Source organism: Klebsiella sp. HN106 (assembly GCF_051209435.1).
Lineage (GTDB): Bacteria > Pseudomonadota > Gammaproteobacteria > Enterobacterales > Enterobacteriaceae > Klebsiella > Klebsiella oxytoca.
On record NZ_JBLURD010000004.1, the window covers coordinates 115166 to 170759 of the forward strand.

Below are 55594 nucleotides of genomic sequence, written 5' to 3' on the forward strand. Positions count from 1 at the left end.
AAGGTAAGGGCACCCTGGCGCGTAGCCGCAAGAAATCTTTTGCCTGGTATCAGCAGGTTATCAGCAGCAACGGCGAAAAGCTATAAACAGCCCTAAAGCCCCATTCAGCCCCGCTTTCGCGGGGTTTTTTTATTTTGTTTTATACTGGCTCAGGCAGCGTAAAGCATTTTGGTTGATCCCGGTCAAACATATCGGCTATGGCGTAAAAGGAAAAAGGCGGTATAATCCGGCGATTTTTTTTGTGGCTGCCCCTCAGAGGAGAAAGAGAATGAAGATCGTGGAAGTGAAACACCCACTCGTCAAACACAAGCTGGGCCTGATGCGTGAGCACGACATCAGCACCAAACGCTTCCGTGAACTCGCCTCAGAAGTTGGCAGCTTACTGACTTATGAAGCCACCGCCGATCTGGCGACTGAAAAAGTGACCATCGAAGGCTGGAACGGCCCGGTAGAAGTTGAGCAGATCAAGGGTAAAAAAATTACCGTTGTGCCGATTCTGCGCGCGGGTCTGGGGATGATGGAAGGCGTGCTTGAGCACGTGCCAAGCGCGCGCATCAGCGTGGTAGGCATCTATCGTAACGAAGAGACTCTTGAGCCGGTTCCTTACTTCCAGAAGCTGGTATCCAATATCGACGAACGAATGGCGCTGGTGGTTGACCCGATGCTGGCAACCGGCGGCTCGATGATCGCCACCATCGACCTGCTGAAAAAAGCCGGCTGCTCCAGCATTAAGGTGCTGGTTCTGGTGGCCGCGCCGGAAGGTATCGCCGCGCTGGAGAAAGCGCATCCGGACGTTGAGCTGTATACCGCGTCCATCGACCAGGGCCTGAACGAGCACGGATACATTATTCCGGGGCTCGGCGATGCCGGCGATAAGATTTTTGGTACGAAATAAACGATGAAGTAGAAAAAGCCGACTTTAAGAGTCGGCTTTTTTTTGAATAAAACACACCAACAGCAATCAACAAACGACTCTCAGAGGAAAATGCCATGACGCGCCGTGCTATCGGGGTGAGTGAAAGACCGCCGCTTTTACAGACAATCCCGCTTAGTTTGCAACATCTGTTCGCCATGTTTGGCGCAACGGTACTGGTGCCCGTTCTGTTTCACATCAATCCGGCCACGGTACTGCTGTTTAACGGCATCGGAACGCTGTTATACCTTTTCATCTGCAAAGGCAAAATCCCGGCTTATCTGGGATCGAGCTTTGCGTTTATTTCTCCGGTACTGCTTCTGCTACCGTTGGGCTACGAAGTCGCTCTCGGCGGCTTTATCATGTGCGGCGTGCTGTTTTGCATCGTCTCCTTTATTGTCAAAAAAGCCGGCACCGGCTGGCTTGATGTGATGTTCCCCCCGGCGGCGATGGGTGCGATTGTTGCGGTTATCGGGCTGGAGCTGGCGGGCGTCGCGGCGAATATGGCCGGTCTGCTGCCCGCAGAGGGGCAATCGCCGGACAGCAAAACCATCATCATTTCGATGGTGACGCTGGCGGTGACGGTCTTCGGTTCGGTGCTGTTCCGCGGTTTCCTGGCGATTATCCCGATTTTAATCGGCGTCCTGGTTGGCTACGCGCTCTCCTTCGTAATGGGCGTTGTCGATACGACGCCCATCGCCGAGGCTCACTGGTTCGCGCTGCCGACCTTCTACACCCCGCGCTTTGAATGGTTTGCGATTTTCACCATTCTTCCAGCCGCGCTGGTGGTGATCGCCGAGCACGTTGGGCATCTGGTGGTAACGGCCAATATCGTCAAAAAAGATCTGATCCGCGATCCGGGCCTGCATCGTTCAATGTTTGCCAACGGTCTCTCCACGGTGATCTCCGGCTTCTTTGGCTCCACGCCGAACACCACCTACGGCGAGAACATTGGCGTGATGGCGATTACCCGCGTTTACAGTACCTGGGTTATCGGCGGCGCGGCGATCATCGCGATTCTGCTCTCCTGCGTCGGCAAGCTGGCGGCGGCGATCCAGATTATCCCGCTGCCGGTAATGGGCGGTGTCTCTCTGCTGCTGTACGGAGTGATTGGCGCATCGGGTATTCGCGTGCTGATCGAATCAAAAGTCGATTACAACAAGGCGCAGAACCTGATTCTGACCTCCGTCATCCTGATTATCGGCGTGAGCGGTGCAAAAGTGCATATCGGCGCCGCCGAACTGAAAGGCATGGCGCTGGCGACGATTGTTGGCGTCGGCCTGAGTCTGATCTTTAAACTGATCGGCGTATTGCGTCCGGAAGAGGTCGTTCTCGACGCTGCCGATAGCGAAGAAGCAAAACATTGATCCTTATACCGGGCGGCGATCCTGCCCGGTTCTCTCCTTGCGTATTTCTGTGCTAAACTCTCCGCGTTTTTCTGAAAGCCTATGTTGAGGTCCATCTGAACGCACCGGCACAGCTCTCTTTGCCACTGTATCTTCCCGATGATGAAACTTTCGCAAGTTTCTGGCCGGGTGGTAACCCTTCTCTTCTTGCCGCCCTGCAAAATGTGCTGCGGCAGGAGCATAGCGGATACATCTATATCTGGTCACGCGAAGGGGCGGGGCGCAGCCATCTCCTGCACGCAGCATGCGCGGAACTTTCCCAGCGCGGTGATGCGGTGGGCTATGTGCCGCTGGATAAACGGACGTGGTTTGTTCCTGAAGTGCTGGACGGAATGGAGCAGCTATCGCTGGTTTGCATCGACAATATTGAATGCGTGGCGGGCGATGAGCTGTGGGAAATGGCGATTTTCGACCTCTACAACCGCATCCTCGAATCCGGTAAAACCCGGCTGCTGATCACCGGCGATCGACCGCCGCGCCAGCTCAAGCTGGGCCTGCCGGATCTTGCCTCGCGCCTCGACTGGGGACAAATCTACAAGCTGCAGCCGCTATCGGATGAAGATAAGCTCCAGGCGCTTCAGCTGCGGGCGAGGCTGCGCGGCTTTGAAATGCCGGAAGACGTCTGCCGGTTCCTCCTCAAGCGCCTGGATCGTGAAATGCGCTCGCTGTTTATGACGCTCGATCAGCTCGATCGCGCCTCTATTACCGCCCAGCGCAAGCTGACCATTCCTTTCGTCAAAGAGATCCTCAAGCTGTAGCGGGCCGCGGCTTCCGAAGCCAACCGCGGCTGGATGATGCTAGTTAACGATCTCCAGTACCTGCTCCGGCGGGCGGCCGATACGGGCCTCGCCGTGGCTGACGACAATAGGACGCTCAATCAGTTTTGGATTATCGATCATTGCCTGGATCAGCGCATCTTCGCTGAGCTGCGGATTAGCGAGATCCAGCGATTTATAGAGATCTTCTTTCTGGCGCATTAACTCGCGCGCGCTGGCCATCCCTAACATCTTCAGCAACTGGCGCAGCGTGGCGGCATCCGGCGGCGTCTCCAGATAGAGCACCACTTCAGGGTAGATACCGTTAGCCTTCAGCAGGCTCAACGTGTCGCGGCTCTTGGAGCAGCGCGGGTTGTGATAGATTTTGACCGTATCGGACATGAGATCTCCTTACATTTTCTGGTACGGTTTAAAGCGTTGCTGCAGCTGGCGCAGCTGATCGATACGCGCATCGTAGCGGGCCTGCTGTAAGCTGCCTAATTTCACCTGCGAGCTGGCGCTGCTGAGCAGGGTAATCGCCTGATCGAGGCGGCCTACCAGCGCCATCCCTTCTGCTCTGGCAGCCAGCTCCTGATCGCGATTGCCCAGTTTGGCTTCCGCCTGCGCCAGCAGCTCCCAACCGTTGATGTCATCTCTATTATTAAAGGTGTAGCGGTTAAGGATATTCGCGGCTTCCGCCGGTTGTCCTCCTTCCAGCAGGGCGTTGGCGAGGTTGAGCTGCAGCACCGGGTTGGTGCGCAGTTCGCGAGCGCTTTTCAGGCGGTTAATCGCGTCTGTCGCTCTTTTTTGCCCGAGGTCGATATCGGTGGCCAGGTCGAGATACCAGGCGTTCTGCGGTTCTGCGGTCAGCAACGGCTGTAGCGTTTTGCGCGCCAGATCGTAGTTGTTGTTGCCCATTGCCAGCAGAGCGCGACCGTACTGGGCGGCGTGCTGTTCGCGAATATTGCCTTTTTCCCAGCTGCTCAGCAGGTCATTGCCCAGCTTATTATCGCCGGAAGTGTACATACCGAGCGTTCTGGCTTTCGCCAGATAGAAGTCAGCTGAGGACTGTGCGACAACCGGGCGCATTTGATTCGCGCGGTTGCGGGCGTCGGCAAGCCGGCTTTCCGGCAGCGGGTGCGTCAGCAGCATTTCCGGCGGACGGGTGGAGTAGCGCGACTCGTCGAGCAGTTTTCCCATAAACGCCGGCATCGCCTGCGGGTCGAACCCAGAGCGCTGAAGGACCTGAATACCAATGCGGTCGGCCTCTTCTTCGTTTTGACGGGTAAAGCTGATCATTCCCTGCTGGCTACCCGCCAGGGTACCGGTCAGCGCGGCCATACCGGCCTGCGGGCTGGCCATCGCCAGAAGAATTGAACCCAGCGCACCGACCCAGGTGAGCGGGGCGTTACGCTTTTGGTCTTCCATGGCGCGGGCAAGGTGGCGCTGGGTAACGTGAGAAATTTCGTGCGCCATGACCGATGCCAGCTCGCTTTCGTTATCCGAGTAGCGGAACAGGGCCGAGTGCAGCACCACGTTGCCGCCGAAGAAAGCAAAGGCGTTAATCTGATCGTTATTGATTAAATAAAAGTGGAACGGGGTGCGCACGGAATTGGCGTGCGAGACCAGGCGCATGCCTAAACCGTTAATATATTGCACCAGCAGCGGGTCATTAATTAACGGCGCACTGCCGCGCAGCTGGCGTACATAGTAGTCTCCCATCTGCATTTCCTGGCCGATGGAGAGCGTGCTTCCTGCGGAGGTGCCCATGTCCGGCAGGGTGTCTGCGGTGTCGGCAAAAGCAGGTAATATTGAACCCAGCGTCAGCGACGCTATGACGGTCGCCACCAGCGTTTTCTTCAACTGCCTGAACATAACCTCTGTCCTGTAATGTAGGTGTGCCAGTTTGACCGATTGTGCGGCGTAATGTTCCCTGACCGCAAGCAGGTTCAGCGAGTTTAGCCGTCGTTCGCGGCGTTGCAAATATGATATTCACCCGGTCATTAATGTTTGTGGTTTTACCCATAAAAAGCGAAGTCTTTTTTGTGACATTTCGATACAATTCCTGAGATTGTTACAGCTTTGCTCTTCAGGGAAGGGTTTTATGCTTCAGATGTTAATGCAGTGGTACCGTCGACGGTTCAGCGATCCGGAGGCGATAGCGCTGCTGGTCATTTTGCTGGCCGGGTTCGGCATTATGTTTTTCTTCAGCGGCCTGCTGGCGCCTTTGTTAGTGTCGATTGTTCTGGCCTATTTGCTGGAGTGGCCTACCGTCAGACTGGAGCGTATCGGTTTTTCACGTACCTGGGCCACGTCGGTTGTGCTGATTCTGTTCGTCGGTATTCTGCTCCTGATGGCGTTCGTGGTGATGCCTGTTGCCTGGCAGCAGGGTATTTATCTGATTCGCGATATGCCGGGAATGCTGAATAAGCTTTCCGATTTCGCCGCCACGGTGCCGCGCCGTTATCCGGCCTTAATGGATGCCGGGATTATCGACGCGATGGCGGAGAACATGCGCAGCCGGATGTTAACCGTCGGCGATTCGGTGGTGAAATATTCGCTGGCCTCCCTGGTCGGGCTGCTGACGCTGGCGGTCTACCTGGTGTTGGTTCCGCTGATGGTTTTCTTTCTGCTGAAAGATAAAGAGCAGATGCTTAACGCCGTGCGCCGGGTGCTGCCGCGCAACCGCGGCCTGGCCGGGCAGGTGTGGAAAGAGATGAACCAGCAAATTACCAACTATATCCGCGGTAAGGTGCTGGAGATGATCGTCGTCGGCGTGGCGACGTGGATTGGCTTTATCCTTTTTGGCCTTAACTATTCGCTGCTGCTGGCGGTACTGGTCGGATTCTCGGTATTAATTCCCTATATCGGCGCCTTTGTGGTCACTATTCCGGTGGTGGGCGTGGCGTTGTTCCAGTTTGGCGCGGGCACCGAGTTCTGGAGCCTGTTTGCGGTTTACCTGATTATTCAGGGGCTGGACGGCAACCTGCTGGTGCCGGTACTGTTCTCGGAAGCCGTTAACCTGCATCCGCTGGTCATTATTCTGTCGGTGGTGATTTTCGGTGGTCTGTGGGGATTCTGGGGAGTGTTCTTCGCGATCCCGCTGGCGACGCTCATCAAAGCGGTGGTGCATGCCTGGCCGGATGGCCTGATAGTGGAAGACGAGCATTAGCGCGAAGCCGCAAAGAATGGCCTAAAAAAAGACGCCGGGCGATGACCCGGCGTCTTGCGTTTACTCGTGCGTCAGGCGTTTTCTTTCAGCCAGTTCAGCACCACGTCGTGGTGATTGCTGGTTTTGAAGTCATCAAAAACATGTTCGATTTTGCCATTGGCATCGATGAGGAAGCTAATACGATGAATACCGTCGTAGGTTTTCCCCATAAAGGTTTTTTCACCCCAGATACCGAACTGCTCGCACACCTGATGATCTTCATCAGACAGCAGAGTGAAGTTCAGCAGCTCTTTTTCGGCGAAACGGGAGAGTTTTTCTGGTTTATCCGTACTGATTCCCAGAACTTCAACGCCTGCTTTTTTCAGGTCGTCCATATTATCGCGTAAACCGCACGCCTGTACGGTGCAGCCCGGGGTCATGGCTTTGGGATAAAAATAAACCAGAACACGCTGTCCCTGGAAGTCGGTCAAATTTACTTCCTCGCCGTCCTGGTCCGGTAAGCTAAATTTCGGTGCAATATCACCGGCTTTCAGTGGGTTCATCACTCAAACTCCATCCTGTTCATCATGCTGTGAATAATTAACGATGTTAATACTGCCTTGTGCATTCAGTTCTGTACATAGGGCTTTGAACGCTTGTTCGATATTTGATGCATTTTGCGTAGTCGGGCTGTGGGCGGTGATTTGAATAAAAAGCTGTGCTGAATCGTCGTTCGCTCCCGGCTGAGTACGGGAAACCAGTTCGGCAATGTTCATTTTCCACGTATCGCACAGAGCCGTGAATCGCTCAATGATGTGCGGTGAATCCGGCACCTCAACCTGAACCCAGACGCTATTCTGCATCGCCTGCGGCGGCCTTGCGGTTGTACGCTTCATCACGATAAGCAGATCCAGCTCGGCGCCTTTCAGCGGCAGAGTTGATTCAATCAGGTTAATTGCATTCCATGAACCGGAAAGCAGCATGATAAACGTAAACTCATCGCCAAGCATGGCCAGCCGACTGTCTTCGATATTACAGCCGCAGCTGCTGACGTGACGAGTGATCGTATTCACGATGCCTGGGCGGTCAGCACCCAACGCGGTAATAACCAGATAGTGTTGTAATGAGGCTGTCAAACCTGTTCTTCCTTTAAAAAGGTGAGGTAACGTTAGGAAAGCATAAAAAAAACCGGCATACAACATCCCTGATGGCATCGGCTCTCTTGCTTTTATTGCGGCACCAAACGTAACATTGAGAATCTTGTCCCACTTATGCTCTGAGGATGGCCCATGTTTACGGGAAGTATTGTAGCGCTTGTCACGCCGATGGATGAAAACGGCAACGTTTGCCGGTCAAGCCTGAAAAAACTGATTGATTACCATGTCGCCAACGGAACCTCGGCGATTGTTTCGGTAGGTACTACCGGAGAGTCCGCAACATTGAGCCATGAAGAGCATGGTGACGTGGTCATGCAGACGCTGGAACTGGCCGACGGGCGTATCCCGGTCATTGCCGGTACCGGTGCTAATGCAACCGCAGAGGCGATTAGCCTGACTAAAAGATTTAACGATAGCGGCGTGGTTGGCTGCCTGACGGTAACGCCTTATTACAACCGTCCGACTCAGGAAGGACTCTTCCAACACTTTAAAGCTATCGCAGAACATACTGACCTGCCGCAAATTCTGTATAATGTGCCCTCCCGTACCGGTTGCGATATGCTGCCTGAAACCGTTGGTCGTCTGGCGGAAATCAAAAATATTATCGGTATTAAGGAAGCGACGGGGAACTTAAGCCGGGTTCATCAGATCAAAGAGCTGGTTTCAGATGACTTTATTCTGCTGAGCGGCGATGACGCGACCGGAATGGACTTTATGCAGCTAGGCGGCCATGGCGTGATTTCCGTAACGACAAACGTTGCGGCGCGTGAAATGGCCGAGATGTGCCGACTGGCGCTAGCAGGTCAATTTGCCGAAGCTCGTGCGATTAACCAGCGTCTGATGCCATTGCATACCAAATTATTTGTCGAACCCAACCCTATCCCGGTCAAGTGGGCCTGTAAGGCGTTGGGTCTTGTGGCGACCGATACGCTACGCCTGCCGATGACCCCGATTACCGAAAACGGTACGAAGGTTGTTACCGCAGCGCTGAAGCATGCCGGTTTGCTGTAAAGTTTAGGGAGATTTGATGGCTTACTCAGTACAGAAGTCGCGCCTGGCGAAGGTTGCGGGTGTTTCGCTGGTTCTACTCCTCGCGGCCTGTAGTTCTGACTCGCGCTATAAGCGTCAGGTGAGCGGCGACGAGGCCTATTTGCAGGCTACGCCGCTTAGTGAACTTCACGCGCCAGCAGGTATGATTCTGCCGGTTCAGGTGGGTGATTATAATATTCCGGTTGCGACCAGCACCGGTAATACAGGCAAAGCGCTGGATATTCGTCCGCCAGCCCAGCCTCTGGCGCTGGTCAGCGGCGCGCGCACGCAGTTTAACGGTGATACCGCAACGCTGATGGTGGAAAACGGGCGCAGCGGTTCGCTGTGGGCGCAGGTGGCAAGCATCGTGCAGTCGAAAAACTACACTATCGCTAAACGCGACGATGCCAGCCAGACGCTGAATACCGACTGGGTCGAATGGAATCGCCTCGATGAAGACCAGCAGTATCGTGGTCGCTATCAAATCTCAGTTAAACAGCAGGGCTACCAGCAGGCGGTGATCGTGAAGCTGGTGAATCTGGAGCAGGCAGGTAAACCTGTTGCCGATCCGGCTTCGCTGCAGCGCTACAGTACCGCCATGCTGAACGTCATTTCCGAAGGTCTGGATCTGAACGCGACCAGCGCGCAGAACGCCGCGCAGAAAAATGCCGGGGCAACCTTCGACGTGCAGAGCGGGGCTGATGATACCGGTCTGCCGATGCTGATCGTTCGCGCACCGTTTAATCTGGTATGGCAACGCCTGCCGGGCGCGCTGGAAAAAGTGGGTATGAAGGTAACTGATAGTTCTCGCTCTCAGGGTAACTTGTCCGTGACCTATAAACCGCTTTCCGACAGCGGCTGGACCGATCTGGGCGCTCGCGACCCACAGCTGGTGTCCGGCGATTATAAACTGCAGGTCGGGGACCTCGATAACCGCAGCAGTCTGCAGTTCATCGACCCGAAAGGCCATACTCTGACGCAGTCGCAAAATGATGCCCTGGTTGCCGTATTCCAGGCCGCATTAAGTAAGTAATTAACAGGGCTGGAGCAATCCGGCCCTTTTTAATGTATAGTGACGCAAACGTGTGCGTCGGCAGAAAAGCACAAATTTTTATCGTTAATCATCACTGGAGTGACAAAGATGCAAAAGCAAGCTGAGTTGTATCGTGGTAAGGCGAAGACGGTATACAGCACCGAGAACCCGGATCTGTTGATACTCGAATTCCGTAACGATACGTCAGCAGGGGACGGCGCTCGCATTGAGCAGTTCGATCGTAAAGGCATGGTGAACAACAAGTTCAACCATTTCATTATGAGCAAGCTGGCGGAAGCGGGTATCCCGACCCAGATGGAAGCGCTGTTGTCCGATACCGAGTGTCTGGTTAAAAAGCTGGATATGGTGCCGGTGGAGTGCGTGGTACGTAACCGCGCTGCCGGTTCGCTGGTGAAACGCTTAGGGATTGAAGAGGGCATCGAGCTGAACCCGCCGCTGTTCGACCTGTTCCTGAAGAACGACGCCATGCACGATCCGATGGTCAACGAATCCTACTGCGAAACCTTTGGCTGGGTGAGCAAAGAGAACCTGGCGCGTATGCAGGAGCTGACCTACAAAGCTAACGATGTGCTGAAAAAGCTGTTTGACGATGCGGGCCTGATCCTGGTGGATTTCAAGCTGGAATTTGGTCTGTTCAAAGGCGAAGTGGTGCTGGGGGATGAATTTTCTCCGGACGGCAGCCGTCTGTGGGATAAAAAGACCATGGATAAAATGGACAAAGACCGTTTCCGCCAGAGCCTCGGCGGCCTGATTGAAGCCTACGAAGAAGTCGCTCATCGCCTGGGCGTGAAGCTCGACTAATCCCCTACGCCAGGAGAAGTTTTCTTCTTCTGGCGCTCTTCTTGCTGTTTCCTGTGGTAATCCTTCGCTGAACCGCCTACGATCTTATTCATTGGTTAATATGATGAATTGAGGTGCTTATGCGCTGGCAAGGACGTCGCGAGAGCGACAATGTTGAAGATCGTCGTAGTCAATCTGGTTCGCCAATGGGCGGCGGGGGCGGTTTTCGTCTCCCCAGCGGCAAAGGCGGCATTGTGCTGCTGATTATTGTTCTGGTGGCGGGCTATTACGGCGTCGATTTAACCGGCATGCTGACCGGCGAGCCGGTATCTCCGCAGCAAACCACCACCCAACGCTCCATCAGCCCGCAGGATGAAGAAGCCGCAAAATTCACTAAGGTGATTCTGGCGGACACGGAAGATACCTGGGGAGCAATATTTAAAGATATGGGCCGCCAGTATCCGCAGCCCAAACTGGTGATGTACCGCGGCGCGACGCGGACCGCCTGCGGTACCGGTCAATCCGTTATGGGGCCTTTTTACTGCCCGGCGGACAGCACGGTGTATATCGACCTGTCATTCTACGATGAGATGAGAAACAAGCTTGGCGCCGGCGGCGATTTCGCACAGGGCTACGTTATCGCCCACGAGGTTGGCCACCACGTACAAAAGCTGCTGGGTATTGAATCGAAAGTGCGTCAGCTACAGCAAAACGCTTCGCAGGCGGAAGCGAATCGCCTGTCGGTGAAAATGGAACTACAGGCGGACTGCTTCGCTGGCGTCTGGGGCTACAACATGCAGAAGCAGGACTACATGGAGACCGGCGACCTCCAGGAAGCGCTGAATGCCGCAGAGGCGATTGGCGACGATCGCCTGCAGCAGCAGAGCCAGGGGCGGGTGGTGCCGGACAGCTTTACCCACGGAACGTCGCAGCAGCGCTATACCTGGTTTAAACACGGCTTCGATAGCGGCGACCCGGCGCAGTGCAACACCTTCGGCAATGCGCTGTAATGCTCTTCTGTCATGGATGAACTGCGTCGTCTGACGGCGCAGATGGCGCGCGAAGGCATTCGTCGTCTGCTGGTTCTCAGCGGCGACGATGCCTGGACTCAGCTTCAGGCGCAACAAATACGCACAGCGCTGGCCGGAGACGGACTGTGGGTTGGCCCACAGCCGATGCCTGCGCCGTACGTCCCGCCTGCAGATCTGAGATCGCTGTTGGGCCGCGAATACCAGCACGCCTTTTTCGATGCCCGCGCGGGCTTTGATGTTGCCGCTTTCGCCGCGTTAGCCGGTACGCTACGCGCCGGTAGCTGGCTGGTATTGCTCACCCCCGACTTCGCCCAATGGCCGGCCCGTCCTGATGCGGATTCCCGGCGCTGGAGCGACGCTCCCGATCCCATACCCACGCCGAACTTTGTTTATCGTTTTTGCCAACAGATTGTTGCGGATAAAGCGTCCATTCTCTGGCGGCAGGGCCATGAACGGGTCGTACCCGTATTTCCCGAGCGCCCGCGATGGCATTTCGCCGATGGTCATCCGCAGGCGGAGCAGGCCGCCGTTCTTGCCGAACTGGCCGATTTCCCCCCCGGTATTGCCGCGTTGACCGCCGAACGCGGGCGAGGGAAGTCCGCTCTCGCGGGAATGCTTCTCCGCCAGCTAAAAGGTGACGCCATCGTTACCGCGCCGGCGCGCGGAGCGACGGAGGTGATGGCGGCTTTCGCCGGGGAGAGCGTTAACTTTATGGCGCCCGATGCATTACTGGCGTCCGGACGTCAAGCGGGATGGCTGATAGTCGACGAGGCTGCCGCCATCCCCGGGCCGCTGCTGCGCCAGCTTGTTTCCCGTTTCCCGAGAACGCTGCTGATCACCACCGTTCAGGGATATGAAGGGACCGGACGCGGTTTTTTACTTAAATTTTGCGCCAGCTTCGCGCACCTACGGCAGTTTAGCCTCACGACGCCCATCCGCTGGGCTAGCGGCTGTCCGCTGGAAGCGGCAATTGCACAGTTGCTGTTGTTCAATGATGAGACCTTCCAGCATGCGCCAGGCGGCGATATCGCGCTGGAGAACGTCAGCCAGCAGTGCTGGCGGCGGCAGCCTGCGTTACCGGAAGCGATGTATCAGCTGCTCTCCGGGGCCCACTATCGCACGTCGCCGCTGGATCTCCGGCGCATGCTGGATGCGCCAGGACAGCATTTTACCTGCGCCCATAGCGGCGAGCGCATCGCCGGGGCGTTGTGGCTGGTGGAGGAGGGCGGTCTTGAGCCGTCGCTTAGCCGGGCGGTATGGGCCGGCTATCGGCGTCCGCGCGGAAATCTGGTGGCGCAGTCGCTGGCGGCGCATGGCGGTAGCCCATTGGCGGCCACGTTGACGGGCCTGCGCATCAGCCGTATTGCCGTGCATCCGGCTCGCCAGCGCGAGGGGCTGGGGCAGCGGCTGGTGGCCCGGGCGGCGGCTCAGGCTGCGGACCGGGATTATCTCTCAGTCAGTTTTGGCTATACTCCCGAACTTTGGCGTTTCTGGCAAAGCTGCGGTTTTACGCTGGTGCGGCTGGGCACGCATCGGGAAGCCAGCAGTGGCTGTTACACCGCGATGGCGCTCTATCCTCTCAGCGAAGCGGGACATTGCCTGGCAAGCGAAGAAGCCCAACGGCTGCAGCGCGACGAATTCTGGCTGCGCGAGTGGCGAGATGAACCTGTGCCGCTGACGGCGCTGAAAGCGACTATTGTTACTGAAGAAGACTGGCTGGAGGTAGCGGGTTTTGCTTTTGCCCATCGTCCGCTGCTGACCTCGGCGGGTAGCCTCAATCGCCTGCTTATGCTGGTGGTGCTGCCGCTTCCGGCGCTGCGGGCCCGCCTGCAGCAGCAGGATGAGACCGCGCTTTGCCGAACGTTAGGTTTATCCGGACGGAAAGCGCTGCTGGCCAGGCTGCGCGAAGAGGCGGCGCAGGCGCTGCTCAGCCTGGATGAAAACCGCGCCAACGACCTGCGCCGGCAGGTTCAGATGTTGCAATTTTTTAACTAACTTCATCAGTTAAATGGCATGGTCATATTCCCTCCGCGGCGTAAACTTCCTTGCAGACATTAAGGAGAAAGCCATGAAACACGATCATTTTATCGTTCAAAGCCCCGCAACACCTGCACAGCAACTGCTGCTGCTGTTTCATGGCGTCGGCGATAACCCGGTGGCCATGGGGCAAATCGGTAGCTGGTTTGCGCCGCTCTTTCCCGATGCGCTTATCGTCAGCATCGGCGGCGCGGAGCCGTGCGGCCCGGCTCCGGGACGCCAGTGGTTTTCTGTCCAGGGCGTCAGCGAAGAAAATCGCCAGCAGCGCGTAGATGCGATTATGCCGACCTTTATTGAAACGGTGCGCTACTGGCAACAACAGAGCGGCGTCAGCCCGCAGGCGACGGCGCTGATCGGCTTCTCGCAGGGGGCGATTATGGCGCTGGAAAGCATTAAAGCCGAACCGGGTCTGGCATCGCGGGTGATTGCCTTCAACGGCCGCTATGCGACTCTGCCCGAGACGGCGACGACCGCGACCACGATTCACCTGATCCACGGCGGTGAAGATCGGGTTATCGATCTGGCGTGGGCGGTTGCGGGGCAGGAGGCGTTGCAGCAGGCCGGCGGGGATGTGACGCTGGATATCGTTGAGGATCTGGGGCACGCGATTGACGATCGCAGCATGCAGTTTGCTCTCGATCATCTGCGCTTTACCGTACCGAAGCACTATTTCGACGAAGCGCTCAGCGGCAGCACGCCGAAAGACAGCGATATTATTGAACTGCTATAAATAATAAACCCGGAGGCGGCGCGTTGCGCCTGTCCGGGCTACCGGCCCGCAGACGGGCTGTAAATCTGTAGCCCGGGCAAGGCGCGTTAAGCGCCGCCCACGGGATAAGAGCGCAGAGTGGAATCATTTCCCGGAGGCGATGCTGCGCACCTGTTAGGGCTACCGGCCCGCAGATGGGCTGTAAATCCGTAGCCCGGGCAAGGCGCGTTAAGCGCCGCCCCCGGGGAAAGGGAGCAGAGTGGAATCATTTCCCGGAGGCGATGCTGCGCATCTGTCCGGGTTACTTGACCCACAGACTGACTGTAAGCCCGTAGCCTCCTCAGCGATGCGCTACCGGGAAAACCTAACAAAAAAAGATGTTACTTCTTCTTTGACGGGTCGTTCTTCGGCCAGTCGTCATCGTCATCCCACTTATCATTGAAGTCGCGGTGCGGCGGCAGATCCGGTTTATTGTTGAGAAATTTTTTATGGTCAACGCGGGTAAGATCTTTAATCACGTTGATCATCACGCCCACCAAAAATACCAACACCAGGACCCACCAGTACTTCGATAGCCAATCCATGCGCTTACCTCTTCTCTATTGATGCCGTCAGGCGACCAGCTGCTCCATAATGCGTTGATACATCCGCGCCAGTAGCTGGAGGTCGGCGGCATTCACACACTCGTTTATTTTATGAATGGTGGCATTCACTGGCCCCAGTTCAACCACCTGCGCGCCCATACGCGCGATAAAGCGCCCGTCGGACGTGCCGCCGTTAGTCAGCAGCTGCGGTTTTATTTCATTATAGTGCTCAATAGCGTTAACCACCGCATCAACCAGCTTACCGCGGCTGGTCAGGAACGGCTGCCCCGAGAGCCACCAGTCCACGCTGTAGCGCAGTTCGTATTTCTCCAGCAGCGCCACGACGCGCGCTTTAATCATTTCATCGGTCAGCTCAGTGCTAAAGCGGAAGTTGAACTGGACGAACATGTCGCCGGGAATGACGTTGTTGCTGCCGGTCCCGGACTGCACGTTAGCGATTTGCATACTGGTCGGCGGAAAGAATTCGTTGCCCTTATCCCATTCGATGTTCACCAGTTCCGCCAGCATCGGGGCGGCGCGGTGGACCGGGTTATCGGCGAGATGCGGATAGGCCACGTGCCCCTGTACGCCGTGAATGGTCAGGTTGCAGGTCAGCGAGCCGCGACGGCCGTTTTTGACGACATCGCCGACGACTTCGGTGCTGGACGGTTCGCCGACCAGGCAATAATCCAGGCGCTCATTGCGCGCCATCAGCGCTTCAACAACCTTTACGGTACCGTTTTTGGCGCTGGCCTCTTCATCTGAAGTGATCAGGAAGGCCAGACGACCTTTATGATTCGGATACTGAGCCACAAAGCGTTCTGCCGCGACCACCATCGCCGCGAGCGAGCCTTTCATATCTGCGGCGCCGCGGCCAAACAGCATGCCGTCGCGAATGGTGGGTTCAAAGGGGGGGTTAATCCAGCGATCGGCGTCGCCCGACGGAACGACATCGGTATGGCCGGCAAACGCCAGCGTTTCCCCGCGCCCGCGCCAGGCCCAGAAGTTTTGGGTATCCCCGAAATCCATCGGTTCAACGGTAAAGCCAATCGCACGCAGACGTTCAATCATTAACGCCTGGCATCCCGCATCATCGGGGCTGAGGGAAGGGCGGCGAATAAGCTGCTGAGCCAGCTCAATGACCGGGCAAGACATAGACTACACCTCGTTAAACTGCTGATAACTTGATTCACTGAAACCCAGCAGCATAGGCTGACCGGGCGCGCAGAGCAATGGGCGTTTGATGATTGCCGGCATTTCCAGCATCAGTTTCGCCGCGGCGTCGGCGTTATTGATACCGGTGCGAACCGTTTCGTCCAGCTTGCGCCAGGTCGTACCGCGAGTATTGAGCAGCGCTTCCCAGCCGAGCTCGGCAATAAAGGTGTCTAATAAATTGCGATCCAGGCCATCGACACGATAATCATGAAAGCGATATTCTATCTGATGGGCTTCCAGCCAGCGACGGGCCTTTTTAATGGTGTCGCAGTTTTTTATCCCGTACATGGTGAGCATGATTAAACCTTTTCCGTTGAATTAAATGATTAGCTAAGAATCTTCCGAATATATAAACCCTGAATAAATAATACGTGAATTACATTAATAAATATCGTTTTTTCCCCGCCAGAGATATTTAACGTTACATTCTGGCTGTTTTTTGAGCGACTGGCCGTGACCAGTGCTGGTCATAAGGCGGCGCCAGGCGCTTCTGGCTGATGAACAAATGTTGCTAATTGTTGCTGTCGGTCACATTAAAATGCCCGGAATCGGGTCATAGTACTTACGAACGAAAGAAATCATTCCGCAGGGGGTAATTAGAGTTATCAGAACGATAGCGCAAACGCGCTTTTAACCATCAATGAATTTGCATAAAATCACCCATAATAATAAGAGAGGCTATTATGATTGAACATGAACTGGGGAACTGGAAAGACTTTATCGAAGGCATGCTTCGTAAATAGATTTCCGCAATAAAAGCATGGCGATTTCACAGGCAGAATAATAATGCAGTTGAAGCGACCACATCAAAAAGGCGACACATCCGGTCGCCTTTTCTGTTATTTGGCCCCGGCGACATATCGCCAGGGCGCATCCTGATTATTGCGGCCGTTCCTTGAGCGGGAAGCGACGACGCACCAGCACGAAAAACAGCGGTACGAAGAAGATTGCCAGCACCGTGGCTGAAATCATCCCGCCCATGACCCCGGTGCCAACGGCATGCTGACTGCCGGAACCCGCACCGGTACTGGTGGCCATCGGCAGCACGCCGAAGATAAACGCCAGCGAGGTCATCAGGATCGGCCGCAGACGCTGGCGACAGGCGGAGAGCGTGGCGGTAAGCAGGTCCTCGCCTTTCTGATTCAGCTCATTGGCAAACTCGACAATGAGAATGGCGTTCTTCGCCGACAGACCGATCACCGTCAGCAGTCCCACCTGGAAGTAGACATCGTTTTCCAGACCGCGCATCCAGGTCGCCAGCAGGGCGCCGATGACCCCCAGCGGCACCACCAGCATCACAGAGAACGGCACCGACCAGCTTTCGTACAGCGCCGCCAGGCACAGGAACACGACCAGCAGCGAAATGGCGTACAGCGCCGGAGCCTGCGCGCCGGAGAGGCGCTCCTGATACGACATCGCCGTCCATTCAAGGCCAAAGCCGTTTGGCAGCTGGCGGGCCAGCTCTTCCATAATTGTCATCGCGGTACCGGTACTGACGCCCGGCGCGGCTTCACCGACGATTTCTACCGCTGAATAGCCGTTGTAGCGCTCCAGACGCGGCGAACCGGTCTCCCAGCGGGAGGTGGCGAAAGCGGAGAAGGGCACCATCGTGCCGCTGCTGTTGCGTACGTACCACAGATTAATGTCGTCCGGCAGCATGCGATACGGCGCGGCCGCCTGAACATAGACCTTCTTCACGCGGCCGCGGTCCATAAAGTCGTTGACGTAGCTTGACCCCCACGCGGTCTGGAGGGTGTCGTTGATATCATCGATGGAGACGCCCAGCGCCTGGGCTTTGCGCTGATCGATATCCACCTGTAGCTGCGGGCTATCGTCAAGGCCGTTGTGGCGAACGCGGGTCAGCTGGTTATTTTTAGCGGCCAGCTCCAGTAGGGTATCGCGAGCGGCCATCAGCGCTTCGTGTCCGTTGCCCGCATGGTCTTCCAGTTCCATATCGAAACCGGCGGAACTGCCCAGGCCGCTGATGGCCGGCGGGCTGCTGGCAAAGACGCGAGCTTCTTTTATTTTATTAAACGCTTTGGTCGCGCGTTCGATGATAGCGAAAGAGGAACCGGTTGTAGGATCGCGTTGGTCCCAGTCCTTCAGGCGAACGAACATACGCGCTACGTTCTGTCCGTTGCCGCCGGGGCCGGAGCCGATGGTGGCGAACACCGATTCGACGTTTTGTTTTTCGTTTTTCAGGAAATAGTCTTCCGCCTGCTGGACCACCTTCAGGGTTTGCTGCTGGGTCGAACCGCTGGGCAATTGCACCGACGTGGTAAACATGCCGCGGTCTTCCAGCGGCAGGAATGACGTTGGCAGATGCAGGAACAGAAACACCATCCCCCCCAGCAGCAGGACGTAGATCATTATCCAGCGCAGCGAACGGTGAAGAATTTTGCCGACGGCGGTTTCGTAGCGGCTGGCGTTGCGGTTAAACGTGCGGTTAAACCAGCCAAAGAAACCCCGTTGCCCGTGGGTTTCGCCTTTATGCACCGGTTTGAGCAGCGTGGCGCACAGCGCCGGGGTAAGGATCATCGCCACCAGAACCGACAGCACCATTGCCGAGACGATGGTGATCGAGAACTGACGATAGATCGCGCCGGTGGTGCCGCCGAAGAAGGCCATTGGCACGAATACTGCCGATAGGACCATGGCGATACCGACCAGCGCACCCTGAATTTGCCCCATCGATTTTCGCGTCGCTTCACGCGGCGAGAGGCCCTCCTCGCTCATGATACGCTCGACGTTTTCCACCACCACGATGGCGTCGTCCACCAGCAGGCCTATCGCCAGCACCACCGCAAACATGGTCAAGGTGTTGATGCTGTAGCCGCAGGCGTAGAGGACGGCGAAAGTCCCCATTAGCACCACCGGAACGGCGATGGTTGGGATTAATGTCGCGCGGAAGTTCTGCAAGAACAGATACATGACGAGGAACACCAGCGCGATGGCTTCGAGCAGCGTTTTCACCACGTCGGTAATCGACGCCTTAACGAATGAGGTGGTTTCGTAAGCGACTTTATATTCCAGACCATGCGGGAAGTATTGCGACAGCTCGTTCAGACGGCTGATGACGCGTTCGGCGGTCGCCATTTCGTTTGCGCCAGAGGCCAGCTTAACCCCCAGCCCGGAAGCCGCCTGGCGGTTGTAGCGGCTGAGGTAATCGTATTTCTCCGCTCCCATTTCCACGGTCGCGACGTCGCCAAGGGTAACTTCCGAGCCGTCCTGATTAACCCGAAGGGTGATATTGCGGAACTGTTCCGGGGTTTGTAACAGCGATTGCGAATTAATTGTCGCGTTGAGCGCCTGTTTATCTACCGAAGGCGTACCGCCCAGCTGGCCGACGGCAATCTGCGCGTTCTGTGAAGAGATGGCATCGGTGACGTCTTTTGCCGTCATCTGAAAACTGTTGAGTTTGGCCGGATCGAGCCAGATACGCATCGAATACTGGGAACCATAGGCGTCAATGTCGCCGACGCCGTTTACCCGGCTGAGCGGGTCCTGAATGTTACTGGCGACGTAGTCGGCGATATCCTGTTTATCCATGCTGCCATCTGTAGAGACGAACGCAATCGTCAGGATGTTGGTGTCCCCGGTTTTACGCACCGTCACGCCCTGGTTCTGGACGGCCTGCGGGAGTTTACGCATCGCCGACTGCAGCTGGTTCTGCACCTGCTGGACGGCTTCGTCCGGATCGGTACCGGCGGTAAAGCTTAGCGTCACGGTGGCTTGCCCGGTGCCGCTGCTCTGGGATGACATGTACATCAGGTTGTCGAGGCCGGTCATATTCTGCTCGATAACCTGGGTAACGGTATTTTCCAGCGTTTGTGCTGAGGCCCCGGGATAGTTTGCTGCGATCCTGACGTTAGGAGGGGCAAGTTCGGGATATTGCTCAACGGGAAGCGACAAAATTGCGAGCGTACCGGTCAGGCATAACAGGATTGCCAGAACCCACGCAAAAATGGGGCGATCGATAAAAAAATTCGCCATCAGAATTAGGACCTCATTTTGCACATTTTTTTGTTATTGCAGAGCCTGTGACACTCTAGCGGCAAGGGCGCAGGCAATCGTGGAGAAAATAAGGAGATAGTGTAATTTATCGTGTGCCTTTTATGGCAGCGTAAAGAACCGTCCTTCTCCCTCTACCGACGTCATCCTTTCTACCCGTCGCCGCAGACGCGGCCTATTATCACTTAGCTAAATAAAACGTAATTTCATTTAAGTCAAAAAAATTGATCCAACTCGGGTTATTACCAAAAAATCGGCGACCTGTGCAATTGCACATTGTTCCAGCCCCGCCTTGTCGGGTAATAGATAGTCATGCGAATTGAGGGGTTATTCACCAATAAGACTGAAGGATGTCATGAACCACTTTATTTTAAGCGATAGTCATAAGTGCATCGGATGCAAGGCTTGTGAAGTTGCCTGCGTCATGGCGCATAACGATGAGCAGCATGTATTGACCCCGCAGCGTTTTTTGCCGCGCATTACGGTTATCAAAAATGAGCAAAAGCGTAACGCAGTAACCTGTCACCACTGTGAAGGCGCGCCGTGCGCCCGCAGTTGTCCAAATGACGCCATCAGCCAGCTTAACGGCAGCGTCCAGGTGAATCAGGAAAAATGCATCGGCTGTAAATCCTGTATGGTTGCCTGCCCGTTTGGCGTGATGCAAATCGTCCTGACGCCGGTACAGGAGGGCAGAGTCAAAGCGACGGCGCATAAGTGCGATTTGTGTAACGGTCGCGAAGAGGGGCCTGCCTGCGTGCAAAACTGCCCGGCCGGGGCGCTGGAGCTGGCGACGGACAGCACGCTGATGAATCTGGCGAAACAGCGGCGTCAGCGCGCGGCGCGTCTGGGTCACCCCGGCGCACCGATGGCATCTTGCTCCGCCGGGAAAGTCGCACAGATGGCCGCGACGCCGCCGCGCGGCGAGCCCGACAAGCTATCCGCCGCAGCGCGTAAGGCCAATTTTGCCGAAATTTATCTTCCGTTCAGCGCCGGACAGGCCAATCGCGAGGCGGAACGCTGCCTGAAATGCGGCGAAAACAGCATTTGTGAATGGACCTGCCCGCTGCACAACCATATTCCGCAGTGGATTGAGCGGGTGAAAGAGGGGGATATCGCCGCCGCCGTTGAGCTTTCTCATCAGACCAACTGCCTGCCGGAAATAACCGGTCGCGTCTGCCCGCAGGACCGCCTGTGCGAAGGGGCCTGCACGCTGCGCGATGAGCACGGTTCGGTGACTATCGGCAACATTGAACGCTATATCTCCGACCAGGCGCTGGCCAACGGCTGGCGGCCGGATCTTTCGCAGGTCGTGAACAGCGGTAAGCGGGTGGCGATTATCGGCGCCGGTCCAGCCGGTCTCGCCTGCGCCGACCGGCTGGTGCGCAACGGCGTAAGCCCGGTGGTGTTTGACCGCCATCCGGAAATCGGCGGCCTGCTGACCTTTGGCATTCCGGCCTTCAAGCTGGATAAATCCCTGCTTGTCCGGCGGCGTGAAATCTTCACCCGGATGGGCGTACGCTTTGAGCTGAACTGCGAAATAGGCAAGGATATTCCGCTGACGACGCTGCTTGATGAATATGATGCGGTATTTATTGGCGCAGGTACCTATCGCTCCATGAAAGCGGATCTGCCGAATGAAGACGCGCCCGGCGTTTACGATGCGCTGCCGTTTCTGATCGCGAATACTAAACAGGTTATGGGGCTGCTGGAGCTGCCGGAAGAGCCTTACGTCAATACCGAGGGGCTGAACGTCGTGGTACTCGGCGGCGGCGATACGGCGATGGACTGCGTGCGCACCGCGCTGCGCCACGGCGCAAAGCAGGTCACCTGCGCCTATCGTCGCGATGAAGCCAACATGCCCGGTTCGAAGAAAGAGGTGAAAAACGCGCGCGAAGAGGGGGCATTATTTGAATTTAACGTCCAGCCGGTCACCCTGGAGCTGAACGAAGAGGGGCACGTCAACGGCGTGCGCTTCCTGCGAACCCAGCTTGGCGCGCCGGATGCACAGGGACGCCGCAGCCCTTCGCCAATCCCCGGAAGCGAGTTCGTGATGCCCGCCGATGCGGTGATTATGGCCTTCGGTTTCCATCCGCACGGTATGCCGTGGCTGGAATCGGTGGGCGTGAAGCTCGACAGCCGCGGCCGAATAAAGGCCAATGTGGAAAGTCGCTATCGTTACCAGACCACTCATCGTAAGGTGTTTGCCGGCGGCGATGCGGTGCGCGGCGCCGATCTGGTGGTAACTGCAATGGCGGAAGGCCGCCACGCGGCGCAGGGGATCATGGACTTCCTCGAGGTTAAACCGATTTCGCTTCACTAACGACAAAGCGGGTTCCGCAGCGTAGTATGACATCGTTATTTCACGCTGTGGGGCCCGTATGTCACTCAATATCAACATTATCAAAGATAAAATCCTCTCCGAAAACTGGTTCGTTTTGCGCAACATGACCTATGAGCTGACGCGCAGCGACGGCAACGTGGTTCGCCATAAACGCGAAGTCTACGATCGCGGCAACGGTGCGACCATCTTGCTGTATAACCGCCATAAGCAGACCGTCGTGCTGGTTCGCCAGTTCCGCATCGCGACCTGGGTAAACGGCAACGAAGACGGGATGTTGATCGAAACCTGCGCCGGGCTGCTGGACAGCGACGAGCCGGAGGCGTGCGTGCGTAAAGAAGCCATTGAAGAGACCGGCTTCGAAGTCGGCGAAGTGCGCAAACTGTTTGAACTGTTTATGTCGCCCGGCGGCGTCACCGAGCTTATCCATTTCTTTATTGCCGAATATAACGATACCCAGCGGGCCAACGACGGTGGCGGCGTTGATGATGAAGAGATCGAGGTGCTGGAGCTCCCTTATCATCGGGCGCTGGAGATGATGGCCAACGGGGAAATCCGCGACGGCAAAGCGGTGATCCTGCTGCAATATTTGCAAAACTCCGGGCTGATGAACGGGGATCTCTGATAAATCCGATTGAGTAAAACCTCGCCGCTGGCGAACATAGCCGCTGTTTATGGCGTGTTCATCGGGGTTGTGCCGCTCATGTGGTATCGGGTTATTTTGTTTCTGCTTTGCGGTTTGCTGCCGGCATCGCTGGTGCGGGCGGCGCCGGCGCAACAGCTCTTCAGCGACTGGCAGGTGACCTGCAACAATCAGAACTTCTGCGTAGCCCGCAACGTCGGGCTACACCACGGCCTGGTGATGACCCTTACCCGCAGCGCCGGAGCGGCAACCAGCGCCAGCCTGCGTATTGAGCTGGGAGGCGTGGGCAACCCGGTGGCGGCGCTGGCGCCGATAGCGCCCCGGCTTCAGCTCGATGGCAAACCCCTGGCCTTGAGCGATACACACTGGCAGATTGCCGACAAACTGCTGAAAACTGACGATAACGTCACCATTGACGCATTCCTGCAGCAAGTGCAAAACGCGCAGACCATCACGCTTGAAAAGGGTCTCCAGACTATTTCTCTGCAGGGGCTCAAAGCCGCCCTGCTGTTTATTGATAGCCGGCAAAAGCGGGTGGGGAGCGAGACCGCATGGGTCGGCAAGGGGGAAGAGCCGCCGCTCAGCGTACCGCCTGCGCCGGCGCTGCGATCGGTGGTGAAAATGGAGGGGGCGCAGTCGCCCCTGAGCCGCGATGAACTTAACGATCTGATGGATTATGGCAATGAGCGCATGAACAGCAGCGCCTGTTCGCTGGATCCGTTTCGCCGCGAGGTACGGGTGTCCGCGCTGACCGACGAGAAGGTCCTGTTGATGACCAGCTGCGAAGCGGGCGCCTATAATACCATTTGGCTGGCCTGGCTGGTTTCGCGCCAGCGGCCATATATTGCTCATCCGGTACGACTCACGCTGCCCTTCCAGCCACCCGGCGATGCGCCGCGTGACGTCGAGCTGGTGAACGCCAGCTACGACGATCGGCACCAGGAACTGGTGACCCTCGATAAAGGGCGCGCACCCGGCGATTGCGGTATCCAAACGCGCTGGCGCTATGACGGCCAGCGGTTTAGCCTGGTACGCTACGCGCAGCAGCCGCAGTGCGATAACTGGCAGGGGCCAGACGCCTGGCCCACGTTATGGGTTACCCGTTCTGTAGCTCATCCGCTACGCTGACGATATGCTCAACGGTAAAGCCGAAGTAAGGGAAGAGCTTATCGGCCGGCGCCGATTCGCCATAGCCGGTCATACCGACGATTTTTCCTTTTAGCCCCACGTATTTATACCAGTAGTCGGCGATGCCGGCTTCGACGGCGACGCGGGCGCTGACGTCCGAGGGCAGGACGGATTCCCGATACGCCTCATCCTGCGCATCAAAGACATCGGTCGATGGCAGGGAAACCACGCGCACGTTCACCCCTTTGGCCAGCAGCTTCTCCGCCGCCAGCACGGTTATCTCGACTTCCGAACCGGTGGCTATCAGGATCAGGTCCGGCTTGCCGCCTGCGTCCTTCAGCACGTAGCCGCCGCGGGCGATATTCTGTACCTGCTCCGGCGTGCGCGCCATTTGCGCCAGATTTTGCCTGGAGAGGATCAGCGCCGTCGGTCCGCTATGGCGCTCTACCGCCAGCTTCCACGCCACCGCGGCTTCTACCTGATCGCACGGTCGCCAGGTGCTGAAATTTGGCGTCAGGCGCAGGCTGGCCAGCTGTTCGACCGCCTGGTGCGTCGGGCCATCTTCGCCGAGACCGATGGAGTCGTGGGTATAGACCATGATTTGCCGCGCTTTCATCAGCGCCGCCATACGCGCCGCGTTGCGGGCATATTCGACGAACATGAGGAAGGTGGCGGTATAGGGCACAAACCCGCCGTGATGCGCGATGCCGTTGGCGATGGCCGTCATCCCGAATTCACGAACGCCGTAGTGGATATAGTTACCCGCCGGATCCTCTTTCAGCGAAGTTGACCCTTTCCAGATGGTCAGGTTGCTGGGCGCGAGGTCGGCGGAGCCGCCCAGTAGTTCCGGCAGGTGCGGGCCGTAGGCATCGAGGGCATTTTGCGAAGCCTTACGGGTGGCGATTTTCGCCGGGTTAGCCTGCAGATCGGCGATATACTTCTGCGTCGTTTCATCCCACGACTCAGGCAGTCCGCCGCTCATGCGCCGCGTAAACTCCGCCGCCAGCTGCGGATGGGCCTGCTGATACGCAGCAAACTTCTCCTGCCAGCTTTTCTGCGCCTTTTGCCCTTTTTCACGCGCATCCCAGGCCCGGTAAATCTCTTTCGGGATCTCAAACGCCGGGTGATGCCAGCCGAGTTTCTGACGCGCCAGCGCCACTTCCTGTTCCCCCAACGCGGCGCCGTGGGCCTCTTCTTTCCCGGCTTTATTCGGCGAACCGAAGCCTATCACCGTACGGCAGATAATCAGCGAGGGTTTGTCCTTCACGCTCTGGGCTTCCAGAATCGCTTTCTTCACGGCTTCGGGGTCGTGGCCGTCAATTTCATGCACCACATGCCAGTGATAGGCCTCAAAGCGTTTTGCCGTGTCATCGGTAAACCAGCCCTTCGTTTCACCATCGATGGAAATGCCGTTGTGGTCGTAGAAACCGATCAGCTTGCCCAGTCCTAACGTCCCCGCCAGGGAACACACTTCATGAGAAATCCCCTCCATCAGGCAGCCATCGCCCATAAACACGTAGGTGAAGTGATCGACAATTTCGTGTTCCGGCTGGTTAAACTGCGCCGCCAGCGTGCGCTCGGCGATAGCCAGACCCACGGCATTTGCCAGTCCTTGCCCCAGCGGACCGGTGGTGGTTTCCACTCCCGGCGTATAGCCAATCTCCGGGTGACCCGGGGTTTTTGAATGCAGCTGACGGAAGTTTTTTATCTCTTCGATGGGCAGATCGTAACCCGTCAGATGCAGCAGGCTGTAGAGCAGCATTGATGCGTGACCGTTGGAGAGAATAAAACGGTCGCGGTCGTACCATTTTGGGTCTTCAGGATTGTGCTTAAGGAAATCGTTCCACAGCACCTCGGCGATATCGGCCATACCCATTGGCGCGCCAGGGTGGCCGGAGTTGGCTTTCTGTACTGCATCCATACTCAGGGCGCGGATGGCGTTGGCTAGTTCTCTACGGGACATAATGTGCTCCTGAAACAATGAGTTGCATGAGTTTTTATTGGTTTAGGATAGAGAGGGTGATGAGTTGCATAACTAAAAAGCATAGCAGACGGGGCTATCATTGCCTCCGAATCTAAGTTACATAAACATTATAAATCGATAACAAACATAACTTTGTTATGGCGAGAGTATGGCGGTGTTCAAAGTTTACGAAGCCGTCAGGCGAGATACTAGGTAGCCCTTTAGGGTGAACACCAGGTACGCCATTACGTTTCACCCCCTACGATCGATACGTGAAAGGAACGATAAAATGGATGAGCAGTTAAAACAAAGCGCCCTTGATTTCCACGAATTCCCGGTCCCCGGAAAAATCCAGGTCTCCCCGACAAAACCGCTTGCTACCCAACGCGATCTGGCTCTGGCCTACTCGCCGGGTGTCGCCGCCCCCTGTCTGGAAATCGAGAAGGATCCGCTGGCAGCCTATAAATATACCGCCCGCGGCAACCTTGTGGCGGTGGTGTCCAACGGCACGGCGGTGCTGGGACTGGGCAATATCGGCGCGCTGGCCGGTAAGCCGGTAATGGAAGGTAAAGGCGTTCTGTTTAAAAAATTCGCCGGTATCGATGTATTCGATATTGAAGTCGATGAGCTTGACCCGGACAAATTTATCAACGTCGTTGCAGCGCTGGAGCCGACCTTCGGCGGTATCAACCTCGAAGATATCAAAGCGCCGGAGTGCTTCTACATTGAGCAGAAGCTGCGCGAGCGCATGAATATTCCGGTCTTCCATGACGATCAGCACGGGACGGCGATTATCAGTACCGCGGCGATTCTGAACGGTCTGCGGGTGGTGGAGAAAAATATCTCCGACGTGCGGATGGTCGTATCAGGCGCGGGCGCGGCGGCGATTGCCTGTATGAACCTGCTGGTAGCGCTGGGAATGCAGAAACACAACATTGTGGTCTGCGACTCGAAAGGGGTTATCTATAAGGGCCGTGAGCCGAATATGGCGGAGACGAAAGCGGCCTATGCGGTAGAAGACAGCGGCAAACGTACGCTGGATGATGTGATTGACGGGGCGGATATTTTCCTCGGCTGCTCGGGCCCGAAAGTGCTGACCCAGGAAATGGTTAAAAAGATGGCCCGCGCGCCGATGATTCTGGCGCTGGCTAACCCTGAGCCGGAAATTCTGCCGCCGCTGGCGAAAGAGGTGCGCTCCGATGCTATTATCTGCACCGGCCGCTCCGACTATCCGAACCAGGTGAACAACGTGCTGTGCTTCCCGTTCATCTTCCGCGGCGCGCTGGACGTCGGCGCAACGGCGATTAACGAAGAGATGAAACTGGCGGCGGTGCATGCGATTGCCGAACTGGCTCACGCAGAACAGAGCGAAGTGGTGGCCTCCGCCTACGGCGATCAGGACCTGAGCTTCGGCGCGGAATATATCATTCCGAAGCCGTTCGACCCGCGGCTGATCGTCAAGATTGCTCCGGCGGTGGCGAAAGCGGCGATGGACTCCGGCGTCGCAACGCGCCCAATCGCCGATTTTGATGCCTACATCGAGAAGCTCAGCGAGTTTGTCTACAAAACGAATCTGTTCATGAAGCCGATTTTCTCGCAGGCGCGCAAAGAGCCGAAGCGGGTGGTGCTGGCGGAAGGCGAAGATACCCGCGTGCTGCACGCGACTCAGGAACTGGTCTCCCTCGGGCTGGCGAAACCGATCCTTATCGGCCGGCCTGGCGTCATTGAGATGCGTATTCAGAAGCTGGGGCTGCAGATCAAAGCCGGCGTTGATTTTGAGATCGTGAATAACGAATCCGATCCGCGCTTTAAAGAGTACTGGAACGAATATTACAACCTGATGAAGCGCCGCGGGATCACCCAGGAGCAGGCGCAGCGGGCGGTGATCAGCAATACCACGGTCATCGGCGCGATCATGGTGCAGCGCGGCGAAGCCGATGCGTTGATCTGCGGCACCATTGGCGATTATCACGAACACTACAGCGTAATACAGCCGCTGTTTGGCTACCGCGAAGGGGTTCATGCGGCAGGGGCGATGAACGCGCTGCTGCTGCCGAGCGGCAACACCTTTATCGCTGACACCTACGTTAACCACGATCCGTCGCCGGAGCAAATTGCCGAAATCACCCTGATGGCGGCAGAAACCGTTCGTCGATTCGGGATTGAGCCGCGGGTAGCGCTGCTTTCGCACTCGAACTTTGGTTCTTCGGACTGCCCGTCCGCCAGCAAAATGCGCCAGGCGCTGGAGCTGGTGAAGACGCAGGCGCCGGATTTGATGATCGATGGCGAAATGCACGGCGATGCCGCGCTGGTGGAAAGCATTCGCAATGAGCGGATGCCGGACAGTCCGCTGAAAGGTTCAGCCAATATCCTGGTGATGCCGAATATGGAAGCGGCCCGTATTAGTTACAACTTACTTCGCGTTTCCAGCTCGGAAGGCGTGACCGTGGGGCCTGTGCTAATGGGTGTCGCAAAGCCGGTACATATCCTGACGCCAATTGCGTCGGTACGGCGTATCGTGAATATGGTCGCGCTGGCGGTTGTTGAAGCGCAAACTCAGCCGCTGTAATTATCATTTAATTAATTCAGGCGCGGGAATTCTCCCGCGCTTTTTTATTTCTGTTTATAAGTGATCTATCTCACCTTTCAAATCAACTTGCCGAATTTTGTTATTTACTCCAGCGGAAACTTGTCACGATAAGCGCAAGTTTTAGCGGAGCGGTGAGTTATGGATAAAGAACGCATCATTCAGGAGTTTGTCCCCGGCAAGCAGGTGACGCTGGCGCACCTGATTGCGCACCCTGGGGCAGAACTGGCGAAAAAGATCGGCGTTCCCGAATCCGGCGCTATCGGCATTATGACCTTAACCCCTGGCGAAACCGCCATGATCGCCGGTGATTTAGCGATGAAAGCCGCCGATGTGCATATCGGTTTTCTCGACAGGTTTAGCGGCGCGCTGGTGATTTACGGCTCAGTGGGAGCGGTTGAAGAGGCGCTGATTCAGACGGTTAGCGGGCTTGGTCGATTATTAAATTACACCCTCTGCGAGTTAACTAAAAGCTAATTAGAGGCTGCGATGAAGCGTATTGCATTTGTCGGTACGGTGGGCGCGGGAAAAACAACGCTATTTAATGCGCTGCACGGAAATTATTCCCTCGCGAGAAAAACGCAGGCCGTGGAATTTAATGAAAAAGGCGATATCGACACCCCAGGAGAATATTTTAGTCATCCTCGCTGGTATCACGCATTAATTACCACACTGCAGGATGTCGATACGCTGATTTATGTCCACGCGGCAAATGATACCGAAAGTCGTCTACCCGCCGGGTTACTGGATATTGGGGCGAATAAACGCCATATCGCCGCGATTAGCAAAACGGACATGCCGGACGCTAACGTCGCCGCGGTGCGGCAACTGCTGTACGAGATGGGGTTTCAGGAGCCAATTTTCGCGCTCAACGCTCACGACCCGCAAAGCGTAGAGCTGCTGGTGAATTACTTGAGTGAGCTCAGCCAAAAGGAGGAAGGGGCAGGTGAAGAAACTAATCACAGCTAACGATATTCGTGCGGCCCACGCGCGAGGTGAAGAGGAAATATCGGTTGTGCTGCGCGCCAGCATCATCACCCCGGAAGCTCGCGAAGTCGCGGAGCTGCTGGGCGTCGCCATCAAAGAGTGCGATGAGTCCGCGCCAGAAGCGACGGTACCGGTGGAGGAGGGCAAAACCGAAAGCCAGCGCATTCGCGAAACCATTATTGCCCAGCTGCCGGAAGGGCAGTTTACCGAAAGCCTGGTCGCGCAGCTGATGGACAAGGTGATGAAAGAAAAACAGTCGCTGGTGCTGGGCGATATGCAGCCCAGCTTTAAGGCGGTCACCGGTAAAGGCGGCGTCAAAGTCATTGACGGCAGCAGCGTGAAATTTGGCCGCTTCGACGGCGCGGAACCGCACTGCGTCGGCTTAACGGATTTAGTCACCGGGCAGGACGGTAGCAGTATGGCCGCCGGATTTATGCAGTGGGAAAACGCCTTTTTCCCATGGACGCTGAACTATGACGAAGTCGACATGGTGCTGGAGGGAGAACTCCACGTACGCCATGAAGGTGAAACCATGGTGGCCAAAGCCGGCGATGTGATGTTTATCCCGAAAGGCTCCAGCATTGAATTCGGCACGCCATCGACCGTGCGCTTCCTGTACGTCGCCTGGCCTGCGAACTGGCAATCGCTATGAAAGATTTTATTACCGAAGCCTGGCTCAGAGCGAACCATACGCTCAGCGAAGGGGCAGAAATCCATCTGCCCGCCGACGCTCGTCTGACGCCTTCGGCCCGGGAACTGCTGGAGAACCGCCGTCTGCGCATTAAGTTTCTCGATGAGCAGGGAAGCCTGTTTGTCGATGACGACGCGCAGCAGCCGCAGCCGGTACACGGTTTAACCAGCAGCGACACATATCCGCAGGCCTGCTGCGAACTGTGCCGCCAGCCGGTCGAAAAAAAACCGGACACCCTGACCCATCTGACGGCGGACAAAATGGTCGCTAAAAGCGATCCGCGCCTGGGCTTTCGCGCCGCGCTCGACGCCACCATCGCCCTGGCGGTATGGCTGCAAATTGAACTGGCGGAGCCATGGCAGCCCTGGCTAGCGGATATCCGCTCGCGTCTGGGCAATATTATGCGCGCCGACGCTATGGATGAACCGCTGGCGGCACAGTCCATCGTCGGCCTGAACGAGGATGAACTGCATCGCCTTTCCCACCAGCCGCTGCGCTATCTCGGCCACGATCATCTGGTGCCTGAAGCCGCTCACGGCCGCGATGCCGCCTTGCTCAATCTGCTGCGCACCCGGGTTCGGGAGACGGAAACGATCGCCGCCCAGGTCTTTATTACCCGCAGCTTTGAGGTCTTACGTCCGGACATTCTGCAGGCGCTCAACCGCCTCTCCAGCACCGTCTACGTGATGATGATTTTATGCGTGGCAAACCATCCGCTAACCGTCAGCCAGATCCAACAACGCCTGGGAGGGGAGCAATGATTATTCAACGCGCTCGTCAACTGGCTTTGCGTTCGCCCGCCCGGGTGGTGTTTCCGGATGCCCTGGACATTCGCGTTCTTAAAGCGGCGCACTACCTGCAGCAGCAGGGGCTGGCAAAGCCGATTTTGATCGCCAGCCCTTTTGCTCTGCGCCAGTTCGCCCTCAGCCACCGGTTGCCGATGGACGGAATGCAGATTGTCGATCCGTACAGCAACCGGCAAATGCGCGCCGCCTTTGCCCGGCGCTGGCTGGATCGGGCCGGGGAAAAAACGCCGCCGGACGCGGAGGAAAAACTCAACGACCCGCTGATGTTCGCCGCCGCCATGGTCAGCGCCGGAAAGGCCGACGTGTGTATTGCCGGCAATCTCTCCTCGACGGCGAACGTACTGCGCGCCGGATTGCGCATTATTGGCCTTCAGCCTGGCTGCAAAACGCTGTCGTCGATCTTTCTGATGCTGCCGCAGTACGTCGGACCGGCGCTGGGATTTGCCGACTGCAGCGTGGTGCCGCAGCCGACGGCGGCGCAACTGGCGGATATCGCTATCGCCAGCGCTGAGACATGGCAGGCGATTACCGGCGAGGAGCCGCGGGTGGCGATGCTGTCGTTTTCCAGCAACGGCAGCGCCCGCCACCCCAACGTCGCCAACGTACAGCAGGCCACAGAGATCGTGCGTCAGCGCGCTCCGCAGCTGATGGTGGATGGCGAACTGCAGTTTGACGCCGCCTTCGTGCCGGAGGTCGCCGCGCAAAAAGCGCCCGACAGTCCGCTGCAGGGACGGGCCAATGTGATGGTTTTTCCATCGCTGGAGGCGGGCAACATCGGCTACAAAATCGCCCAGCGTCTGGGCGGCTATCGTGCGATCGGGCCGCTGATTCAGGGGCTGGCCGCACCGCTCCATGACCTCTCCCGAGGCTGTAGCGTGCAGGAAATTATCGAACTGGCGTTAGTGGCAGCCGTGCCGCGCCGGAGTGACGTAAGCAGCGATTGCCGCTTACCCATGCAGGTTGAATGAACGGTCCCGTTCTGGACCCCCTTACGCAAGAGGAAAACACAATGGAAGCATTAGGAATGATTGAAACCCGGGGCCTGGTTGCGCTGATTGAGGCCTCTGATGCGATGGTAAAAGCCGCGCGCGTGAAGCTGGTTGGCGTGAAGCAGATTGGCGGCGGACTGGTCACCGCGATGGTGCGCGGCGACGTGGCGGCGTGCAAGGCCGCTACCGATGCCGGCGCCGCTGCGGCGCAGCGTATCGGCGAGCTGGTCTCAGTGCACGTGATTCCGCGTCCGCACGGCGATCTGGAGGAGGTGTTCCCCATCAGTTTCAAAGGCGACAGCAACATCTGATGGTTAGCCGGATAAGGCGCGCCGGGGTTGTCCTTCGGTATTAACGCGCGCCATTGCCTGATGGCGCTGCGCTTATCCGGCCCATGACTCACCACGCAATCCAGGGAGGCGGGTATGAAACTGGCAGTCGTCACGGGACAAATTGTCTGCACCGTTCGCCATCAGGGGCTGGCGCACGACAAGCTGCTGATGGTGGAGATGATTGATGCTGCGGGCAAGCCCGACGGACAGTGCGCCGTCGCCATCGACAGCATCGGCGCAGGGCCCGGCGAATGGGTGCTGCTGGTCAGCGGCAGCTCGGCGCGACAGGCACACCGCAGCGACGCGTCTCCTGTGGATTTGTGCGTCATCGGTATCGTCGATGAAGCGGTGGCCGGCGGCCAGGTGATTTTCCATAAATAGGACTGAACATCATGAACCAACAGGATATTGAACAGGTGGTGAAAGCCGTACTGCTGAAAATGAAGGACAGCAGCCAGCCGGACAGCGCCGTTCATGAGATGGGCGTCTTTGCCTCCCTTGATGACGCCGTCGCGGCGGCAAAGGTGGCTCAGCAGGGGCTGAAAAGCGTGGCGATGCGCCAGCTGGCGATTCACGCCATTCGTGAGGCAGGCGAAAAACATGCCAGAGAATTAGCGGAGCTTGCCGTCAGCGAAACCGGCATGGGACGCGTTGAAGATAAATTTGCCAAAAACGTGGCCCAGGCGCGCGGCACGCCGGGCGTCGAATGTCTCTCCCCGCAGGTGCTGACCGGCGATAACGGCCTGACGTTGATTGAAAACGCGCCGTGGGGCGTGGTGGCCTCGGTCACGCCCTCCACCAACCCGGCGGCAACGGTGATTAATAACGCTATCAGCCTGATTGCCGCGGGCAACAGCGTGGTGTTCGCCCCGCATCCGGCGGCGAAAAGAGTCTCTCAGCGGGCGATTATGCTGCTCAACCAGGCGGTAATTGCCGCGGGCGGTCCGGCCAATCTGCTGGTCACCGTGGCGAACCCGGATATCGAAACGGCCCAGCGGCTGTTTAAGTACCCCGGCATTGGTCTGCTGGTGGTCACCGGCGGCGAAGCGGTGGTGGAGTCCGCACGCAAGCATACCAATAAACGTCTGATTGCCGCCGGGGCCGGTAACCCGCCGGTAGTGGTCGACGAAACGGCCGATCTGGCGCGCGCCGCGCAGTCCATCGTCAAAGGCGCCTCGTTTGATAACAACATTATCTGCGCTGACGAAAAGGTGCTGATTGTCGTCGATAGCGTCGCCGACGAGCTGATGCGCCTGATGGAAGGCCAGCAGGCTGTGAAGCTCAGCGCGGCCCAGGCCGAGCAGCTTCAGCCGGTGCTGCTGAAGAATATCGATGAGCGCGGCAAAGGTACGGTCAGCCGTGACTGGGTGGGACGTGACGCGAGCAAGATTGCCGCCGCCATCGGCCTGAGCGTTCCGCCGCAGACGCGCCTGCTGTTTGTTGAAACGCCGGCCAGCCATCCGTTTGCCGTGACTGAACTGATGATGCCGGTACTCCCTGTCGTACGGGTGGCCAGCGTCGATGACGCTATTGCGCTGGCGGTGCAGCTGGAAGGCGGCTGCCACCATACGGCGGCGATGCACTCGCGCAATATCGACAACATGAATCAGATGGCCAATGCCATTGATACCAGCATTTTCGTCAAAAACGGGCCGTGCATTGCCGGGCTCGGGCTGGGCGGAGAGGGCTGGACCACCATGACCATCACTACGCCGACCGGGGAGGGGGTAACCAGCGCACGTACCTTTGTCCGTCTGCGTCGCTGCGTGCTGGTGGATGCGTTCCGCATCGTATAAGGAGTGAAAGAGATGGCGCACGACGAACAACGTTGGCTCACTCCCAGGCTACAAAAAGCCGCGGCCCTGTGTAACCAGACGCCTGCGAACAGCGGTTCGCCGCTGTGGCTGGGCGTGGATTTAGGCACCTGCGATGTCGTGTCGATGGTGGTCGATGGCGATGGCCAGCCGGTTGCAGTGTGCCTGGACTGGGCTGACGTCGTGCGCGACGGCATCGTCTGGGATTTCTTCGGCGCCGTTACCCTCGTGCGCCGCCATCTCGACGTTCTTGAACAGCAGCTCGGCTGCCGCTTCACCCATGCGGCGACCTCTTTTCCACCGGGTACCGACCCGCGTATTTCGATCAACGTACTCGAATCTGCCGGCCTGGAAGTTAGCCACGTGCTGGATGAACCGACCGCGGTGGCGGATCTGCTGCAGCTTGATAACGCCGGCGTGGTGGATATTGGTGGCGGCACCACCGGCATCGCCATCGTTAAGCAGGGTCTGGTGACCTACTCCGCCGATGAAGCGACCGGCGGCCATCATATCTCCCTGACCCTCGCCGGAAATCGTCGCATCCCGCTGGAAGAGGCGGAGCAGTACAAGCGCAGCAACGCGCAGGAGATCTGGCCGGTGGTGAAGCCGGTGTACGAAAAAATGGCGGAGATCGTTGCTCACCATATTGAAGGACATGGCATTGCCGATTTATGGCTGGCGGGCGGCTCCTGTATGCAGCCGGGCGTGGACGCGTTGTTTCGCAAACGCTTCCCGGAATTACGGGTGCATTTACCGCAGCACAGCCTGTTTATGACCCCGCTGGCGATAGCCAGCAGCGGGAGAGAGAAAGCGGAGGGAATCTATGCAAGCTGAACTGCAGACGGCGCTCTTTCAGGCGTTCGATACCCTGAATCTGCAGCGGGTGAAAACCTTCAGCGTGCCGCCGGTAACGCTGTGCGGCCTCGGCGCGCTGAGCGCCTGCGGACAGGAGGCGCAAGCGCGGGGCCTAAGCCATCTGCTGGTGATGGTTGATAGTTTCCTGCATCAGGCGGGAATGACCGCCGGGCTTGCTCGCAGCCTGGCAATGAAAGGGGTGACGATGACCGTCTGGCCCTGTCCGCCGGGAGAACCGTGCATTACCGACGTCTGCGCGGCGGTGGCGCAGCTGCGCGAGTCGAAGTGCGACGGCGTGGTGGCCTTTGGCGGCGGTTCGGTGCTGGACGCGGCGAAAGCGGTCGCGCTGTTAGTCACCAACCCGGAGCAGACGTTAAGCGCGATGACGGAAAGCAGCGTACTGCGCCCGCGTCTGCCGCTGATTGCGGTGCCGACCACCGCCGGAACCGGCTCGGAAACCACCAACGTGACGGTGATTATCGATGCAGTCAGCGGGCGTAAGCAAGTGCTGGCCCATGCCTCGCTCATGCCGGACGTGGCGATTCTCGACGCCGCCCTGACCGAAGGCGTTCCGCCACAGGTGACGGCAATGACCGGGATTGACGCGCTGACCCACGCCGTTGAGGCATACAGCGCGCTCAACGCGACGCCCTTCACCGACAGCCTGGCGATTGGCGCGATAGCGATGATCGGCCGGTCGCTGCCGAAGGCCGTTGGCTACGGCCAGGATCTTGCCGCGCGCGAAAGTATGCTGCTGGCTTCCTGTATGGCGGGGATGGCCTTTTCCAGCGCGGGTCTGGGCTTATGTCATGCGATGGCGCATCAGCCTGGCGCAGCGCTGCATATTCCGCACGGCCAGGCCAACGCCATGCTGCTGCCGACGGTGATGGAGTTTAACCGCATGGTGCGCCGCGAGCGTTTCAGCCAAATCGGTCGGGCGTTAACCGGCAAGAAAACCGACGATCGTGAGGCTATCGCCGCCGTACGCGAGCTGATTGCTGAAGTGGGCCTGAGCAAACGACTCTCGGATGCCGGCGCGATGGCCGTACATTTCAGCGCATGGGCGCAGGCGGCGCAGGAGGACATTTGTCTGCGCACTAATCCACGCACCGCCAGCCGGGAGCAGATTATCGATCTGTACGCGGCGGCGCACTGATGCGGCGTTAACCCCGGCTGATTATCCCGGAGGCGACGCTGCGCGTCTGTCCGGGCTACCAGCCCGTAGCCCGGGCAAGGCGCAAAGCGCCGCCCCCGGGAGAAGTGCGCAAAACGTTACAGAATTTCCCGGAGGCGATGCCGGGCTACCGTCCTGGCGTTGGTTGTATGCCCATGGGACGTCTTTACACATAACGAATGACAGGGAGTAAGGGCTATGGGAATTAACGAAATCATCATGTACATCATGATGTTCTTTATGCTGATTGCCGCCGTGGACAGGATCCTGTCGCAGTTTGGCGGCTCGGCGCGCTTTCTCGGCAAGTTTGGTAAAAGCATTGAGGGCTCCGGCGGCCAGTTCGAAGAGGGGTTTATGGCGATGGGGGCGCTGGGCCTGGCGATGGTCGGGATGACCGCGCTGGCGCCGGTACTGGCGCACCTGCTCGGGCCGGTGATTATTCCGCTGTATGAAATGCTCGGCGCGAACCCGTCGATGTTTGCCGGCACGCTACTGGCCTGCGATATGGGCGGTTTCTTCCTCGCCAAAGAGCTGGCGGGCGGCGACGTGGCGGCGTGGCTCTATTCCGGCCTGATCCTCGGGGCGATGATGGGGCCGACGCTGGTGTTCTCCATTCCGGTCGCGCTCGGCATCATCGAACCCTCTGACCGCCGCTACCTGGCGCTGGGCGTGCTGGCCGGGATCGTTACGATTCCGATTGGCTGTATCGCCGGCGGCCTGGTGGCCATGTACTCCGGCGTGGAGATTAACGGTCAGCCGGTAGAGTTTACCTTCGCGCTGATCCTGATGAATATGATCCCGGTGCTTATCGTCGCGGTGCTGGTCGCGCTGGGGCTGAAGTTTATTCCGGAAAAAATGATCAACGGCTTCCAGATCTTCGCCAAATTTCTGGTGGCGCTGATCACCATCGGCCTGGCGGCAGCGGTCATCAAGTTCCTGCTGGGCTGGGATCTGATCCCGGGGCTTGATCCGATCTTTATGGCTCCCGGCGACCAGCCCGGCGAGGTGATGCGCGCCATTGAAGTCATTGGCTCGATATCCTGCGTGCTGCTCGGCGCTTATCCGATGGTGCTGCTGCTGACCCGCTGGTTTGAAAAGCCGCTGATGCGTGTCGGTAATCTGCTGAAAATCAATAACATGGCCGCCGGAGGCATGGTGGCGACGCTGGCCAACAACATCCCGATGTTCGGCATGATGAAACAGATGGATACTCGCGGAAAAGTCATTAACTGCGCTTTCTCCGTCTCCGCCGCTTTCGCGCTGGGCGACCATTTAGGCTTCGCCGCCGCCAACATGAACGCCATGATCTTCCCGATGATCGTTGGCAAGCTGATCGGCGGCGTTACCGCCATTGGCGTGGCGATGCTGCTGGTGCCGAAAGATGAAAACGCACCGGCGGCGGCGACAACCGAAGCGGAGACGCAATCGTGAAAACTCGCCAGCTGCTGAGCGTCGGCATCGATATCGGCACCACCACCACTCAGGTGATCTTCTCCCGCCTTGAGCTGGTTAACCGTGCGGCGGTGTCGCAGGTGCCGCGCTACGAATTCATCAAACGCGAAATTAGCTGGCAAAGCCCGGTCTTCTTTACCCCGGTTGATAAACAGGGCGGTCTGAAGGAGGACGAACTCAAGGCGCTGATTCTGGCGCAGTATCAGGCCGCAGAGGTTGCCCCAGAATCGGTGGACTCCGGGGCGATCATTATCACAGGCGAAAGCGCGAAAACCCGCAACGCAAGGGCGGCGGTGATGGCGCTCTCGCAGTCGCTGGGTGACTTTGTGGTGGCCAGCGCCGGGCCGCATCTGGAATCGGTGATTGCCGGTCACGGCGCCGGGGCGCAAACCCTTTCTGAACAGCGGATGTGCCGGGTGCTGAACATTGATATCGGCGGCGGTACCTCAAATTACGCGCTATTTGAAGCGGGAAAAGTCAGCGCCACCGCCTGCCTGAACGTTGGCGGACGCCTGCTGGAGACCGACGGCCAGGGACGGGTGGTTTATGCCCATCAGCCGGGGCAAATGATCGTCGATGAGGTTTTTGGCGCAGGCGTCGATGCGCGCGCGTTGAGTGCTTCGCAGTTAGCGCAGGTAGCGCGTCGGATGGCGGATCTGATCGTCGAAGTTATCGACGGCACGCTCTCTCCGCTGGCGCAACGGCTGATGCAAACCGGCCTGCTGCCCGCAGGCGCGGTACCCGAGGTGATTACCCTTTCCGGCGGAGTGGGCGAGTGCTACCGCAACCAGCCTGCCGACCCGTTCTGTTTTGCGGATATCGGACCGCTGCTGGCCACGGCGCTGCACGAGCATCCGCGGCTGCGGAAGATGAACGTGCAGTTTCCGGCGCAAACCGTGCGCGCCACGGTGATTGGCGCCGGCGCGCATACGCTCTCGCTTTCCGGCAGCACTATCTGGCTGGAAGGGGTTCAGCTCCCGCTGCGCAATCTGCCGGTGGCGATCCCGCTTGATGAATCCGATCTGCTGAGCGCCTGGCAGCAGGCGCTGCTGCAGCTCGATCTGGATCCGGGATCGGATACTTACGTGCTGGCGCTTCCTGCTTCGTTGCCGGTGCGCTACGCCGCCCTGCTGGTGGTGATTGACGCGCTACTGGCTTTTGTCGCGCGCTTTCCCAATCCGCATCCCCTGCTGGTGGTGGCCGAGCAGGACTTTGGCAAAGCGCTGGGCATGCTGCTGCGCCCGCAGCTGCAACAACTCCCGCTGGCGGTCATCGATGAGGTGAGCGTACGGGCGGGGGACTATATCGACATTGGTACGCCTCTTTTTGGCGGATCGGTTGTGCCGGTGACGGTGAAATCACTCGCATTTCCTTCCTGAGGGAACGACTTATGAAATTAAAGACCACATTGTTCGGCAATGTTTATCAGTTTAAGGATGTAAAAGAGGTGCTGGCTAAAGCCAACGAACTGCGTTCGGGGGATGTGCTGGCGGGCGTGGCGGCAGAAAGTTCGCAGCAGCGCGTAGCGGCGAAGCAGGTGCTCTCCGATATGACGGTCGCCGATATTCGTAATAACCCGGTGATCCCTTATGAAGAGGACTGCGTGACGCGCCTGATTCAGGACGATGTCAACGAAACCGCTTATCAGCGGATTAAAAACTGGACCATCAGCGACCTGCGCGAATACGTGCTCAACGATGAAGTCACCAGCGACGATATTGCGTTTGTGCGCAAAGGGCTGACCTCAGAAGTGGTGGCGGCGGTGGCGAAGGTCTGTTCCAACGCCGACCTGATTTACGGCGCAAAGAAAATGCCGGTGATTAAAAAAGCCAACACCACCATCGGCCTGCCGGGCACCTTTAGCTGTCGCCTGCAGCCGAACGATACCCGCGATGACGTGCAGAGCATTGCGGCGCAAATCTACGAAGGGCTCTCGTTCGGCGCGGGCGATGCGGTGATCGGCGTTAACCCGGTGACCGATGACGTGGAGAACCTGACCCGCGTCCTCGATACCGTCTACGGCGTTATCGACAAGTTTAATATCCCGACTCAGGGCTGCGTGCTGGCGCACGTCACTACCCAGATTGAAGCGATCCGCCGCGGCGCGCCGGGAGGGCTTATTTTCCAGAGCATCTGCGGCAGCGAAAAGGGGCTAAAAGAGTTCGGCGTGGAGCTGGCGATGCTCGATGAAGCGCGGGCGGTCGGCGCCGAGTTCAACCGTATCGCCGGAGAAAACTGCCTCTATTTTGAAACCGGGCAGGGCTCGGCGCTGTCGGCTGGCGCGAACTTCGGCGCCGATCAGGTGACGATGGAGGCGCGCAACTATGGCCTGGCGCGGCACTACGATCCGTTCCTCGTCAATACCGTTGTGGGCTTTATCGGGCCGGAGTACCTCTATAACGACCGGCAGATTATTCGCGCCGGTCTCGAAGATCACTTTATGGGCAAGCTGAGCGGCATCTCGATGGGCTGCGACTGCTGCTACACCAACCATGCTGACGCCGATCAGAATCTCAATGAAAACCTGATGATTCTGCTCGCCACCGCCGGTTGCAACTACATCATGGGCATGCCGCTCGGCGACGACATCATGCTCAACTATCAGACCACCGCGTTTCACGATACCGCCACCGTCCGTCAGCTGCTGAATCTACGGCCGTCTCCGGAGTTCGAACGCTGGCTGGAAACCATGGGCATTATGGCAAACGGTCGTCTGACCCAACGGGCGGGCGATCCGTCACTGTTCTTTTGATGACGCGGGGATGACACATGATGGATCAAAAGCAGATTGAAGAAATTGTACGTAGCGTGATGGCGTCAATGGGACAACCGCAGACGGCCGCAGCGGCGCCTCAGGCTGCGGCGACGAAGTGCGGCAGCCAGTGTGAGGTCGCGGCGGAGAGCTGCGCGCTGGATTTAGGATCGCCAGAGGCTAAAGGCTGGATTGGCGTGCAGCAGCCGCATCGCGCGGAAGTGCTGGCCGAACTGAAACGCAGCACGGCGGCGCGCGTTTGCACCGGCCGCGCCGGCCCGCGTCCGCGCACCCTCGCGCTGCTGCGCTTCCTCGCCGACCATTCGCGCTCTAAGGATACGGTGCTGAAAGAGGTTCCGGAAGAGTGGGTGAAAAACCAGGGATTGCTCGAGGTGCGTTCCGAGATTAGCGACAAGAACCTCTACCTGACGCGCCCGGATATGGGCCGTCGCCTGAGTCCGGAAGCGATTGACGCGCTGAAGGCGCAGTGCGTGGCGAATCCTGACGTTCAGGTGGTGGTATCCGATGGCCTCTCTACGGACGCGATTACCGTCAACTATGAAGAGATCCTGCCGCCGCTGCTGTCGGGGCTGAAGCAGGCCGGGGTGAAGGTCGGTACGCCGTTCTTCGTCCGCTACGGACGGGTCAAAATTGAAGATCAGATTGGCGAAATCCTCGGCGCGAAGGTGGTCATCCTGCTGGTAGGCGAGCGTCCCGGGCTGGGGCAGTCGGAAAGCCTCTCCTGTTACGCCGTGTATTCGCCGCGCGTGGCAACCACCGTTGAAGCGGACCGGACCTGTATTTCCAATATTCACCAGGGCGGCACGCCGCCGGTAGAAGCCGCTGCGGTGATCGTCGATTTGGCCAAACGCATGCTGGAGCAGAAAGCTTCCGGCATCAATATGACTCGTTAAGGAGGCATCATGCCTGCATTAGATTTAATTCGCCCTTCGGTGACGGCCATGCGCGTGATTGCTTCGGTAAATGACGGCTTTGCCCGCGAGCTTAAATTACCGCCGCATATACGTAGCCTCGGACTCATCACGGCGGATTCGGATGATGTGACCTATATTGCCGCTGACGAAGCGACAAAACAGGCGATGGTTGAAGTGGTTTACGGGCGCTCCCTCTACGCTGGCGCAGCTCACGGCCCGTCGCCAACCGCAGGGGAAGTGCTGATTATGCTGGGCGGCCCGAACCCGGCGGAAGTTCGCGCTGGCCTGGACGCGATGATGGCGCATATCGAAAGCGGAGCGGCGTTTCAGTGGGCCAACGATGCCGAAGATACGGCGTTCCTGGCGCACGTGGTGTCGCGTACCGGCTCTTATCTCTCGTCTTCTTCAGGCATCGCGCTGGGCGATCCGATCGCCTATCTGGTGGCGCCGCCGCTGGAGGCCACTTTCGGCATTGACGCAGCGATGAAATCGGCCGACGTGCAGCTGGTCACCTACGTGCCGCCGCCGTCGGAAACCAACTATTCGGCCGCCTTCTTGACGGGGAGCCAGGCCGCCTGTAAGGCCGCCTGCAATGCCTTTACCGATGCCGTTCTGGATATTGCCCGTCATCCAATCCAGCGCGCGTAAGGGGGAAGCGATGATCAACGCCCTGGGATTACTGGAAGTTGACGGCATGGTCGCCGCCGTTGATGCGGCGGATGCGATGCTGAAGGCGGCCAACGTGCGGCTGCTCAGCCATGAGGTTCTCGACCCCGGCAGGTTAACCCTCGTGGTGGAAGGCGACCTGGCGGCGTGCCGGGCGGCACTGGATGCCGGAAGCGCTGCGGCGCAGCGTACGGGGCGCGTTGTTAGCCGTCGGGAGATAGGGCGCCCGGAAGAGGACACCCAGCGGCTGATCGGCGGCTTTCAGCCGCAGCCGGAAGCCCCGCAGCCACCGGTGATAGCGGAGTCCTCTGAGCCTTTACTGGCGCTGCTGGCATCGACGCGTCAGGGAATGACGGCAGGGGAGGTGGCCGCCCATTTTGGCTGGTCGCTTGACGAAGCCAGAAAGGCTCTGGAACAGCTGTTTTCTACCGGATCGTTGCGTAAACGCAGTAGTCGCTATCGTCTAAAAAATTAACCAGTCGGAGGTGCCGGGAACGCGAGAGCGCTCCCGGTTGATAAGATCATGAAAAAGAAAACACCGGCCAGCCTGCACCATCTTTATCATGAAGCATTACCCGAAGACGTTAAATTGACGCCGATGGTCGAGGTGGATAACGTCCACCAGCGGCGGACCACCGATGTCTATGAACATGCCCTGACGATTACCGCCTGGCAGCAGATTTACGATCAGCTGCATCCGGGGAAATTTCACGGTGAATTTACCGAAATCCTGCTCGATGATATTCAGGTTTTTCGCGAGTATACCGGTCTGGCGCTGCGTCAGTCCTGCCTGGTGTGGCCGAACTCTTTTTGGTTCGGCATCCCGACAACCCGCGGCGAGCAGGGGTTTATAGGATCGCAGTGTCTCGGCAGCGCCGAGATCGCCACCCGACCCGGCGGCACCGAGTTCGAACTCAGCACGCCGGATGATTACACCATTCTGGGAGTGGTTATCTCAGAGGATGTCATTTCCCGTCAGGCCAGCTTCCTGCATCACCCGGAGCGGGTGCTGCATATGCTGCGTAACCAGTCGGCGCTGGAGGTCAAAGAGGAGCACAAGGCAGCGCTATGGGGCTTTGTGCAGCAGGCGCTGGCGACGTTTAGCGAGAATCCGGAAAACCTTCATCAGCCCGCTGTGCGCAAGGTATTGGGCGATAATCTCCTGCTGGCGATGGGGGCGATGCTGGAGGAGGCGCAGCCGATGGTCACCGCCGAGAGCATCAGCCATCAGAGCTACCGGCGGCTGCTTTCCCGGGCGCGGGAGTTCGTGCTGGAGAATATGTCGGAGCCGCTGACGGTTCTCGATCTGTGTCAGCAACTGCACGTTAGCCGCCGCACGCTGCAAAATGCCTTTCACGCGATTCTGGGGATCGGGCCGAACGCCTGGCTGAAGCGCATTCGTTTGAACGCGGTGCGCCGGGAGCTGATTAGCCCGTGGTCGCAGAGCGCAACGGTGAAAGATGCCGCGATGCAGTGGGGCTTTTGGCATCTGGGCCAGTTCGCCACCGATTATCAACAGCTGTTCGCCGAGAAACCGTCGTTGACGCTGCATCAGCGGATGCGGCAGTGGGTTTGATTACGCGTTATTTACCGGCTGGCGAATCGTGCCGTCATCGTAGGCCTGATAAGCGTAGCGCCATCAGGCAAAACAGCGCCGTATCTGGCCTACGGATCGCACCATCTGGCAACTTTAAACCCAATCACGTACCTGAATGAATTCGCTTAGCGCGGCCTCCGGGCTGCCCGCTTCCGGCTGGTAGTCGTATTCCCAGCGCACCAGCGGCGGCATCGACATCAGAATGGACTCGGTACGGCCGCCGGTTTGCAGACCAAACAGGGTACCGCGATCCCACACCAGGTTGAACTCCACGTAGCGCCCGCGACGGTAGAGCTGGAAATCGCGCTCGCGCTCGCCCCAGACTCTCTCTTTACGCCGCTCGACAATCGGCAGATACGCCTCGGTGAAGCCGTTGCCCACCGCCTGCATAAAGTCGAAACAATGGTCAAAGTTCGGGGTATTCAAATCATCGAAAAACAGACCGCCGATGCCGCGCTGCTCGTTACGATGCTTGAGGAAAAAGTAGTCGTCACACCACTTTTTATAGCGCGGATAAACCTCTTCACCAAAGGGCTGGCACAGATCGCGGGCGGTACGATGCCAGTGAACGGCATCTTCTTCAAAACCGTAGTAGGGGGTTAAATCAAAGCCGCCGCCGAACCACCATACCGGATCGGCACCCGCTTTTTCCGCGATAAAAAAGCGCACGTTGGCGTGGCTGGTAGGGATGTACGGGCTGCGCGGGTGTACGACCAGCGAGACGCCCATCGCTTCGAAGCTGCGGCCTGCCAGTTCAGGACGATGCGCGGTTGCGGAAGCCGGCATTGCATCACCGTGCACGTGGGAAAAATTCACGCCAGCCTGCTCAAAGATACCGCCATTGCGCAGTACCCGGCTGCGTCCGCCGCCGCCGCCTTCCCGCTGCCAGCTATCCTCGATAAATTCGCTACCGTCAACGGCGCTAAGCTTTTGGCAGATGTCATCCTGGAGCTGAAGAAGGAAAGCTTTTACCTGGTGCGCGTCGGGTTTCATTAACGTCTCTTCGAGTGGGCTTTCTGGTTATCGAACCAGTGGAAATAGCTGATAATGCCGTTGGCTATTGCCGTGGCGATTTTCTGCCGGAACGCGGTGGTGCCCAGCAGTTTTTCTTCGTTCGGGTTGGTAATAAACGACGTCTCCACCAGCACCGACGGAATTGATGGCGACTTCAGCACGACGAACGCAGCCTGTTCGGTATTGCGGCTGTGCAGTTTATGCACCGGCTTAATCTTTTTCAGGATGTGCGAGCCGAGCGTCAGGCTGTTCTTGATGGTGTCCGTTTGCACCAGATCGAACAGCACTTGCTGCAAAAGATGGTCTTTATCGGTCGTTTTCTTGCCGGCCACTTCATCCGCCCGGTTTTCGCGATCCGAGAGATACTTCGCCATGGCGCTACTGGCGCCGCGGTTGGAGAGGGCGAAAACGGAGGCGCCGGCGGCGCTCGGGTTGGTGAAGCCATCGGCGTGAATCGACATAAAGAGATCGGCGCCGTGCTTATGGGCGATCTCCACGCGGTCATAGAGTGGAATAAAGGTATCGCCGCTGCGCGTAAGACGCGCATCGATACCGTTGTTGCGCAGGATGCTGCGCACGTTTTTGGCGATAGCCAGCACGACGTGCTTCTCTTTTGAACCGTTATGGCCGATAGCGCCGGTATCAATACCGCCATGGCCCGGGTCGAGCATCACGACGCGCCTGGCGCCTTTTTTCTTCGCTACGGGTTTGCTGTGCCCATTGGATGTTTTCAATGGCTGTTGTTCTTTCGCGCTGGCCTGAGAGGCGATCCCTGAAAGCGTCATTGCTGCCAGCCCGGCTTTCAGCACCTGGCGGCGCGAAGCAAGTATTTTTAATGGTTTAAAAGTGCTCATTCGGCCTGAATTGCAAACAAGTGGTGACTAATGTTATATCGTATCGTGTTTTTTGATACGACCATTCAAAATAAGAATTGTTTTACTTTTCATTTCAATACATGACAAAGTCATATTATGCCATTTTTTGCGGCTCATTGCGCCTGATATTGGCTAGCGGGCACAATCGCGCCATAATCTCTGTTTTTAACCGTTAATGGTGGGCAATACCATGGAGATACGCGTTTTTCGCCAACAAGATTTCGAAGAGGTTATTACCCTGTGGGAGCGCTGCGATCTCCTGCGGCCATGGAACGATCCGGAAATGGATATTGAGCGTAAGCTGAACCACGACGCCAGCCTGTTTCTGGTGGCCGAAGTTAACGGTGAAGTGGTTGGTACGGTGATGGGCGGTTACGACGGTCACCGCGGCTCTGCTTATTATCTCGGCGTGCATCCGGAATATCGCGGTCGCGGTATTGCTAACGCGCTGCTTAATCGGCTGGAGAAAAAGCTGATTGCCCGCGGCTGCCCGAAAATAAACATTATGATCCGCGAAGATAATGATGTGGTTCAGGGGATGTACGAACGCCTTGGCTATGAGCATTCGGACGTGCTGTGCCTCGGCAAACGCTTAATTGAAGATGAAGAATACTGAGTTTATCCCCGCCGATTTTGATGCCCACGGTCGCCTGCGATTGCCGTTCCTTTTTTGGTGCGTGCTGCTGCTTCAGGCGCGGACGTGGGTGCTGTTTCTGATGGCCGGAGCGTCGCGGCAGCAGGGTGACGCGCTGCTGAATCTGTTTTATCCGGATCACGATAATTTTTGGCTGGGATTGCTGCCCGGCATCCCGGCGGTACTGGCGTTTCTCATCAGCGGACATCGTCAGCGTTTTCCTCGCCTCTGGCCGATGATGCGCTGGCTGCTGGTGCTTTCTCAGAGCCTGCTGCTGGTCTGGCAGCCGCTGCTGTGGCTGAGCGGAGAATCGCCCTCGGCGGTGACCATCTCCCTGCTGGCGGCGGATCTTTATGCGCTCTGGTGGCTGTTAAGCAACCGTCGGTTGAAAGCCTGTTTTCGCGAAGAGCAGGTTTAACGGCACTTTTTGCCGATCGCGCACTCCAACTTGCGTTGAATTAATCAGAAAGGACTGAGTCATGAAATCGCGACGTTTACTTCTCTGCGCATTACCGCTGGCGTTAACCGGCTGCTCGACGATGAGCTCGGTTAACTGGTCGTCGGCTTATCCGTGGAACTGGTTTGGTTCCTCTACGCAAGTAACCGAACAGGGCGTAGGCAACCTGACGGCGACAACGCCGCTGAACGAGCAGGCGATCGGCGATGCGCTCGGCAGCAGCTACCGCCTGCGCAGCGGCATGAAAACGGCTAACGGCAATATTGTGCGCTACTTCGAAGCGTTAAAAGATGACAAGGTTGCGCTGACCATTAACGGCGAGAGCGGGACTATTAGCCGTATCGACGTGCGGGATAGCAACATCAAAGCCGCCAGCGGCGTGAAAATCGGGACCCCGTTTAGCGATATTTACAGCAAAGCGTTTGGCAACTGTCAGAAAGGCAGCAACGATAACGGTGCGGTGGTGGAGTGTAAGGCCGAGGGCAGCCAGCATATTAGCTATGCCTTTACCGGTAACTGGAGCGGCCCTGAGGAGTTAATGCCTTCCGATGACACGCTGAAAAACTGGAAGGTGAGCAAAATTATCTGGCGTCGCTAATTTGATCTGAAGTGATTCGGCGTCCTGAAAAAGCGGGTACAATAGCGCCTTAAAAGCCACAGCGTTGTGGCTGTACTATTTCAGGAGGAGCGATGTCTCAGGTTCAGAGCGGCATTTTGCCGGAACATTGCCGTGCGGCGATTTGGATTGAAGCGAATGTCAAAGGCGATGTGGACGTACTGCGCGAAGCCAGCAGAGTGTTTGCCGATAAGTTAGCCACCTTTCAGACAAAATATCCGGAAGCTAAGCTGGGAGCAGTCGTCGCTTTCGGTCATCACGTCTGGCGCCATCTGAGCGGCGGCGTAGGGGCCGAAGAGTTAAAAGCGTTCCCGGGCTACGGTAAAGGTCTGGCTCCGTCGACCCAATATGATGTGCTGATTCATATCCTGTCCGCGCAGCATGAGCTGAACTTCTCCGTCGCTCAGGCGGCCATGTCCGCTTTTGGCGCCGCGATTGAGGTCAAAGAGGAGATTCACGGCTTCCGCTGGATTGAAGAGCGCGACCTCAGCGGTTTTGTTGACGGTACCGAAAACCCGGCGGGGGAAGAGACCCGTCGTGAAGTGGCGGTGATTCGGGATGGCGTGGATGCGGGCGGCAGCTACGTATTCGTGCAACGCTGGGAGCACAACCTCAAGCAGCTTAACCGCATGAGCGTTCCCGATCAGGAGATGATGATCGGCCGTACCAAAGAGGCCAACGAAGAGATTGACGGCGATGCTCGTCCGGAAACCTCTCACCTGAGCCGCGTGGATTTAAAAGAAGAAGGGAAAGGGTTGAAGATTGTGCGTCAGAGCCTGCCTTACGGTACCGCCAGCGGTACTCACGGCCTCTACTTTTGCGCCTACTGCGCGCGTCTGCACAATATTGAACAGCAGCTGCTGAGTATGTTCGGTGATACCGACGGTAAGCGCGACGCGATGCTGCGTTTTACCAAACCGGTGACCGGCGGATACTACTTCGCGCCGTCCCTGGATAGGCTGCTGGCGCTGTAAGATCTCCTCCTCACCCTCTCCCCGCAGGGAGAGGGAAACGTTCGGCGCGGTCGGCAAGCGTCGCCCGTTTTCCGGTTATGGATGCGTGATTCAGATAAGCTTTGCCATTCTCTTATTCTCTTTTCGACTTCCAAATCGCCAAACGGTATATAAAACCGTTACTCCTTTCATAGCCGTTATAAATATGATGATCAGCAGAAAATCATCATATTGATAAGGGTGCGCAATGGCCGTTAAATCACTGAAAAAAGGATATCTGGCGCTGGCTGCTTCTGTGCTGCTGGTTGCGCAGGCGCAGGCGACGGAACTGCTGAACAGCTCCTACGATGTTTCCCGCGAGCTGTTTGCCGCCCTTAACCCGCAGTTTGAACAGCAGTGGGCGAAAGATAATGGCGGCGATAAGCTGACGATTAAACAATCTCATGCCGGGTCATCAAAACAGGCGCTGGCGATTCTGCAGGGGCTTAAGGCCGACGTGGTGACCTACAATCAGGTGACCGACGTACAGATTCTGCACGACAAAGGCAAACTGATTCCCGCCGACTGGCAAAGCCGTCTGCCGAATAACAGCTCGCCGTTTTACTCCACCATGGGCTTCCTGGTGCGTAAAGGTAATCCGAAGAATATCCACGACTGGAATGACCTCGTGCGTTCCGACGTGAAGCTGATTTTCCCGAACCCAAAAACCTCCGGCAACGCGCGTTACACTTATTTAGCGGCGTGGGGCGCGGCGGACAAGGCTGACGGCGGCGATAAAGCGAAAACCGAGCAGTTCATGACCCAGTTCCTGAAAAACGTCGAAGTATTTGATACCGGCGGTCGCGGGGCTACCACGACCTTCGCCGAGCGCGGTCTGGGCGATGTGCTGATCAGCTTCGAATCGGAAGTGAACAACATCCGTAAACAGTACGAAGATCAGGGATTTGAAGTGGTTATCCCGAAGACCAATATCCTGGCCGAATTCCCGGTGGCCTGGGTAGATAAAAACGTTCAGGCTAACGGAACGGAGAAAGCGGCGAAAGCCTATCTGAACTGGCTCTACAGCCCGCAGGCGCAGACGATCATCACCGACTATTACTATCGCGTGAACAACCCGAAGGTGATGGATTCCCTGAAAGATAAATTCCCGCTGACCGAGCTGTTCCGCGTGGAGGACCAGTTTGGCTCCTGGCCGGAAGTGATGAAAACCCACTTTGCCAGCGGCGGTGAGCTGGACAAACTGCTGGCGGCGGGGCGTAAGTAATGTTTGCTGTTGCCTCAAAGCGCGTGCTGCCGGGCTTTACCCTGAGCCTCGGCACCAGCCTGCTGTTCGTGTGCTTAATTCTGCTGCTGCCGCTGAGCGCCCTGGTAATGCAGCTCGCGGAAATGACCTGGAGTCAATACTGGGATGTGATCAGTAACCCGCAGGTGGTAGCCGCTTATAAAGTCACCCTGCTGTCGGCCTTTGTGGCGTCGATCTTTAACGGCGTATTTGGCCTGCTGATGGCGTGGATCCTCACGCGCTACCGCTTTCCGGGGCGCACGTTGCTGGACGCGCTGATGGATCTGCCGTTTGCGCTACCGACGGCGGTGGCGGGCCTGACGCTGGCCTCGCTGTTCTCCGTCAACGGCTTTTACGGTGAATGGCTGGCGAAGCTTGATATTAAAGTGACCTATACCTGGCTGGGTATCGCCGTGGCGATGGCCTTTACCAGTATTCCGTTTGTGGTTCGTACGGTGCAGCCGGTACTGGAAGAGCTGGGGCCGGAATATGAAGAGGCGGCGGAAACCCTGGGCGCGACGCGCTGGCAGAGCTTTCGCAAAGTGGTGCTGCCGGAGCTTTCACCTGCGCTGATGGCCGGCGTCGCGCTGTCGTTTACCCGCAGCCTGGGAGAGTTCGGCGCGGTTATTTTTATCGCCGGTAACATCGCGTGGAAAACGGAAGTGACCTCGCTGATGATTTTTATTCGTTTGCAGGAGTTTGATTACCCTGCCGCCAGCGCGATTGCTTCGGTGATCCTCGCGGCATCGTTACTGCTGCTGTTCTCAATCAACACCCTGCAAAGTCGCTTTGGTCGACGCGTGGTAGGTCATTAATGGCGATCGTTGCTCAATTAAAGCGTTATGACGCCCCCCGCATTAACTGGGGGAAATGGTTTTTGATCGGTATCGGGATGCTGGTTTCCGCCTTTATCCTGATTGTACCGATGGTCTATATCTTCGTGCAGGCTTTCAGCAAAGGTCTGATGCCGGTGCTGCATAACCTGGCCGATCCGGACATGCTGCACGCCATCTGGCTGACGGTGATGATCGCCTTAATTACCGTGCCGGTGAATCTGGTGTTTGGCACGCTGCTGGCATGGCTGGTGACGCGTTTTAACTTTCCCGGCCGCCAGCTGCTGCTGACGTTGCTGGATATTCCGTTTGCCGTCTCGCCGGTGGTGGCGGGGCTGGTTTATCTGCTGTTTTATGGCTCTAATGGCCCGCTTGGCGGCTGGCTGGATGAGCATAACCTACAGATTATGTTTGCCTGGCCCGGTATGGTGCTGGCGACCATTTTTGTGACCTGTCCGTTTGTGGTTCGCGAGCTGGTGCCGGTGATGATGAGCCAGGGCAGTAATGAGGATGAAGCGGCGATTCTGCTCGGCGCTTCTGGCTGGCAGATGTTCCGCCGGGTGACGCTGCCAAACATCCGCTGGGCGCTGCTGTATGGCGTGGTGCTGACTAACGCCCGCGCGATCGGCGAATTCGGCGCCGTATCGGTTGTTTCCGGCTCTATCCGCGGCGAAACCTTGTCGCTGCCGCTGCAAATAGAACTACTGGAGCAGGACTACAATACCGTTGGTTCGTTTACCGCCGCGGCTCTGCTGACGTTAATGGCTATTTTGACCCTGTTTTTGAAGAGTATGGTGCAATGGCGTTTGGCCAATCAGGAAAAACGCGCGCAACTGGAGGGAAATCATGAGCATTGAGATTGCCAATATTAAGAAGTCTTTTGGTCGCACCCAGGTGCTGAATGATATCTCACTGGATATCCCTTCCGGACAGATGGTCGCGCTGTTGGGGCCGTCAGGCTCCGGGAAAACCACGCTGCTGCGCATCATTGCCGGGCTGGAGAATCAGTCCAGCGGGCACATTCGTTTTCACGGTACCGACGTCAGCCGTGTGCACGCTCGCGACCGTAAAGTTGGCTTTGTTTTTCAGCACTATGCGCTGTTTCGTCATATGACGGTGTTCGACAACATTGCCTTCGGCCTGACGGTGCTGCCTAAGCGTGAACGGCCAAATGCCGCCGGGATCAAAGCGAAAGTTACCAAACTGCTGGAGATGGTTCAGCTGGCGCATCTGGCCGATCGCTATCCGGCCCAGCTTTCCGGCGGACAGAAGCAGCGCGTCGCGTTAGCGCGCGCGCTGGCGGTCGAACCGCAAATTCTGCTGCTGGATGAGCCTTTCGGCGCGCTGGATGCCCAGGTACGTAAAGAACTGAGACGCTGGCTGCGTCAGCTGCATGAAGAGCTAAAGTTTACCAGCGTATTCGTTACCCACGATCAGGAAGAGGCGACCGAAGTCGCGGATCGCGTGGTGGTGATGAGCCAGGGCAATATTGAACAGGCGGATGCGCCCGATCGGGTATGGCGCGAGCCGGCAACCCGCTTTGTACTGGAATTTATGGGCGAAGTGAACCGCCTGAAAGGCACCATTCGCGGCGGACAGTTTCACGTGGGCGCGCATCGCTGGCCGTTAGGCTATACCCCGGCGTATCAGGGGCCGGTGGATCTGTTCCTGCGGCCGTGGGAAGTGGATATCAGCCGGCGCACCAGCCTGGATTCACCGTTGCCGGTACAGGTGCTGGAAGCGAGCCCGAAAGGCCACTACACCCAATTAGTTGTGCAGCCTCTCGGGTGGTATGACGAACCGCTCACCGTGGTGTATCAGGGCGAAGAGGCGCCGTATCGCGGGGAACGCCTGTTTGTCGGCTTGCAGAATGCCCGCCTGTACAACGGTCGTGAGCGTATAGAGCCGCGCGAGGAGCTTGCTCTGGCCGAATCGGCCTGATAGCTTAATCCGCATGTTTATCGCCGTTTTCGCAACGGCAGGATTGGGTAGCCCGGATAAGACGCCTGCGTCGCCATCCGGGGATGTTTGCAGGCCGGGTAAACGCTTCCCGGCCTTTTTATTGGGCAAAACCGTGAATACATTAGAACAAACAATCGGCAACACGCCTCTGGTGAAGCTACAGCGTCTGGGACCAGATAACGGCAGCGAAATCTGGGTCAAACTGGAAGGGAATAACCCGGCCGGTTCGGTAAAAGATCGCGCCGCGCTTTCGATGATTGTCGAAGCGGAAAAGCGCGGCGAAATTAAGCCCGGCGATGTATTGATTGAAGCAACCAGCGGCAATACCGGCATTGCGCTGGCGATGATCGCCGCGCTTAAAGGCTATCAGATGAAGCTGCTGATGCCAGATAATATGAGCCAGGAGCGACGTGCGGCCATGCGCGCCTACGGGGCGGAGCTGATCCTGGTCACCAAAGAGCAGGGAATGGAAGGGGCTCGCGATCTGGCGCTGGCGATGGCCCAGCGCGGTGAAGGCAAGCTGCTGGACCAGTTCAACAATCCGGACAATCCCTATGCCCACTACACCACTACCGGGCCGGAAATCTGGCGGCAGACAGAAGGGCGGATAACCCATTTTGTCTCCAGCATGGGCACCACCGGCACCATTACCGGCGTTTCCCGCTTTCTGCGCGAACAGGCTAAAGCGGTGAGCATCGTGGGGCTGCAGCCGGAAGAGGGCAGCAGTATTCCCGGCATTCGCCGCTGGCCTGCCGAATATATGCCGGGGATTTTTAATGCGCAGCTGGTGGATGCGGTGCTGGATATTCATCAACAGGACGCGGAAAACACCATGCGGATGCTGGCGGTGCAGGAAGGGATTTTCTGCGGCGTGAGTTCAGGCGGCGCGGTGGCGGGCGCGCTACGCATTGCCCGTGAAAATCCTGGCGCGGTAGTGGTAGCGATCGTTTGCGATCGCGGCGATCGCTACCTTTCGACCGGCGTATTTGGCGAAGAGCACTTTACCCAGGGCGCGGGAATTTAAACTTCGGGCGCGTCAAGCAGATCCGTACCGTAAGAGTTATCAACGGTACACAGCCAGCGCTCGCCCTGCTGCCGAAAGACGTAGGTTGCGCGGCGCGTAACCTGAGTTATCCCGGCTTCCGCTGTCGGTATATCCAGCCGGGTTTCCATGATCACCAGCGCATTGCCGCCGCCTTCAATAATCTCCATTTTCCCCTGCGTTACCACCAGCCGGTGCTGGAAATAGTCGGCAATGGCGATAAACGCTTTACGGATATTTTCTTTGCCCTTGACGATCATGCCCGGTTTGACCACCAGCGCGGCGTCGTCGGCGTAATACTCCATCAACGTCGCGTAATCTTCCTGCGAGATAGCGCGATCGCAGGCTTCAATGGCGGCTTTAAGCTGCGGATTGGGATTGTGCATTTCAGGCGATCCTTAAATTATCGGGCTTTAATAAAAGCATTTTGCTTACTTTTCCGTCAGCTTATCAAGGAATGTCCACAGCTTCTGATTCATTTCGCGGTAATCCCAGGCGCGCATCTCCTGTTCGCTGCGGATGAAGCGTCTGCCTCTGGCGGCGCTGAGCTCCTGCTGTGAATGGGCGATCAGCAGTTCGATGACCTCAGCGTCAAATTCCATATGGCACTGGAAGCCATAAACCCGATCGCGATATTTCACAATTTGCCGCGGGCAGCCTTCGCTGGAGGCCAGCACCTCCGCTTCCGGCGTCAGGCCAGGCATATCGTTATGCCAGTGGCCCACGACCAGCGACGGGCCAAAATGGGCCAGTTTGCCGTCCTGCAGGCCGGCGGTGGTGAGCGTTATCGGAAAGTGGCCAATCTCTTTTTCCGGACTTTGCATGACCGGCGCGCCCAGCGCTTCGCCGATAAGCTGCGAACCGAGACAAATCCCCACCACGATCCGCCCGGCGGCAATGGCCTGCGCAATCAAACGCTGCTCGGCGTGGGTATCAAAATATGGGCATTCGGCTAGGGTGGTACGCGGAGATTGCGGGCCGCCCAGCACTACCAGCATATCAAAGGCGTTAGCATTTTCCGGTAGCGCATCCCCGGCATAAACCCGCGACCAGCTGGTATCGTAACCGCGCGCCTGCGCCCAGTGCAGATAAGCTCCCGGCGCTTCAAAGACTTCATGGACGATAAAGTGGATCTGCATAGCGTTAACTCCCGTCACTGTTGTTGTAATATCTGACATAAGTCACTGGCGAGCTTATTAATTTCTTCATCGCTGAGCGTAGCAAGTGACAGCCGCAGCCCGTGTGAAGGGGCGCGAATTCCGAACGTTTCGCCTTCGCGGACCAGCCAGCCAGCATGCGCCAGGCGAAGCGCTACCGGCTGGCTTGGTTCCTCCAGCGGAAACCAAAAGTTCAGGCCGTCTCCTGGCGTCAGGTGGGTTATCCCGCAGCGAGCGAGCGCGGCGATCAGCTTTTCATGTTGCCGACGATAGTGGCGGCGACTCTCCGTCAGCGATGCCATAAATGCGTCATCATTAAGACAAGCGATGACCAGATCCTGCAGCAGATGGCTGACCCACTGGCTACCGGCATTAAGCCTCAGGCGCAGCGCCGCCGACGTTTCGCAATCGCTGGCAACGATAGCCAGACGCATGTCCGGCCCAAGGGTTTTCGACAGCGAGCGTACCAGCGCCCAGCGCCGGCTTTCGGCGGCCAGCGGAGAGTGCCAGGGCGTTGAGGAGAGCAGGGCGAAATGGTCATCAATAATCACCAGAACCTGCGGATAGCGGGCCAGGATATCGCGTATTGCCCGGGCGCGGGGCTCGCTAAGGCTACAGCCCGTCGGATTATGCGCTCGCGGGGTGATGATCACCGCCCGGGCGCCGTTGCGCAGCGCCTCCTCAAGGGCATCAGGCTGCATGCCTTCAGCGTCGACCGGCACCGGCGAGGGGGTAAAGCCGGCATAGCGCAGCATATTAATGCTGCTGAGAAAGCAGGGATCTTCGATAGCCACGCTATCGCCCGGCAGCAGCAGGGCGCACAGCAGACGTTCGAGCGCATCAATAGCGCCGCTGGCGAGGTTAATCTCCGCGTCCACGCCTGAATCTTTGCTCATCCAGGCATGGGCCCACGCGGCCAGCCGTGGGTCAACCGCCGCATCGCCGTACAGGCGTGGAGCGGCGGCGATAGCGCTGAGGTAGTTTTTGACGTTCGCCAGGCGCGTGGGATCGGGGTTGCCGCTGGAGATATCTTTTAGCGGCGAAGAGGGATCGCCACCTTCAAGGGCGGGAAGCGTATTATGCGTCTTAATGGCCGTACCGTTACGCCCCTGGCTAATGGCCAGACCGGAGGTTACCAGTCGCTTATAGGCGGCGGCGACCGTATTGCGGTTAACCGACAGCTTGCCAGCCAGTTCGCGTACCGGCGGCAATACATCGCCAGGCTTGA

Annotated in this window: 55 protein-coding genes and 1 pseudogene (2 of these 56 cut by a window edge); 42 read left to right on the forward strand and 14 right to left on the reverse strand. The window is 57.7% G+C overall.

Annotated features, from left to right (window positions below; genetic code table 11):
• The 4 genes from ACSIPU_RS13170 to ACSIPU_RS13185 form a co-directional block, all read left to right on the forward strand.
• A protein-coding gene (locus ACSIPU_RS13170; protein ID WP_024274547.1) for a 6-phospho-beta-glucosidase crosses the window boundary here: on the forward strand, window positions 1-86 show its 3' portion. Its footprint begins 1345 nt before the window's first position; the window shows 86 of its 1431 coding nt (coding positions 1346-1431); its start codon lies beyond the left edge, outside the window; the stop codon is at window positions 84-86.
• A gap of 182 nt (window positions 87-268) precedes the next feature.
• Complete coding sequence (gene upp, locus ACSIPU_RS13175) at window positions 269-895, forward strand: uracil phosphoribosyltransferase (protein WP_004104429.1); 627 nt, start codon at window positions 269-271, stop codon at window positions 893-895.
• Window positions 896-990: 95 nt separating this feature from the next.
• Window positions 991-2280 (forward strand): uracil permease, encoded by a 1290-nt coding sequence (uraA, locus tag ACSIPU_RS13180; protein WP_004104428.1) that lies wholly within the window; start codon window positions 991-993, stop codon window positions 2278-2280.
• A gap of 95 nt (window positions 2281-2375) precedes the next feature.
• Entirely contained in the window at window positions 2376-3077 is a 702-nt protein-coding gene (locus ACSIPU_RS13185) for a DnaA inactivator Hda (RefSeq protein WP_227628680.1), read from the forward strand.
• Between the two features lie 39 nt (window positions 3078-3116).
• Here ACSIPU_RS13185 and arsC read toward each other — a convergent pair whose 3' ends face one another.
• Together arsC and bepA are read right to left on the reverse strand one after the other, a co-directional pair.
• Complete coding sequence (arsC, locus tag ACSIPU_RS13190; RefSeq protein WP_047720799.1) at window positions 3117-3476, reverse strand: arsenate reductase (glutaredoxin); 360 nt, start codon at window positions 3474-3476, stop codon at window positions 3117-3119.
• Window positions 3477-3485: 9 nt separating this feature from the next.
• Window positions 3486-4949 (reverse strand): beta-barrel assembly-enhancing protease, encoded by a 1464-nt coding sequence (gene bepA / locus ACSIPU_RS13195; RefSeq protein ID WP_004114384.1) that lies wholly within the window; start codon window positions 4947-4949, stop codon window positions 3486-3488.
• A gap of 229 nt (window positions 4950-5178) precedes the next feature.
• Here bepA and ACSIPU_RS13200 point away from each other — a divergent pair, with 229 nt between their 5' ends.
• Entirely contained in the window at window positions 5179-6246 is a 1068-nt protein-coding gene (locus tag ACSIPU_RS13200; protein WP_004104424.1) for an AI-2E family transporter, read from the forward strand.
• A 71-nt stretch (window positions 6247-6317) separates the two neighbouring features.
• Here ACSIPU_RS13200 and bcp read toward each other — a convergent pair whose 3' ends face one another.
• Window positions 6318-6788, reverse strand: coding sequence for a thioredoxin-dependent thiol peroxidase (gene bcp, locus ACSIPU_RS13205; protein WP_004104423.1), 471 nt, complete (start codon window positions 6786-6788; stop codon window positions 6318-6320).
• 3 nt (window positions 6789-6791) lie between these two features.
• Window positions 6792-7361 (reverse strand): glycine cleavage system transcriptional repressor, encoded by a 570-nt coding sequence (locus ACSIPU_RS13210; protein WP_004104421.1) that lies wholly within the window; start codon window positions 7359-7361, stop codon window positions 6792-6794.
• A 153-nt stretch (window positions 7362-7514) separates the two neighbouring features.
• Here ACSIPU_RS13210 and dapA point away from each other — a divergent pair, with 153 nt between their 5' ends.
• The 6 genes from dapA (at window position 7515) to ypfH (ending at window position 14043) form a co-directional block, all read left to right on the forward strand.
• A complete protein-coding gene (gene dapA / locus ACSIPU_RS13215) occupies window positions 7515-8393 on the forward strand; it encodes a 4-hydroxy-tetrahydrodipicolinate synthase (RefSeq protein WP_004104419.1) in 879 nt (292 codons plus the stop codon).
• A gap of 16 nt (window positions 8394-8409) precedes the next feature.
• Window positions 8410-9444, forward strand: a complete 1035-nt coding sequence (gene bamC / locus ACSIPU_RS13220; protein WP_004104418.1) for an outer membrane protein assembly factor BamC — start codon at window positions 8410-8412, stop codon at window positions 9442-9444.
• A 108-nt stretch (window positions 9445-9552) separates the two neighbouring features.
• On the forward strand, window positions 9553-10266 hold the full coding sequence (gene purC / locus ACSIPU_RS13225) for a phosphoribosylaminoimidazolesuccinocarboxamide synthase (protein WP_004104417.1): 714 nt from the start codon (window positions 9553-9555) through the stop codon (window positions 10264-10266).
• Window positions 10267-10385: 119 nt separating this feature from the next.
• Window positions 10386-11255: a KPN_02809 family neutral zinc metallopeptidase gene (gene ypfJ / locus ACSIPU_RS13230; protein ID WP_023321410.1), complete on the forward strand. Its 870-nt coding sequence runs from the start codon at window positions 10386-10388 to the stop codon at window positions 11253-11255.
• A gap of 12 nt (window positions 11256-11267) precedes the next feature.
• A complete protein-coding gene (locus ACSIPU_RS13235; RefSeq protein ID WP_196557866.1) occupies window positions 11268-13271 on the forward strand; it encodes a tRNA(Met) cytidine acetyltransferase TmcA in 2004 nt (667 codons plus the stop codon).
• 73 nt (window positions 13272-13344) lie between these two features.
• Window positions 13345-14043, forward strand: coding sequence for an esterase (gene ypfH / locus ACSIPU_RS13240; RefSeq protein ID WP_023329903.1), 699 nt, complete (start codon window positions 13345-13347; stop codon window positions 14041-14043).
• A gap of 359 nt (window positions 14044-14402) precedes the next feature.
• Here ypfH and ACSIPU_RS13245 read toward each other — a convergent pair whose 3' ends face one another.
• From ACSIPU_RS13245 to ACSIPU_RS13255, 3 genes are read right to left on the reverse strand one after another with little or no spacing between them, the layout of a single operon-like run.
• On the reverse strand, window positions 14403-14606 hold the full coding sequence (locus tag ACSIPU_RS13245; protein WP_004104407.1) for a YpfN family protein: 204 nt from the start codon (window positions 14604-14606) through the stop codon (window positions 14403-14405).
• Window positions 14607-14633: 27 nt separating this feature from the next.
• A complete protein-coding gene (gene dapE / locus ACSIPU_RS13250) occupies window positions 14634-15761 on the reverse strand; it encodes a succinyl-diaminopimelate desuccinylase (RefSeq protein WP_004104405.1) in 1128 nt (375 codons plus the stop codon).
• A gap of 3 nt (window positions 15762-15764) precedes the next feature.
• Window positions 15765-16118 (reverse strand): ArsC family reductase, encoded by a 354-nt coding sequence (locus tag ACSIPU_RS13255; protein WP_004104403.1) that lies wholly within the window; start codon window positions 16116-16118, stop codon window positions 15765-15767.
• Window positions 16119-16504: 386 nt separating this feature from the next.
• Here ACSIPU_RS13255 and ypfM point away from each other — a divergent pair, with 386 nt between their 5' ends.
• Entirely contained in the window at window positions 16505-16564 is a 60-nt protein-coding gene (gene ypfM / locus ACSIPU_RS13260) for a protein YpfM (RefSeq protein ID WP_100181659.1), read from the forward strand.
• A 136-nt stretch (window positions 16565-16700) separates the two neighbouring features.
• Here the strand turns inward: ypfM and acrD are convergent, their stop codons facing one another.
• Complete coding sequence (gene acrD / locus ACSIPU_RS13265; protein WP_004104401.1) at window positions 16701-19814, reverse strand: multidrug efflux RND transporter permease AcrD; 3114 nt, start codon at window positions 19812-19814, stop codon at window positions 16701-16703.
• Between the two features lie 373 nt (window positions 19815-20187).
• On the opposite strand from acrD, the gene aegA reads away from it, so the two are divergent.
• The 3 genes and pseudogenes from aegA to ACSIPU_RS13280 all read left to right on the forward strand — a co-directional run bounded on the left by aegA (window position 20188) and on the right by ACSIPU_RS13280 (window position 23941).
• Complete coding sequence (gene aegA / locus ACSIPU_RS13270) at window positions 20188-22152, forward strand: formate-dependent uric acid utilization protein AegA (RefSeq protein ID WP_049095254.1); 1965 nt, start codon at window positions 20188-20190, stop codon at window positions 22150-22152.
• A 58-nt stretch (window positions 22153-22210) separates the two neighbouring features.
• Window positions 22211-22808: pseudogene (gene nudK, locus ACSIPU_RS13275) on the forward strand (GDP-mannose pyrophosphatase NudK).
• A gap of 65 nt (window positions 22809-22873) precedes the next feature.
• Entirely contained in the window at window positions 22874-23941 is a 1068-nt protein-coding gene (locus ACSIPU_RS13280; RefSeq protein ID WP_004104398.1) for a DUF1176 domain-containing protein, read from the forward strand.
• Here ACSIPU_RS13280 and tkt read toward each other — a convergent pair.
• On the reverse strand, window positions 23910-25904 hold the full coding sequence (gene tkt / locus ACSIPU_RS13285; RefSeq protein WP_004104397.1) for a transketolase: 1995 nt from the start codon (window positions 25902-25904) through the stop codon (window positions 23910-23912). The two genes, ACSIPU_RS13280 and tkt, sit on opposite strands and share 32 nt — an antisense overlap.
• Before the next feature lie 289 nt (window positions 25905-26193).
• Between tkt and maeB the strand changes: the two genes are divergently transcribed.
• The 18 genes from maeB (at window position 26194) to eutR (ending at window position 43520) form a co-directional block, all read left to right on the forward strand.
• Window positions 26194-28473, forward strand: coding sequence for an NADP-dependent oxaloacetate-decarboxylating malate dehydrogenase (gene maeB / locus ACSIPU_RS13290; protein WP_004104396.1), 2280 nt, complete (start codon window positions 26194-26196; stop codon window positions 28471-28473).
• Window positions 28474-28632: 159 nt separating this feature from the next.
• Window positions 28633-28968, forward strand: a complete 336-nt coding sequence (gene eutS / locus ACSIPU_RS13295) for an ethanolamine utilization microcompartment protein EutS (RefSeq protein WP_004104395.1) — start codon at window positions 28633-28635, stop codon at window positions 28966-28968.
• Between the two features lie 12 nt (window positions 28969-28980).
• Entirely contained in the window at window positions 28981-29460 is a 480-nt protein-coding gene (eutP, locus tag ACSIPU_RS13300; protein WP_004104394.1) for an ethanolamine utilization acetate kinase EutP, read from the forward strand.
• Window positions 29438-30130 carry an ethanolamine utilization acetate kinase EutQ gene (gene eutQ / locus ACSIPU_RS13305; RefSeq protein ID WP_004104393.1) on the forward strand — a complete coding sequence of 231 codons (693 nt, stop codon included), beginning with the start codon at window positions 29438-29440 and terminating at the stop codon, window positions 30128-30130. Before eutP ends, eutQ begins: the two co-directional genes overlap by 23 nt.
• Window positions 30127-30930, forward strand: a complete 804-nt coding sequence (eutT, locus tag ACSIPU_RS13310) for an ethanolamine utilization cob(I)yrinic acid a,c-diamide adenosyltransferase EutT (RefSeq protein WP_004104392.1) — start codon at window positions 30127-30129, stop codon at window positions 30928-30930. The genes eutQ and eutT overlap by 4 nt, the downstream gene beginning before the upstream one ends.
• Window positions 30927-31943: a phosphate acetyltransferase gene (pta, locus tag ACSIPU_RS13315; RefSeq protein ID WP_004104391.1), complete on the forward strand. Its 1017-nt coding sequence runs from the start codon at window positions 30927-30929 to the stop codon at window positions 31941-31943. Before eutT ends, pta begins: the two co-directional genes overlap by 4 nt.
• A gap of 41 nt (window positions 31944-31984) precedes the next feature.
• Window positions 31985-32275 (forward strand): ethanolamine utilization microcompartment protein EutM, encoded by a 291-nt coding sequence (eutM, locus tag ACSIPU_RS13320; RefSeq protein ID WP_000387720.1) that lies wholly within the window; start codon window positions 31985-31987, stop codon window positions 32273-32275.
• 114 nt (window positions 32276-32389) lie between these two features.
• Entirely contained in the window at window positions 32390-32677 is a 288-nt protein-coding gene (eutN, locus tag ACSIPU_RS13325) for an ethanolamine utilization microcompartment protein EutN (RefSeq protein ID WP_004104386.1), read from the forward strand.
• 11 nt (window positions 32678-32688) lie between these two features.
• Window positions 32689-34092 carry an aldehyde dehydrogenase family protein gene (locus ACSIPU_RS13330; RefSeq protein WP_004104384.1) on the forward strand — a complete coding sequence of 468 codons (1404 nt, stop codon included), beginning with the start codon at window positions 32689-32691 and terminating at the stop codon, window positions 34090-34092.
• A gap of 12 nt (window positions 34093-34104) precedes the next feature.
• Complete coding sequence (gene eutJ / locus ACSIPU_RS13335) at window positions 34105-34944, forward strand: ethanolamine utilization protein EutJ (RefSeq protein WP_004104382.1); 840 nt, start codon at window positions 34105-34107, stop codon at window positions 34942-34944.
• Window positions 34934-36121, forward strand: a complete 1188-nt coding sequence (eutG, locus tag ACSIPU_RS13340) for an ethanolamine utilization ethanol dehydrogenase EutG (RefSeq protein WP_004104380.1) — start codon at window positions 34934-34936, stop codon at window positions 36119-36121. Before eutJ ends, eutG begins: the two co-directional genes overlap by 11 nt.
• Before the next feature lie 216 nt (window positions 36122-36337).
• Window positions 36338-37570, forward strand: coding sequence for an ethanolamine utilization protein EutH (eutH, locus tag ACSIPU_RS13345; RefSeq protein WP_004104378.1), 1233 nt, complete (start codon window positions 36338-36340; stop codon window positions 37568-37570).
• Window positions 37567-38970 (forward strand): ethanolamine ammonia-lyase reactivating factor EutA, encoded by a 1404-nt coding sequence (eutA, locus tag ACSIPU_RS13350; protein WP_435322116.1) that lies wholly within the window; start codon window positions 37567-37569, stop codon window positions 38968-38970. The genes eutH and eutA overlap by 4 nt, the downstream gene beginning before the upstream one ends.
• A gap of 11 nt (window positions 38971-38981) precedes the next feature.
• Entirely contained in the window at window positions 38982-40343 is a 1362-nt protein-coding gene (gene eutB, locus ACSIPU_RS13355; RefSeq protein ID WP_004104373.1) for an ethanolamine ammonia-lyase subunit alpha, read from the forward strand.
• A 20-nt stretch (window positions 40344-40363) separates the two neighbouring features.
• Entirely contained in the window at window positions 40364-41257 is an 894-nt protein-coding gene (gene eutC, locus ACSIPU_RS13360) for an ethanolamine ammonia-lyase subunit EutC (RefSeq protein ID WP_049095615.1), read from the forward strand.
• Between the two features lie 9 nt (window positions 41258-41266).
• Window positions 41267-41926 (forward strand): ethanolamine utilization microcompartment protein EutL, encoded by a 660-nt coding sequence (gene eutL / locus ACSIPU_RS13365; protein ID WP_004104369.1) that lies wholly within the window; start codon window positions 41267-41269, stop codon window positions 41924-41926.
• 10 nt (window positions 41927-41936) lie between these two features.
• Entirely contained in the window at window positions 41937-42419 is a 483-nt protein-coding gene (gene eutK, locus ACSIPU_RS13370; protein WP_016809547.1) for an ethanolamine utilization microcompartment protein EutK, read from the forward strand.
• 48 nt (window positions 42420-42467) lie between these two features.
• A complete protein-coding gene (eutR, locus tag ACSIPU_RS13375; RefSeq protein WP_004104364.1) occupies window positions 42468-43520 on the forward strand; it encodes an HTH-type transcriptional regulator EutR in 1053 nt (350 codons plus the stop codon).
• 114 nt (window positions 43521-43634) lie between these two features.
• On the opposite strand, the gene hemF is transcribed toward eutR, so the two are convergent.
• Entirely contained in the window at window positions 43635-44534 is a 900-nt protein-coding gene (gene hemF, locus ACSIPU_RS13380; protein ID WP_004104363.1) for an oxygen-dependent coproporphyrinogen oxidase, read from the reverse strand.
• Window positions 44534-45409 carry an N-acetylmuramoyl-L-alanine amidase AmiA gene (gene amiA / locus ACSIPU_RS13385; protein ID WP_004104362.1) on the reverse strand — a complete coding sequence of 292 codons (876 nt, stop codon included), beginning with the start codon at window positions 45407-45409 and terminating at the stop codon, window positions 44534-44536. The genes hemF and amiA overlap by 1 nt, the downstream gene beginning before the upstream one ends.
• A 211-nt stretch (window positions 45410-45620) precedes the next feature.
• On the opposite strand from amiA, the gene ACSIPU_RS13390 reads away from it, so the two are divergent.
• The 9 genes from ACSIPU_RS13390 to cysM all read left to right on the forward strand — a co-directional run bounded on the left by ACSIPU_RS13390 (window position 45621) and on the right by cysM (window position 53191).
• Window positions 45621-46046: a GNAT family acetyltransferase gene (locus ACSIPU_RS13390; protein ID WP_004104360.1), complete on the forward strand. Its 426-nt coding sequence runs from the start codon at window positions 45621-45623 to the stop codon at window positions 46044-46046.
• On the forward strand, window positions 46033-46482 hold the full coding sequence (locus ACSIPU_RS13395) for a DUF2919 domain-containing protein (RefSeq protein WP_016809551.1): 450 nt from the start codon (window positions 46033-46035) through the stop codon (window positions 46480-46482). Before ACSIPU_RS13390 ends, ACSIPU_RS13395 begins: the two co-directional genes overlap by 14 nt.
• Before the next feature lie 61 nt (window positions 46483-46543).
• Window positions 46544-47119 (forward strand): RpoE-regulated lipoprotein, encoded by a 576-nt coding sequence (locus ACSIPU_RS13400; protein WP_004104355.1) that lies wholly within the window; start codon window positions 46544-46546, stop codon window positions 47117-47119.
• A gap of 92 nt (window positions 47120-47211) precedes the next feature.
• On the forward strand, window positions 47212-48111 hold the full coding sequence (locus ACSIPU_RS13405; protein ID WP_049095612.1) for a Dyp-type peroxidase: 900 nt from the start codon (window positions 47212-47214) through the stop codon (window positions 48109-48111).
• 226 nt (window positions 48112-48337) lie between these two features.
• Complete coding sequence (gene cysP, locus ACSIPU_RS13410) at window positions 48338-49354, forward strand: thiosulfate/sulfate ABC transporter substrate-binding protein CysP (protein ID WP_047720807.1); 1017 nt, start codon at window positions 48338-48340, stop codon at window positions 49352-49354.
• A complete protein-coding gene (gene cysT, locus ACSIPU_RS13415; protein WP_004104350.1) occupies window positions 49354-50187 on the forward strand; it encodes a sulfate/thiosulfate ABC transporter permease CysT in 834 nt (277 codons plus the stop codon). Before cysP ends, cysT begins: the two co-directional genes overlap by 1 nt.
• On the forward strand, window positions 50187-51062 hold the full coding sequence (gene cysW / locus ACSIPU_RS13420; RefSeq protein WP_004104348.1) for a sulfate/thiosulfate ABC transporter permease CysW: 876 nt from the start codon (window positions 50187-50189) through the stop codon (window positions 51060-51062). Before cysT ends, cysW begins: the two co-directional genes overlap by 1 nt.
• Window positions 51052-52146 (forward strand): sulfate/thiosulfate ABC transporter ATP-binding protein CysA, encoded by a 1095-nt coding sequence (gene cysA / locus ACSIPU_RS13425; protein ID WP_004104347.1) that lies wholly within the window; start codon window positions 51052-51054, stop codon window positions 52144-52146. Before cysW ends, cysA begins: the two co-directional genes overlap by 11 nt.
• A 133-nt stretch (window positions 52147-52279) precedes the next feature.
• Window positions 52280-53191 (forward strand): cysteine synthase CysM, encoded by a 912-nt coding sequence (cysM, locus tag ACSIPU_RS13430; protein ID WP_026056015.1) that lies wholly within the window; start codon window positions 52280-52282, stop codon window positions 53189-53191.
• On the opposite strand, the gene ACSIPU_RS13435 is transcribed toward cysM, so the two are convergent.
• The 3 genes in view from ACSIPU_RS13435 to ptsJ are tightly spaced (at most 45 nt apart) and all read right to left on the reverse strand, a layout consistent with a single transcriptional unit that may run on beyond the window.
• The gene (locus tag ACSIPU_RS13435; RefSeq protein WP_064372861.1) at window positions 53188-53595 is read right to left on the reverse strand and encodes a YybH family protein; all 408 of its coding nucleotides are present in this window, start codon (window positions 53593-53595) and stop codon (window positions 53188-53190) included. The genes cysM and ACSIPU_RS13435 overlap by 4 nt on opposite strands.
• 45 nt (window positions 53596-53640) lie before the next feature.
• Window positions 53641-54348 (reverse strand): type 1 glutamine amidotransferase, encoded by a 708-nt coding sequence (locus ACSIPU_RS13440; RefSeq protein WP_004104342.1) that lies wholly within the window; start codon window positions 54346-54348, stop codon window positions 53641-53643.
• A gap of 14 nt (window positions 54349-54362) precedes the next feature.
• A protein-coding gene (ptsJ, locus tag ACSIPU_RS13445) for a MocR-like B6 salvage transcription factor PtsJ (RefSeq protein ID WP_196557864.1) crosses the window boundary here: on the reverse strand, window positions 54363-55594 show its 3' portion. 67 nt of this gene lie beyond the right edge of the window; the window shows 1232 of its 1299 coding nt (coding positions 68-1299); the start codon falls outside the window, past its right edge; the stop codon is at window positions 54363-54365.

Excerpts from the sequence above, each read along its gene's own strand:
- eutT (WP_004104392.1), top strand. The coding sequence starts at position 30,127 with ATGAAAGATTTTATTACCGAAGCCTGGCTCAGAGCGAACCATACGCTC.
- acrD (WP_004104401.1), bottom strand. The coding sequence starts at position 19,814 with ATGGCGAATTTTTTTATCGATCGCCCCATTTTTGCGTGGGTTCTGGCA.
- ACSIPU_RS13200 (WP_004104424.1), top strand. The coding sequence starts at position 5,179 with ATGCTTCAGATGTTAATGCAGTGGTACCGTCGACGGTTCAGCGATCCG.
- ACSIPU_RS13395 (WP_016809551.1), top strand. The coding sequence starts at position 46,033 with ATGAAGAATACTGAGTTTATCCCCGCCGATTTTGATGCCCACGGTCGC.
- ACSIPU_RS13390 (WP_004104360.1), top strand. The coding sequence starts at position 45,621 with ATGGAGATACGCGTTTTTCGCCAACAAGATTTCGAAGAGGTTATTACC.
- maeB (WP_004104396.1), top strand. The coding sequence starts at position 26,194 with ATGGATGAGCAGTTAAAACAAAGCGCCCTTGATTTCCACGAATTCCCG.
- cysP (WP_047720807.1), top strand. The coding sequence starts at position 48,338 with ATGGCCGTTAAATCACTGAAAAAAGGATATCTGGCGCTGGCTGCTTCT.
- tkt (WP_004104397.1), bottom strand. The coding sequence starts at position 25,904 with ATGTCCCGTAGAGAACTAGCCAACGCCATCCGCGCCCTGAGTATGGAT.
- eutH (WP_004104378.1), top strand. The coding sequence starts at position 36,338 with ATGGGAATTAACGAAATCATCATGTACATCATGATGTTCTTTATGCTG.
- dapA (WP_004104419.1), top strand. The coding sequence starts at position 7,515 with ATGTTTACGGGAAGTATTGTAGCGCTTGTCACGCCGATGGATGAAAAC.
- eutJ (WP_004104382.1), top strand. The coding sequence starts at position 34,105 with ATGGCGCACGACGAACAACGTTGGCTCACTCCCAGGCTACAAAAAGCC.
- ACSIPU_RS13405 (WP_049095612.1), top strand. The coding sequence starts at position 47,212 with ATGTCTCAGGTTCAGAGCGGCATTTTGCCGGAACATTGCCGTGCGGCG.
- arsC (WP_047720799.1), bottom strand. The coding sequence starts at position 3,476 with ATGTCCGATACGGTCAAAATCTATCACAACCCGCGCTGCTCCAAGAGC.
- ACSIPU_RS13440 (WP_004104342.1), bottom strand. The coding sequence starts at position 54,348 with ATGCAGATCCACTTTATCGTCCATGAAGTCTTTGAAGCGCCGGGAGCT.
- cysW (WP_004104348.1), top strand. The coding sequence starts at position 50,187 with ATGGCGATCGTTGCTCAATTAAAGCGTTATGACGCCCCCCGCATTAAC.
- ACSIPU_RS13435 (WP_064372861.1), bottom strand. The coding sequence starts at position 53,595 with ATGCACAATCCCAATCCGCAGCTTAAAGCCGCCATTGAAGCCTGCGAT.
- eutP (WP_004104394.1), top strand. The coding sequence starts at position 28,981 with ATGAAGCGTATTGCATTTGTCGGTACGGTGGGCGCGGGAAAAACAACG.
- eutS (WP_004104395.1), top strand. The coding sequence starts at position 28,633 with ATGGATAAAGAACGCATCATTCAGGAGTTTGTCCCCGGCAAGCAGGTG.
- eutG (WP_004104380.1), top strand. The coding sequence starts at position 34,934 with ATGCAAGCTGAACTGCAGACGGCGCTCTTTCAGGCGTTCGATACCCTG.
- eutB (WP_004104373.1), top strand. The coding sequence starts at position 38,982 with ATGAAATTAAAGACCACATTGTTCGGCAATGTTTATCAGTTTAAGGAT.
- hemF (WP_004104363.1), bottom strand. The coding sequence starts at position 44,534 with ATGAAACCCGACGCGCACCAGGTAAAAGCTTTCCTTCTTCAGCTCCAG.
- uraA (WP_004104428.1), top strand. The coding sequence starts at position 991 with ATGACGCGCCGTGCTATCGGGGTGAGTGAAAGACCGCCGCTTTTACAG.
- ACSIPU_RS13245 (WP_004104407.1), bottom strand. The coding sequence starts at position 14,606 with ATGGATTGGCTATCGAAGTACTGGTGGGTCCTGGTGTTGGTATTTTTG.
- ACSIPU_RS13280 (WP_004104398.1), top strand. The coding sequence starts at position 22,874 with ATGTGGTATCGGGTTATTTTGTTTCTGCTTTGCGGTTTGCTGCCGGCA.
- bepA (WP_004114384.1), bottom strand. The coding sequence starts at position 4,949 with ATGTTCAGGCAGTTGAAGAAAACGCTGGTGGCGACCGTCATAGCGTCG.
- upp (WP_004104429.1), top strand. The coding sequence starts at position 269 with ATGAAGATCGTGGAAGTGAAACACCCACTCGTCAAACACAAGCTGGGC.
- eutM (WP_000387720.1), top strand. The coding sequence starts at position 31,985 with ATGGAAGCATTAGGAATGATTGAAACCCGGGGCCTGGTTGCGCTGATT.
- bamC (WP_004104418.1), top strand. The coding sequence starts at position 8,410 with ATGGCTTACTCAGTACAGAAGTCGCGCCTGGCGAAGGTTGCGGGTGTT.
- cysT (WP_004104350.1), top strand. The coding sequence starts at position 49,354 with ATGTTTGCTGTTGCCTCAAAGCGCGTGCTGCCGGGCTTTACCCTGAGC.
- ACSIPU_RS13330 (WP_004104384.1), top strand. The coding sequence starts at position 32,689 with ATGAACCAACAGGATATTGAACAGGTGGTGAAAGCCGTACTGCTGAAA.
- purC (WP_004104417.1), top strand. The coding sequence starts at position 9,553 with ATGCAAAAGCAAGCTGAGTTGTATCGTGGTAAGGCGAAGACGGTATAC.
- ypfJ (WP_023321410.1), top strand. The coding sequence starts at position 10,386 with ATGCGCTGGCAAGGACGTCGCGAGAGCGACAATGTTGAAGATCGTCGT.
- pta (WP_004104391.1), top strand. The coding sequence starts at position 30,927 with ATGATTATTCAACGCGCTCGTCAACTGGCTTTGCGTTCGCCCGCCCGG.
- dapE (WP_004104405.1), bottom strand. The coding sequence starts at position 15,761 with ATGTCTTGCCCGGTCATTGAGCTGGCTCAGCAGCTTATTCGCCGCCCT.
- amiA (WP_004104362.1), bottom strand. The coding sequence starts at position 45,409 with ATGAGCACTTTTAAACCATTAAAAATACTTGCTTCGCGCCGCCAGGTG.
- eutK (WP_016809547.1), top strand. The coding sequence starts at position 41,937 with ATGATCAACGCCCTGGGATTACTGGAAGTTGACGGCATGGTCGCCGCC.
- ACSIPU_RS13255 (WP_004104403.1), bottom strand. The coding sequence starts at position 16,118 with ATGCTCACCATGTACGGGATAAAAAACTGCGACACCATTAAAAAGGCC.
- ACSIPU_RS13235 (WP_196557866.1), top strand. The coding sequence starts at position 11,268 with ATGGATGAACTGCGTCGTCTGACGGCGCAGATGGCGCGCGAAGGCATT.
- bcp (WP_004104423.1), bottom strand. The coding sequence starts at position 6,788 with ATGAACCCACTGAAAGCCGGTGATATTGCACCGAAATTTAGCTTACCG.
- ypfH (WP_023329903.1), top strand. The coding sequence starts at position 13,345 with ATGAAACACGATCATTTTATCGTTCAAAGCCCCGCAACACCTGCACAG.
- aegA (WP_049095254.1), top strand. The coding sequence starts at position 20,188 with ATGAACCACTTTATTTTAAGCGATAGTCATAAGTGCATCGGATGCAAG.
- eutC (WP_049095615.1), top strand. The coding sequence starts at position 40,364 with ATGGATCAAAAGCAGATTGAAGAAATTGTACGTAGCGTGATGGCGTCA.
- ACSIPU_RS13400 (WP_004104355.1), top strand. The coding sequence starts at position 46,544 with ATGAAATCGCGACGTTTACTTCTCTGCGCATTACCGCTGGCGTTAACC.
- eutL (WP_004104369.1), top strand. The coding sequence starts at position 41,267 with ATGCCTGCATTAGATTTAATTCGCCCTTCGGTGACGGCCATGCGCGTG.
- cysA (WP_004104347.1), top strand. The coding sequence starts at position 51,052 with ATGAGCATTGAGATTGCCAATATTAAGAAGTCTTTTGGTCGCACCCAG.
- eutR (WP_004104364.1), top strand. The coding sequence starts at position 42,468 with ATGAAAAAGAAAACACCGGCCAGCCTGCACCATCTTTATCATGAAGCA.
- eutN (WP_004104386.1), top strand. The coding sequence starts at position 32,390 with ATGAAACTGGCAGTCGTCACGGGACAAATTGTCTGCACCGTTCGCCAT.